This is a genomic window from Burkholderia sp. TSV86 (assembly GCF_001522865.1).
GTDB lineage: Bacteria > Pseudomonadota > Gammaproteobacteria > Burkholderiales > Burkholderiaceae > Burkholderia.
The window spans coordinates 1-57,092 of the sequence record NZ_LOWB01000036.1; the positions used below are offsets into that span (position 1 = coordinate 1).

The following is a 57,092-nucleotide window of genomic DNA, read 5'->3' on the forward strand; positions in this document are numbered from 1 at the left end:
CCCGCCTGCGCCGCGCCGCGGCGAACCTGTTCGCCGCGGCGCGGTCGAATTCACCGCCGTATCCCGTTTCGCCCCGATCCACAAGGCATCCGGACGAACAGTTATACTTGAACGTCGTTCGCTCGTCCCGTTGCTCCCGCGACAGCCAAGCGCTTTCCGATCGTACCCAACTCTATGCGTATGAAATTGAAGAACATCGGCCTGATTGCCGCGGGCCTCGCAACCGGCGTCTTCGCGACGCTGCAGATTTCCGCGTCGGCCGAGCAGGCCGCAACGCCGGTCGCCGCGCCGCTGCCGCTCGATCAGTTGCGCCTCTTCGCCGAGGTGTTCGGGCAAATCAAGCGCGAATACGTCGAGCCCGTCGACGACAAAAAGCTGCTGACCGCCGCGATCAAGGGCATGGTATCGAGCCTCGATCCGCATTCGTCGTTTCTCGACAAGACCGATTACCAGGAATTGCAGGAACAGACGAAGGGCCGCTTCGCCGGCCTCGGCATCGAAATCTCGCAGGAAGACGGGCTCGTCAAGGTGAGCTCGCCGATCGAGGATACCCCCGCGTTCCGCGCCGGCATCCGCCCCGGCGACCTGATCACGCGCATCAACGATCGCCCGGTGCGCGGCATAACGCTCGACAAGGCCGTCAAGCAGATGCGCGGCGAACCGGGCACGAAGGTCACGCTGACGATCTTCCGCAAAAGCGACGATCGCACGTTCCCCGTCACGGTCACGCGCGCGATCATCAAGGTGCAGAGCGTGAAGGCGAAGCTGCTCGATCAGGGCTACGCGTATGTGCGCATCACGAGCTTCCAGGAGCGCACGACGCCCGATCTCGCCGCCAAGCTCGAGGACATCGCGCGCCAGCAGCCGAATCTGAAGGGCCTGATTCTCGATCTGCGCAACAACGGCGGCGGTCTGCTGCAAAGCGCGGTCGGCGTCGCGGGCGCGTTCCTGCCGCCGGATTCCGTCGTCGTGTCGACCAACGGCCAGATCCCCGATTCGAAGCAGGTCTACCGCGACAATTTCGACAACTACCGCCTGCCGACATTCGACACCGATCCGCTGAAGAATCTGCCGGCGATCTACAAGACCGTGCCGATGATCGTGCTGACCAACGCGTACTCGGCGTCGGCCTCGGAGATCGTCGCGGGCGCGTTGCAGGACGCGCACCGCGCGACCATCATGGGCAAGGCGACGTTCGGCAAAGGCTCGGTGCAGACAGTGCGGCCGATGACGGCGGACAGCGCGCTGCGCCTGACGACCGCGTACTACTACACGCCGAGCGGCCGCTCGATCCAGAACAAGGGCATCGTGCCGGATATCCCGGTCGATCAATTCGCGGACGGCGATCCGGACGACGCGCTCGTCACGCGCGAGGTCGATTACACGAACCATCTCGCGAACACGCAGGACCCGAACGAAAAGAAGGAACTCGAGGAACGCGAACAGCGCCGGATGGAGCAACTGCGCATTCTTGAGGAGCAGAACGACAAGAAGACGCCTGAAGAGCGGCAGAAGGATCGCGACCGCAAGCCGGTGGAATTCGGCAGCGCCGACGATTTCATGATGCAGCAAGCGCTCAACAAGCTCGAAGGCAAGCCGTTCCAGCAATCGAAGATGCTCGCCGCCGATAGCGCGGCCTCGAAGGACACGGCCGGCAAGACGGCGGCTTCGGCGGCGAAGGGCGCGTCGGCGGCCAAGGCGGCACCGAAAACGGCGCCCAAGCCCGCGTCGGCGCCACAGTAAGCCGCAGCGTGTAAGCGTCCGGCTCGCGCACGGGCCATCGCGGCAAGCCGCCGCGATGGCCCGTTTTCTTTGCGCGCCTAAAATAAGCCCACACCGATTCTCCGCCCTCGCGCCCGCTCACCATGAATGACGATCAACTTCTGCGCTACTCGCGCCACATCCTCGTCGACGAAATCGGTATCGAAGCGCAGCAGCGCTTTCTCGATGCGCACGCGCTTGTCGTCGGCGCGGGCGGCCTCGGTTCACCCGCGGCGATGTATCTTGCCGCGGCGGGCGTCGGCACGATCACGATCGTCGACGCCGACACGGTCGATCTGACGAACCTGCAGCGGCAAATCCTGCACGCGACGGGGTCGGTTGGCCGCAGGAAGGTCGAATCGGCGCGCGACACGCTCGCACGCCTGAATCCCGACGTAAAGGTGAACGCGCTCGCCGAGCGCGTTGACGATGCATGGCTAGAGGCGCACGCCCCGCGCGCGAGCGTCGTGCTCGACTGCACCGACAATTTCGCGACCCGCCACGCGATCAACCGCGTCTGCGTCGCGCACCGCGTGCCGCTCGTCAGCGGCGCGGCGCTGCGTTTCGACGGGCAGATCAGCACGTTCGACTTCCGCGATCCGGGCTCGCCGTGCTACGCGTGCGTGTTCCCGGAGGACCAGCCGTTCGAGGAGGTGGCATGCGCGACGATGGGCGTGTTCGCGCCGACGGTCGGCATCATCGGCACGATGCAGGCGGCCGAGGCGCTGCGCGTGATCGGCAATATCGGCACGACGCTCACCGGCCGGCTGATGATGCTCGATTCGCTGCGCATGGAATGGAATACGATGAGAATCGCGCGGCAGCCGGATTGCGCGGTATGCGGCGCGGGCGGCACGCACTGACGCGGGCCGCGCGTCGCCACGGCGATCAGCGCACGCAAGCGCGCCGACGCAACGCAAACAACGCGGCACGCCGCGCACGCTTTGGCGCATTGGGCGATAACGACGCTGCCGCAACGAAGCCGGCGCGGCACGCCTATGCCGACACAGCCAACGCAGACAGTCAACCGTCCGGCGATCGCCCGCGGTCATCTCGGCAACCGCCACCATCGGCCACCATCGCGGTAATCACGATACTCGCCGATACTCGCAGCGATCAGATCACGCCGAAGCCCGACGAGCGTCCGTCACGCACACGACGCCTACGCCATGCACGCCCACGCTCAAGCCGCGACATCCGCCTTCGGCTCCGCGCTCGCGAGCCGCTGCAACGCCGCCTGCACCTCCTCCGGCTCGAATGCCGCGAGCACATCCGCGGTCGGCTTCTCGAGCGCCTTCAGATGCGCACGCAGGATCTCCTGCTTGACGACGAGCAACTGGCTCGGATGCATCGAGAACTCGGTGAGCCCCATGCCGAGCAGCAGCCGCGTGAGCGCCGGATCGCCCGCCATCTCACCGCACACCGATACCGGCACGCCCGCGCGCTTGGCCTCGCGCAGCGTGAAGGCGATCAGATGCAGCACCGCCGGATGCAACGGGTCGTACAAATGGGCGACCGCGTTGTCCGCGCGATCGATCGCGAGCGTGTACTGAATCAGATCGTTCGTGCCGATCGACAGGAAATCGAAGCGCTTCAGGAACAACGGCAGCGCGATCGCCGCGGCCGGAATCTCAATCATCGCGCCGACGCGCACGTTCGGATCGTAGGCCAGCCCCGCCGCATCGAGTTGGCGCTTCGCCTCGTTGATGAGGTCGAGCGTCTGATCGATCTCTTGCGCGTGCGCGAGCATCGGCACCAGGATCTTCACCTGCCCGAACGCCGATGCGCGCAGCATCGCGCGCAACTGCGTGAGGAACATCTGCGGCTCCGACAAGCTCCAGCGGATCGCACGCAGGCCGAGCGCCGGGTTCGGCGCGGTCTCGTAGCCTTCGTCGTGCGCGTCGAGCGGCTTGTCCGCACCGACGTCGATCGTGCGGATCGTCACGGGCTTGCCATGCATCAGTTCGACCGCGCGCTTGTACGCGGCGAACTGCTCCTCTTCCTCCGGCATCTGGTTCTTGTGATTCATGAACAGAAACTCGGAGCGGAACAGACCGACGCCGACCGCGCCCGCATCGACGGCCGCTTTCGCGTCGTCGGGCAGCTCGATGTTCGCGAGCAGGTCGATTTTCGCGCCGCACAGCGTGAGCGCCGGCGAGAACTTCAGCCGCTGCAGCTTGCGCTGCTCGAGCGCCTTTTCCGATTGCCGGTACGAATACTCTTCAAGCACGATCGGCGCCGGATCGACGATCACGATCCCGGCGTCGCCGTCGACGATGATGAGATCGTCCTGGCGAATCAGTGCGCTCGCGTGCTGAACGCCGACCGCGGCCGGAATGCCGAGGCTGCGCGCGACGATCGCCGTATGCGACGTGCGCCCGCCGAGATCGGTGACGAATGCCTGAAACGACTGCGTCTTGAACTGCATCATGTCGGCGGGCGCGATATCGTGCGCGACGACGATCATCTCGTCGCGGCTCTTCGCCGCCTTGTCGAGCGCCTGCGCGGCCGACGGCGCGCCCGCCAGCGCTTTCAGCACCCGCTCGACCACTTGTTCGATATCGGCCTTGCGCTCGCGCAGATATTCGTCCTCGATATCGTCGAAGTGGCTCGCGAGCACGTCGAGTTGCTCGGTCAACGCCCATTCGACGTTATAGCGGCGGGTGCGGATCAGATCGATCGTTTCCTGCACGAGCATCGCGTCGCCGAGGATCATCGCGTGCACGTCGATGAACGCGGCCACTTCGCTCGGCGTATCGTGAGTCAGGTCGGCGCGCAGCGCATCGAGTTCGCCGCGCACGGCGCCCAGCGCCGCCCGAAAGCGCGCCACCTCGGCGTCAATCTGATCGGCTTCGATCAGATAATGCGCGACGTCGAGCGCCGCCGGCGCGATCAGATACGCGCGTCCGATCGCGATACCTCTTGAAACGGGAATGCCCTGCAGCGTGAAGGACACGCGCACCTCCTAAAGACGTGAGCCGCGACGCACCGTCGCGATGCGCTTATGACCCCGGCTGACGATTATAAATTCCACACCCCGCGCGCGGCTGCATGCGGCGCAACATGACAGCCGGTTAAGTACGCCAGAAACGAACGCATGGCGAAAAAAATGCCGCGGCGGCGCGCGGCATCTTTTCGAAATAATGCAGCGGCTGGCCGGCCGGTTACTGACCTTCGCCGAATTTGTCGGCGATCAATTTAAGCAGTGCGTCCATCGCCTCTTTCTCGTCCGGCCCGTCCGTCTCGATCGTCACCGTGCTGCCGATCCCGGCAGCCAGCATCATCACGCCCATGATGCTCTTCGCGTTGATCCGGCGACCGTTGCGCGTCATCCAGACTTCCGACTGAAAATTGCCTGCGAGCTGCGTGAGCTTGGCCGACGCGCGCGCATGGAGCCCCAATTTATTGACGATGGTCGTTTCTTGTTGAAGCATGGTGTTCCAATGAGGTCAAAACGAGCTTGCGGCCTGCCAGCCAGCCGCACGGTGCGATTGCCGCGAGCCGCTCAATGCGGCTCTTCGGCGCGCGCTTTCGGTTCAGGCGGAATCGGCGCGCATTCGCCGCAGCCGAACGTGCCCGACCGCGGCGGCGGCGTGCCCGCCGCGATTTCGTGGATTCCCTTCGTCGAGCCGGCGAGCGCCTTGTCGACGAGCGTATCGAGCGGCGTCGTGCGGTAGCAGACCGCGCGCACCAGCATTGGCAGATTGACGCCCGCCAACACTCTGACGCCGTCGACCTTCGCGAGTTGCCCTGCAATGTTCGCGGGCGTCGCGCCGTACATGTCGGTCAGCACGAGCACGCCGTTGTCTTCCTTCAGGCGCGCAAGCTCCGCATGCGCGAACGCCATGACCTGGACCGGGTCGCTGCTTGGCTGCACGTCGATGCAACCGATGCGCGCGGGCAGCCCGCCGTAGATGTGCACGATACAGTCCCGCAACGCGGCAGCGAGCGGCGCATGCGCAATGATCAGAATGCCTGCCATGTCAACCTCCGCCGAACCGCCATCCACCGCCCCGAAACGAATTCCGTCGACGAAAAAGAGCTGGCCGCCCTTTGCAGGCGCGGCGAACGAAGTAAGCGTGAGGGTCGTTTCATATCAGCCTTACAACGAGTTCGGCCCGACCGCCGGGCCTCGCGCACAATAACGTGCCGGCGAGCGGGCATTGTAGCAGGCCGGTCGACCATGCCGGCGGCGATGGACCTGCGCGTGCGCCGCCGGACCGAGGGTGCCAAAACAGACGCTAGCGAGCCGCCTGCTCCAGCGCGTCGACAAACATCGACGCAACGTCGAACCCCGTCTGATCCATGATTTCCCGAAAGCAAGTCGGGCTCGTGACATTCACTTCGGTCAACGCATCGCCGATCACGTCCAGGCCGACGAGCAGCAGCCCGCGCGCCGCGAGCACCGGTGCGAGCGCGGTCGCGATCTCGCGGTCGCGCGCGCCGAGCGGCTGCGCGACGCCGACGCCGCCCGCCGCCAGATTGCCGCGCACCTCGTTGCCCTGCGGAATCCGCGCGAGCGAATACGGCACCGGCTCGCCGCCGATCAGCAGGATCCGCTTGTCGCCCGCGCTGATCTCCGGAATGAATTTCTGCGCCATCACGGTGCGCGCGCCGTCGTGCGTCAGCATCTCGATGATCGAGCCGAGATTCATTCCGTCCGGTTTCACACGGAACACGCCCATGCCGCCCATGCCGTCGAGCGGCTTGATGATCACGTCGCCATGCTCGGCGTGGAACGCGCGCAGCCGGGCAGCGTCGCGCGTGACGAGCGACGGCGCGACGAACTGCGCGAACTCGCCGATCGCGAGCTTCTCCGAATGGTCGCGAATCGCCTGCGGCCGGTTGAATACGCGCGCGCCCGCACGCTCGGCGAGTTCGAGCAACCATGTCGACGTCACGTACTCCATGTCGAACGGCGGATCCTTGCGCATCAAGATCGCACCGAACGACGGCAGCGCGCGCGCCTCGCGCGCGCCCGCTTCGTACCAGCGCTCGCGATGCAAATCGGCCGTCTCGCCAACGATCGTCACGCGATACACGTCCGCCTCGACGCCCGCGCCGGTCCATGCGAGCGCGCGCGGCTCGCACGCATACACCGCGTGCCCGCGCCGCGCCGCCTCCGCGATCATCGCGTAGGTCGAATCCTTGTAGATCTTGAAGCGCTCGAGCGGGTCGGCGATAAAGAGAATGTCCATGCGTACCTGATGCGGAAAAGGCGGCGTCACACCTGGATGGCTTCCGGGTCAGTCTTCTCGAGTTCGACCGACGACGCGATGAGCGCAAGCCGCGCGACGACGCCATACATATAGAAGCGGTTCGGCGGCGCCACGCCCGGCTTCGCGTGCGTATCCGGCAGCGCCGTGTGTTCGAAGCCGAGCGGCACGTAATGCATGCCGGGCGCGTTCAAATTCTGGTCGCGATCGCGCGCGCCATGTGTGCGATAGAACCCGCCCACGACATAACGGTCGATCATGTAGACGACCGGCTCGGCCACCTCGTCGCCGATCCGCTCGAACGTATACACGCCCTCCTGCACAATCACGTCGCGCACCGGCACGCCTGCCTTCGATTCGGCCATTTTCACGCGCTCGGGCTTCGACAGCCGGCCGATCTCCGCCGCGTCGTGCACGGTCATCACGCCACGGCCCGCCGTGCCCGCGTCGGCCTTCACGACAACATACGGCCGCTCGCCGATTCCGTACTCGCGGTACTTGCGCGCGATCTTCTTGAGCACCGCGTCGATCGCTTCGGCAAGCGCATCGCCGCCGCTGGGCGCGTGCCAGTCGACGCCCTCGACGGGCGCGAAATACGGATTGAGCATCCACGGATCGACGCCGACCATCTTCGCGAATTTCTTCGCGACGTCGTCATAGCACGAAAAGTGCGTCGACTTGCGGCGCACCGCCCAGCCGGCATGCAGCGGCGGCAGCAGATACTGCTCGTGCAGATTTTCCAGCACGCCCGGAATGCCCGCCGACAGATCGTTGTTCAGCAGGATCGAGCACGGATCGAAATTCTTCAGGCCAAGGCGGCGCGGCGTGCGCTCGAGCGGCTCGAGCACGATCCGCTGGCCGTCGGCGAGCGTGATCGGCGTGATGTCGACGATGCTTGGATCGAGCGAGCCGAAACGCACGTTCAGGCCCGCCTGGCGCATGATCGTCGCGAGGCGCGCGACGTTCTCGAGGTAATACGCATTGCGCGTCGGCAGCTCGGGAATCACGAGCAACCCCTTCGCGTCCGGGCAGATTTTCTCGATCGCCGCCATCGCCGCCTGCACCGCAAGCGGCAACACTTCGGCAGGCAGATTGTTGAAGCCGCCCGGAAAGAGGTTCGCATCGACAGGCGCGAGCTTGAAGCCCGCATTGCGCAAATCGACCGAGCAATAAAACGGCGGCGTGTGCTCCTGCCATTCGAGCCTGAACCAGCGTTCGATCGCAGGCGTGGCGTCGAGGATCTTACGCTCGAGTTCGAGCAGCGGGCCATTTAACGCCGTAACGAGATGGGGAACCATGTGTGACTCGCGGACGGGAGAAAAAAGATTGTAGAGCAATTGCCTGCCGCATTTGGGGATTGTTCCCGCAAACACAAGATATGACCGAATGTTTGTCGCTATTAACCTGATTGAGTGCAGGGGTATGCCTAATACCGTATCCGCAAGCGCGCCGGGCGGCGCGAAAAGCAGGCCGCGGCCCCGAAAAAAAACCCGCCGGAAGGCGGGTCGAAATCGCTGCGCTCATACTGGTGCATGCGGCGGCCAAGGTGCATACGATTGGCCGCCGCCGGCCCGGAACATTTGGCCGCGCCGGTCAATCATTCGACGTGCTCGCCGTGCAGAATCACGTCGAGCCCTTCGCGCTCCTCCTCCTCGGTCACCCGCAAGCCGATGACGAGATCGATGAGCTTCAGCAGGATAAAGCTGACGATGCCGCTGTAGACCAGCGTAATCGCGACGCCCTTCGCTTGCAGCAGCAGGCTGCCGTCCGCGCCGCCGATATCCTTCACCGCGAACACGCCCGTCAGCAAAGCGCCGAGAATGCCGCCGACGCCGTGCACGCCGAACGCATCGAGCGAATCGTCGTAGCCGAGCTTCGACTTGAGCCACGTTGCCGACCAGAAGCAGACGACGCCCGCCGCGACGCCGATCGCGAGCGCCCCCGCGACGCCGACGAAGCCGGCGGCCGGCGTGATCGCCACGAGCCCCGCCACCGCACCCGACACGATGCCGAGCACCGACGGCTTGCCCTTGGCGATCCACTCCGCGAACATCCAGCCAAGCGCCGCGCACGCGGTGGCCACTTGCGTCGTCAGCATCGCGAAACCGGCGCGGCCGTCGGCCGCGACCGCCGAGCCGGCATTGAAGCCGAACCAGCCGACCCACAGCATCGAGCCGCCGATCAACGTCAGCACGAGGTTGTGCGGCGGCATCGCCTCACGGCCGTAGCCGACGCGCTTGCCGAGCACGAGACACGACACGAGGCCCGCAATGCCCGCATTGATGTGCACGACCGTGCCGCCCGCGAAGTCGAGCACGCCGTCCGACGACAGCCAGCCGGTCGGCTCCCAGACCATATGCGCCACCGGCACGTAGACGATCAGCGACCAGAGCGTCATGAACACGAGCATCGCCGAGAACTTCATCCGGTCGGCGAACGCGCCGCAAATGAGCGCCGGCGTGATGATCGCAAACGTCATCTGATAAACGAAGTAGACGCTTTCCGGAATCGTCGTCGCGAGGTGGCTTACCGTCAGCGTCGTCGCCTTGTCGCCGCGGATGTAGTTCATGCCCGACAGGAACACCCGCGACAAGCCGCCGATGAAGCCGCTGCCGGGCGTGAACGCGAGGCTGTAACCGACCACGGTCCACAGCACCGTGACGATCGCCGTGATCGCGAAGCTCTGCATCACCGTCGCGAGCACGTTCTTCTTGCGGACCATACCGCCGTAAAAAAGGGCCAGCCCTGGGATCGTCATGAACAATACGAGTGCGGTCGACGTCAGCATCCACGCGGTGTCGCCCGCGCTGATCTTCGACGCATCGACCGAGAACGGCGCGGCGGGCGCGGCCGGGGCGGCGGCGGAGCTTGCCGGCGCGGCGCTCGCGGATGCGGCGTCGGTCGCGGCAGCCGCAGCGCTCGCCGGCGCGCCGGATGCGGCGGCCGCCGACGCTGCATCGTCGGCCATCGCGGCGCCGATGCCGGCCGCGAGCAGCGAGCCGGCCATCAGCAGGGACATCAGAATCTTGCGCATCTTGGTTTTCCTCTTGTCGTTCGTATGTCTCGTGTCGTTGAAATCAAAGGGCGTCGGCGCCCGTCTCCCCAGTGCGAATCCGAATCACCTGCTCGATCGACGTGACGAAGATCTTGCCGTCGCCGATCTTGCCCGTGCGCGCCGCCCGCTCGATCGCCTCGACTGCCTGTTCGACGAGATCCTCCGGCACGGCGGCCTCGATCTTCATCTTCGGCAGGAAATCGACGACGTATTCGGCCCCGCGATACAGCTCGGTGTGCCCCTTCTGGCGGCCAAACCCTTTGACCTCTGTCACCGTGATGCCCGAAACGCCCAGGGCCGACAGGGCCTCACGCGTCTCATCGAGCTTGAACGGCTTGATGATTGCAGTAATCAGTTTCATGAAGTCCTCTCGCTATGTGGTTGCCCATCGCCGCTGCAATGTGTAGCGGAATATCCTCAGCAACTCGCATGCCATGTCGGCAAGCGCCGTGTTGCCAGACTTTCAGGCGGATTTCGACGATGCGCGCGGGCGCCGCGCCGGCGCATCCCGCCCCTGGCCGAACGGCCAACGTGGACATGGTTGGCTGGCGTACCGAAAGGAAGGTTGTTAGAGTGCTTGCACGTCCGGCGCACGGCGAACGCGGGTTTCGCGCTCGAATGCCCGGAAAACGGGCCCGCGCACGCACCAACTTCGATCATGTGCATTTCGCGGGCACGAACGCAACTGCAGTTGCACATTTTTTGTGCATTCAGAAGGGGAACACCATGAAGCAACCCAGCGACGTTTTCAACGACCTGCAATCGCGCATTGGCGATCTGCTGAAAAACTCGCCGGTCAAGGATGTCGAACGCAACGTGAAGGCCGTGCTTTCGCAAGGCTTCTCGAAGCTCGATCTCGTCACCCGCGAGGAGTTCGACACGCAGTCGCAAGTGCTCGCCCGCACCCGCGCGCGGCTCGAAGAACTCGAAAAGCGCGTCGCCGAACTCGAGCGCAAGCTGACCGAGGCCTGATATCGAAGTACGCCGCCGCTCGCCCGAGCGGCGGCTGAGCAGTCGCAAAATTCGCGCATCGCCGACAAACGCGCATCGAAATCGTTCGTAAACACCAGAAACCGGGGCGGCGCCGATCACCAATCGGCGCCGCCCGTCCGGTCGACGAGGAGTCCGATCATGTCGCTTGCCGTGGTGCGCAGCCGCGCGCCGGCTGCCGGCCGTGCGCCGGAAGTCACCGTAGAAGTCCATCTCGCCAACGGGTTGCCGTCGTTCTCGATCGTCGGGTTGCCCGATCTCGAAGTTCGCGAAAGCCGCGAACGCGTGCGCGCCGCGCTGTCGAACTGCGGCTTCGAATTCCCGGTGCGGCGCATTACCGTCAATCTCGCGCCCGCCGATCTGCCGAAGGAGTCGGGCCGCTTCGATCTGCCGATCGCGCTCGGCATCCTCGCTGCAAGCCAGCAGCTTCCGGCCGGCGCGCTCGAGCATCGCGAATTCGCGGGCGAGCTGTCGCTCACCGGCGCGCTACGGCCGATGCGGGGCGCATTCGCAATGGCATGCGGCACCGCGCGCGGCGAACAGCCGGACGCGCCTGAGCCTGCGGCGAGCACGGCGTCGGAATCCGCGCAGACCGGGGATGCGCTGGCTGCAGTGGCAATACCGGCCGGCATTACGGCGGTCGGAATACCAGCGGCCGGCTCGGCATTGGCCGCGCCCATATCGGCCGGATTTGTGCCGGCGTCCCCGTCGCGAACCTGCTGGAGCATCCCGGAACTCTATCTGCCGCTGCCGAGCGCGGCCGAAGCGGCGCTCGTGCCGGGCGTCACTGTCTACGGGGCGGCCGACCTGCGGGCACTATGCGCACATCTTGCCGGTATGCCGGACGCCAGGCTGTCGCCTATCGCCGCGCCCCGGCTCGACGAGTTGCCCGATGCGAGCGCGCCGGATCTCGCCGACGTGATCGGCCAGTGCGCCGCGAAGCGCGCGCTCGAAGTCGCCGCGGCGGGCGGCCATCACATGCTGATGATCGGCCCGCCGGGGGCGGGCAAATCGATGCTGGCCGCGCGGTTGCCCGGCTTGCTGCCGCCGTTGACCGACGACGAGGCGCTGACGTCGGCAGCCATCCTTTCGTCGAGCCGCGCGGGTTTCTCGCCCGCGCAGTGGCGGCGGCGCCCGTTTCGTGCACCGCATCACTCGTCGAGCCCAGCCGCGCTCGTCGGCGGCCGCAATCCGCCTCAACCGGGCGAAATCACGCTCGCGCATCTCGGCGTGCTGTTTCTCGATGAACTGCCCGAATTCGATCGGAACGTGCTCGAGACGCTGCGCGAGCCGCTCGAAGCAGGGCACATCACGATCTCGCGCGCCGCGCTGCAGGCGGATTTCCCCGCCGCGTGCCAGCTCATCGCCGCAATGAATCCGTGCCCGTGCGGCTGGCGCGGCGATCCATCAGGCCGCTGCCGCTGTTCGCCGGACGCCGCCGCGCGTTATCTGCGCAAATTGTCCGGGCCGCTCGTCGACCGGATCGACATCCAGATCGAGCTTCCCGCACTGACGCCCGCTGAACTCGCCGAGCGTTCGCCCGCGACGCGCGAGCCAAGTGCGGCGGTGGCGGAGCGCGTCGCGCGGGCGCGCGAGCGTCAATTCGCGCGCCAACGCAAGACCAACCACCTGCTGACCGGCCGGGAAACCGATGCGTTCTGCCGCCCGGACAGCGCGGGCGAAACGCTACTGCGCGAGGCGGGCGAGCGCTTCGGCTGGTCGGCGCGCGCGTATTACCGGGTGCTGAGGGTCGCGCGCACGATCGCGGATCTGGCGGGCGACGATTCGGCAAATTCGGGACATATCGCTGAGGCGATTCGGTATCGGCGAGCTTTTTCGCCTGGTTGAGGCCCCACATCAGCTTGCGATTACCGCGGCCGGTTCGTATTGCCGGCAGGCATCACAGCAAAAATTTCGATGTCAAGACTTGACTTATGCACAATTGCCGACATCCGGGGGGTATGCCGCGCATGCCAGCCATCACTTGAAGCTCCTTCTACAATGCATTGATTTATATATGTTTTTTTGGGTGCCAAGATTCCGGGCAAACTAACTGAAAGACGCTCTGGCGGGCGTTTGCCGAGCGCTCGTCAAACTTTTCAACATAGTTATCCACAGTCTCTGTGGGTAACCGAAAAAACCCCGTAAAATCCGCCGACTAGCCACCATTCTTGCGAAGGAACTTTCAGTCCGAAGCTCACTCTTAGGGCCCCGATTTGCCGGTTCAATCGAGCTTCAACGAGCCGAAAAATTGTTCGCGCGGCTCATCGGGCAGCGGCGCATCGGAGATCGCGACCGCCTGATAGACATGCCGGCCACGCGCAACGAAGCGCGCGATTACAGTTTTCGGGGCGAGCGCATCGCTGCCCGATTCCGGCGTCCCACTCATCCTCAGCTCAGTGCCCGCGGCCTGCCCGCCCGCCGCGAGCGGCACGAGCACCGCCCGCTCGGCCGGCTGCGCGCGAAGGTTGCGTGCCAAACCGGCACGCAGGTAGTCCAGCACGGCATGCTGGGTTGCATCGCGATCGTCCGGCAGCATGACCGTGCCGACCGCGAATACCGCTCCGCCGACGTGCGCCGCCTGCATCCGCATCTTCATCGGCACGCCAGCGATGGTGATCGCATGTTCGTCGGCAGTGGGTTTCGCGGGCAGATCGATCGTGTAGCCCGCATCGCTGTGTAGCGTGCGCCAGTCATAAGCGGGCGAGCACGCGGCAAGCGCGGCGAGCACCCCCAGTACGACCGCCGCGCGACGCGCGCGGGCGGAAAACGGGGCGCGCAAACGTCCCGGCCGGGGACACGGGCGGGCGAGATGAAAACCAATACGGATCATGGGCGGAAAAGGGCAATCCGAACGACTGCCTCGAAATCGAATCAGCAGAAAAATAGGCCGCGTTATTATCGCCGGATGCGCATCGCTCGGCGCTTGATGTCCGATGGCGCGCCTCGGCCTTCGGCCGCGACCGGTGCCGGCCGTTGCCATCGGCCACTGCCACTGCCGCCACCATCGCCATCGCCCCCCGCCGATTGACGGTACAATACGCGCCGTTCCATTCGTCAGTCACCACGCAGCACGACCGGCGTGCATTCGCCGGCATCCGAGAGGTTCCGCAGATGAGTCCCGCTCCCGCCAATCGCCGCAGTCCTTTGCGCTTCGTCGCGATCGCTGTTGCCGCCGTCGCCATCGGCATCGCCGGCTATTTCGCGGTCAACGGCAAGTCGAGCGCGCCCGAGGCGACGTTCACGCTGCTGTCCGGCCAAAAGCTTTCCACCGATGCTGATCTGAAAGGTAAGGTCTATCTCGTCAATTTTTGGGCGACGAGCTGCGAGACTTGCATGAAGGAAATGCCGCAGATGGTCGACACGTACAACCGCTTCAAGGGCAAGGGTGTCGAATTCGTCGCGGTGGCGATGAACTACGATCCGCCGATGTACGTCGCGAACTACACGCAAACGCGTCAGTTGCCGTTCAAAGTCGCACTCGACGACGGCAGCGTCGCGAAACAGTTCGGCAACGTCCAGCTCACGCCGACGACCTTCGTGATCGGCAAGGACGGCAAGATCCTGAAGCGCTACGTCGGCGCGCCGCAGTTCGCGGAACTCGACGCACTGCTGCAAAAGGCTCTCGACGCCTGAGCGGCGGCCCACGAGTCGCCAAAGAGCCGCCGCGATCCGCCGGGGGAGCGCCGCGATCCGCCGGGGGAGAATAGCGGCCGCTGGCCGATGCACGCAGATCGACGCGAAATTTGCCGATTGGCAGGCAGCGGCGAAATCTGGCGAGACTGGACGACACCCCGCCCCAGATAAATCGAGCGGCATCGCACATCTACCGCCGTGCGCGGTGCGCTTGCCCACGCGGCAGATTGCGCGGCACGCTTTCACCGAAGCGGACTTCCGAATCGAAAAGCGCCGTTATCTCGCGCGCAAAAACGTTCGCGCCATGACGTATTTCCGCCGCCCTGCGTGGCCGGCGCCGGCTTTCAAAAAGCGCCGCGCGCCGCCGTCGGCGCGTGAACCTGGGCGGGCGCGCATCAACGCTCCGTGTCGCCTTTCGCCGACAGCCCGTAGCGCTTCATCTTCTCGTAGAGCGTCGCCTTGCCGACGTGCAGTTTGTCGGCCGTCGCGGCGACGACGCCTCCGGTGCGATTCAACGTCTCGGCGATCACCGCGCGTTCGAACTGCTCGACCCGCTCCTTCAGCGACTGCTCGGCATCGCGTCCGTCTTCCGCGTGAGTGCCGCTCGCGATGTCTTCGGTGACGCCGAGCACGAAGCGATCAGCCGCGTTGCGCAGCTCGCGCACGTTACCGGGCCAATCGCGCTGCATCAGGTCCGCGCGCTGGCGGTCGGTGAGCAGCGGCGCAGGCCGGCCATAGCGCACGGCCGCATCGAGCATGAAATGCTCGAACAGCGGCACGATGTCCTCGCGGCGCTCGGCAAGCGGCGGCAGCGCGATCGTCACGACGTTCAGCCGGTACAGCAGATCGCGCCGGAACGTGCCCGCCGCGACGTGCTCGCTCATATCGCCCTTTGCCGCGGCAACGACGCGGCAATCGACACGAATCGGCTGATTCGAGCCGAGCCGTTCGAGCACGCCGTCTTGCAGCACGCGCAGCAGTTTCACCTGCAACGCGAGCGGCATGCTTTCGATCTCGTCGAGAAACAGCGTGCCGCCCGACGCATATTCGAGCTTGCCGATCCGCCGCTTCGCCGCGCCAGTGAACGCGCCGGGCTCGTAGCCGAACATCTCCGATTCGAACATCGGTTCCGGCAGCGCGCCGCAGTTGACCGCGATGAACGGCTTGTCGCGGCGCGGCGACAGCTCATGCAGGCTGCGCGCGATCAGCTCCTTGCCCGCGCCGGTATCGCCGTTGATGAGCACGGACGCGTCGGTCGGCGCGATGTTCGCGATCAGCCGCCTCACCTGCTCGATCGCGGGGCTGCGGCCGATGATGCGCGGCGCGACGACGCCCTGCCCCGCCAGTTCGCGCCGCAGCGCGTGATTTTCGAGTACGAGCGCGCGGCGTTCGAGCGCGCGGCGCACCGATTCGGTCAACCGCTCGGTCGCGAACGGCTTCTCGATGAAGTCATACGCGCCGTCGCGCATCGCCTGCACGGCCATCGAGATGTCGCCATGCCCGGTGACCAGCACGACGGGCACGTCATGCCCGCGCTCGCGGCATTGCGCGAGCAGATCGAGGCCGCTCGCGCCGGGCAGGCGGATGTCGGACACGATCACGCCGGCCGCATCGCCCGCGATCGCCTTGTCGGCTGCTTCGACCGAGCCGAACCCGGCGACGTCGAACCCGGCGAGTTGCAGGCTCTGCACGCTCGCGCGGCGCACGAGTTCGTCGTCTTCGATATAGATCACTTGCAGGCGGTTCGCCATCTCGTCACCCAATGATGCTTTTGGTTCCCGCCGCTCAGCGCGCGGCGAAAGTGTCCGGATGATGCGTGCGCACGCGGCGCAGCGTCAAGACGAACTCCGCGCCGCCCGCTAACGCGTTGCGCGCGGCAAGCGAGCCGCCCGCGTCGCGCGCGATCGACGACGAGATCGCCAGGCCGAGCCCGAGCCCGCGCCCCATTTCCTTCGTCGTGAAAAACGGCTCGAACAGCCGCGCGAGCAATTCCGGCGCGATGCCGGGCCCGTTGTCGCGCACGATGATCGAAAGCGCGTCGGCGCTCGCGTCGACCGTGATGTCGATGCGCGGCTCGGCTACGTTTGCAACCGCGTCGAGCGCGTTGCCGAGCAGGTTGATCAGCACCTGCTCGAGCCGCAGATCCTCGCAGTGCGCGACGAGCGACGGATGATCAAGCGCGGGATCGAAGCGCACGGTCTCGGCGGGGCCGCGCGTCGCATCGCGCAGCGTGAGCGCAAGTTCGACGCCCGCCAGCCGCTCCTTGAGCAGCGACATCACGTTGCGCAGCGCGCGCGCGACGTGCGCCGCTTCGTTGCGCGGCCGCGCGCGGCCGACGAACAGCTTGAGCTGATTGGTGATTTTGCCCATTCGCTCGGTGAGCGCCGCGATCGCCTCGAGATTCTCGCGCGCGGCCGCCTGTTCGCCGCGTTCGAGCAGCACGCGCGTGTTGTCCGAGAAACTGCGCAGCGCGGCAAGCGGCTGGTTCAGTTCATGCGTGATGCCCGCGGCCATCTGGCCGAGCGCGGCGAGTTTGCTCGCCTGAACCAGCTCGTCGTGCGCGGCGCGCAACTCCTGCTCGGCGCGAATGCGCTCGCCCACTTCCGTCTGCAGCCGCGCATTGGCCTGCGACAGATCCGCCGTGCGTTCCTCGACGCGCCGGTTCAGCTCCGCATACGCGCTTTGCAACAGCACGCGGCCGCGCATCATCTCGTTGACGCGCGCGCGGCGCATCCGCCAGTAGAACCCGAGCAGGCACAGCGACACGAAACCGAATGCGGTGACGATCGTCGCGTTGAACGCGTCGGCGTCGACGCTCGCGAGCGGCGCGAGCGTGACGAGTTGCCAATCGGGTTCGCCGAGTTGCCGGCGCGTCGCGAGATAGCGCGGCGCGCGCCGGCCCGCGGCGAAGCTGCCCGAGGCCGGCACGCCGGGCGCGTCGAAGGCGGCGGCGAATCCGGCCGGGCTCGCCCCATTGCTTGCGGAATCGGCCGGACCGAGCCGGATAATCTGCGCATCCGGGCCAAGCTCCCGTTCGACGCGAATCGGCAGCGGCGTCACCGGAAACCGGGCGTACTGGCGCGTCTGCTGGATCGAGGCCGCGACGGGCGCCGGCAACGGCTTGAGCGTGTGGTATTTCCATGCGCTCACCGACGACAGGAAGATCACGCCATGATCGTCGGCGACGATCAGCGGCTCCGACGCATCCGCCCCCTGAAACCATTCGAGATTGAGCTTGACGACCGCGACGCCGATGATCCTGCCGTTGCGGCGCACCGGCTGCGAGATGTAGTAGCCGGGATCGCGCGAGATCGTGCCGATCCCGAAGAAACGGCCAGTGCCGCCCTTGACCGCCTCGACGAAATACGGACGGAACCGGTAGTCGATGCCGGCGAAGCTGTCCGGGCCGCGCCAATTGCTCGCGGCAACGCACAGACCGTCGGCGGTGATCACGTAGGATGCCGTCGCGTGCGCGTGGCGGTTCATGTCTTCGAGATACCGGTTCGCGCGATTCACATAGCGGCGGTTGCCCGGCGCCGCGAGCACGTCCTGCACGAACGGATGGCCGCCGAGCAGATAGGGAAGCGATTCGTAGCGGTCGAGCGTGCTCTTCAGTGCGTTCGTCGTGCGGTCGACGCGCGCCGCCGCATTACGCCGCAAGTCGTCGACGCCGCGCTGCCACGTGAGAGTCCATGTGAGCGCACACGCCGCCGCGAGCATCGCGGCGAGCGCGAAAACGACGATCAGGCGGCGCTTCACGGTGGCGTCTTCCGGGCGGTAGGAATCGGTTATTGTGGCATAGCGGCCGCGCCGGAGCGCTGCGCCGCGCAATCGCGCCGCATCGGACGGGCCGGGCTCGGCAGCATTACGTCCGACGGCGCGGCACTCGAGCGGCGCTGCGCCGCGCCGGCCGGGCTCGGTCTGGCCCGTCGATGCAACCGCGCTCGCGCCGCGTATGCCCGGCTCGAGCCGCCGTTGGCCAAGCGCGCACGTGTCGGCCCGCGTCGATTCAGCGCCGCCCGCGCCGTCGCAAGCCCGCTCGCCCCCATCAGGCCGGCCTTCGCACGGCGGCGCAGGCGCCGCCGGACGCCCCGCCGCCTCGCCGCGCACGTCAGACCTGCGCGGTCTCGCCTGCCGCCTCTTGGCCGTGCCCGGACAGCGCCGCCTGCAGCTTCGCGCGGTCCAGTTCCTTTTCCCACGCGGATACGACGACCGTCGCAACACCATTGCCGACGATGTTCGTCAACGCGCGGCACTCGCTCATGAAGCGATCGATGCCAAGAATCAGCACCATGCCCGACAGCGGAATAGTCGGCACCACGGCGAGCGTTGCGGCAAGCGTGATGAAACCCGCGCCCGTCACGCCGCTCGCGCCCTTCGACGTCAGCATCGCGACCGCGAGCAGAGTGAGCTGCTGCATCCACGTCAGCTCGATGTTGGTCGCCTGCGCGATGAACAGCACGGCCATCGTCATGTAGATGTTGGTGCCGTCGAGATTGAACGAATAGCCGGTCGGCACGACGAGGCCGACGACCGAGCGCGAGCAGCCGGCTTTCTCGAGCTTCTCCATCAGTTGCGGCAGCGCCGCTTCGGACGAACTCGTGCCAAGCACGATCAGCAGTTCTTCCTTGATGTAGCCGATGAAACGGATAATCGAGAAACCGGTGAAACGCGCAACCGCGCCGAGCACGACAAGCACGAATACGACCGACGTCAGGTAGAACGTGCCGATCAGCTTCAACAGCGGCACGAGCGAGCCGACGCCGTATTTGCCGATCGTGAACGCCATTGCGCCGAACGCGCCGATCGGCGCGAGCTTGGTGACGATATGGACGATGCCGAACAGCACGCGGGTGATGCCGTCGATGAAATCGGTGACCGCGCGGCCGCGCTCGCCGAGATGCGCGAGCACGCTGCCGAACAGCAGCGCGATCAGCAGGATCTGCAGGATCTCGCCTTGTGCGAACGCGTCGACCATCGTGTTCGGGATGATGTGCAGCAGGAAATCGACCGTCGACTGGCCGTGCGCCTTCGCCGCATACGACGCCACTTCCTTGCCGTTGAGCGTTGCCGGATCGATGTTGAAGCCGGCGCCCGGGCGCAGCAGGTGCGTGGCCGCGAGACCGAGCACGAGCGCGAAGGTCGACACGATCTCGAAGTAAAGCAGCGCCTTGCCGCCGACGCGCCCGACCTTCTTCATGTCCTGCATCCCGGCGATGCCGGTGACGACCGTGCAGAAGATGATCGGCCCGATCACCATCTTGATCAGCTTGATGAAGCCGTCGCCGAGCGGCTTCATGTCGATCGCGAGCGACGGATAGTAGTGGCCGAGGATCACGCCGACGACGATGGCGAAAATCACCTGCACATAAAGCACTTTATAGAAAGGTTTCTTCACGATGGTTCCGCAGAAGGGAGGATGAATCGGGAACGGGTGGCGTCACGCGCGCGGGCGAATGTCAGGGGAACGCCATTCGCCCGCGCGGCTGCCGTGCCGCAACAAGCGGTGGCCTCAGGAAATCCTGGGGGGATGGATGGCAGTGGTCATCGATTGTCTCCTTGTCGGCCAGAGTTAGTGCTTCAGCACTTACTCTGGCCCCATGCCGAGGTTGGTTGGAGTCGGCGCTTCAGCGCTTACTCCAACCCCACGGCGGTCGGCCAGAATCAGCACTTCAGCACTTACTCTGGCCCCATGCCGAGGTTGGTTGGAGTCGGCGCTTCAGCGCTTACTCCAACCCCACGGCGGTCGGCCAGAGTTAGTGCTTCAGCACTTACTCCTACCCATTCAAAGTTACTGTATTTATCGGGCCAAGAGCGGCCGTGACGACATTTAGAGCAAGGTCGATGCCAGCTTGAAATTCAGCGCCGGCCTGTTGATTTATCCGGATTTTCCGGACCTTTCCCCCACCCGCGTTCCGATTTTCCGGAAAACCGGAATCCATCGATCCGGATTACCGGACGATCGCACGATATTGTCTGATTTTTCGGCGCGCGGAAACCGCCGTCGCGCGCCCTCGGCCGCCGGCCGCCCATCCCGGAGCCAACCGCCGGGCACATTCGCGATCTCTACGCCCGGCACCGGCGGCACTCGCGCATCGCCCGCGCGTCACGCATTCGACAATGCGATATAGCGCGCGAGATGATGATCCTCGTCTCCGAGCTGATGGTCGATCATCACGAGCCGCTTCGCATAATGCGACAGCGGCAGTTCCCACGTCATCCCGATTCCGCCGTGCAACTGGATGCTCTCTTGCGCGACCAGCGCGCCGATCCGGCCGACGCTGTACTTCGCGGCGGCAAGCGCGCGCTCGCGCGCGGCACGCGGTGCATCGAGCCGCGCGGCCGCGTTGATCACCGCCGAGCGCGCCTGCTCGATCTCGATCAGCAGATCGGCCATCCGGTGCTGCAACGCCTGGAAGCTGCCGATCGGCACGCCGAATTGCTTGCGCGTGCGCAGATAATCGAGCGTATGCTCCTTGGCAGCGTCCATCGCGCCGAGCGCCTCCGCCGCGAGCGCGAGTAGACCGTAGCCGATCGTGCGCTCGAGCAGTTCGCCCGCATCGGGCACGCCGGCTGGCGCGCCGAGCAACGCGTCGCTGCCGAGCGCCACGCGCTCGAAGCGCAAATCGGCCGCCCGGCCGCCGTCGATCTTCCGATAGCCGCGCACCGACAGGCCCGGCGCCGTCTTCGGCACGACGAACAGCGCGAGGCCCGCCGGATCGTCGTCGGCGCCCGCCACGCGCGCGCTGACGACATAGAACGTCGCGTGTTCGCCGCAATCGACGACGGCCTTCTCGCCGTCGAGCACCCACGCGCGGCCATCGTGCACGGCGCGGGTGCGCACCGTGTGCAGTTCATAGTGCGTACCCGGCTCCGCATGCGCGAACGCGCCGATCGCGCGCCCGTCGATCAGCGCGTCGAGCAGCGGGCGGTGCACGGTGCCGCCAGCCTCGGCAAGCGCGCGCCCGGCCATCAGCGCGCCCGCGAACGGCTCGACGACGAGCCCGCGCCCAAGACACTCGAACACGAGCGCGATATCGAAGCCCGCGCCGCCAAAGCCGCCGCAGTCTTGCGTAAAAAGCGCGCCGATCGCGCCCAGCTCGGCGAAGCGCCGCCACATCTCGTCGCTGTAGCCCATATCCGACAGCGCGATCCTGTCGCGCACGGCAAACGGATACTGCTCGGCGACGAAGCGCTGCAGGCTGTCCGCCAGCATCCGGCGCTCGTCGGTATGTCGAAAGTCCATGTGTGTGCGCTCCTTCGTCACAATCCGAGCATCGTCTTCGCGACAATGTTCTTCTGAATTTCGTTCGAGCCGCCGAAAATCGACAGCTTGCGATTGTTGAAGTACTGCATCGCCGCGCTCGCGGCTTCGGGCAGGCCGCCCGGCGCGTGGCCGCCGTGGCCGCCCTCGAGCGCCTCGTCGACGAACGGCTGCGCGTGAGGCCCCATCGCACGCCGCATCAGCGACGTGATTTCCTGGCGGATCTGCGTGCCGAGTATCTTCAGCATCGAACTCTCGGCCCCCGGCACGCCGCCGCCCGCCACCGACGCGAGCACGCGCAGGTTGGTCGTCTTCATGTTCTCGAGGTCGATTTCGACACGCGCGAGCCGCGCGGCGAAGAGCGGGTCGTCGGCGAGCGGCCTGCCGTTCTTCACGACTTTCGCCGCGACCGCGCGCAGCCTCTCGAGCGCCGCGACCGAAAAGCCGACGCCCGCGATATTGGTGCGCTCGTAGGTCAGCAGATACTTCGCATAGGTCCAGCCCTGGTTCTCCTCGCCGACGAGGTTGTCGAGCGGCACGCGCACGTCGGTGAAGAACACTTCGTTGACTTCGTGCTCGCCGTCGAGCGTGACGATCGGGCGCACCTCGACGCCGGGCGAATTCATGTCGACGAGCAGGAAACTGATGCCTTCCTGCTTGCGCGCGCCGCTTGCGGTGCGCACGAGGCAGAAGATCATGTTCGCGTAGTGGCCGAGTGTGGTCCAGGTCTTCTGGCCGTTGACGACGTAATGGCCGCCGTCGCGCACCGCGCGCGTTTGCACCGACGCGAGATCGGAGCCCGCGCCCGGCTCCGAGTAGCCCTGGCACCACCAGTCAGTGCCGTCGAGGATGCGCGGCAGCCAGTAGCGCTTCTGCGCATCGCTGCCGTACTTGATCAGCACCGGGCCGAGCATGTTCACGCCGAACGGCACGATCCGCGGCGCGCCGGCGAGCGCGCATTCGTTGTCGAACAGAAACTTCTGCGCGACGCTCCAGCCGGGGCCGCCCCACTCGCGCGGCCAATGGCTCGCGAGCCAGCCCTGCTCGTTGAGGATCGCATGCCATTCGCGCATGTCGTCGCGCGTCAAGCGCAGGCCGCCCTTGACCTTGCTCGATAGGCGCTGCGGCAATTTGTCGGCGAGAAAACGCTGTACGCCGGCGCGAAACGCTTCCTCTTCTGCGGTGAAGTTCAGATCCATCTGGCGTGCCTCGAATGCGTGGTGAATTGCACAAGGAAACGCCCGGTTCCGCCGGGGAGCGCGCCACCGCTCGGCGACGAAGCCGGGGCGTCAGTCGATACGGTTCAGGCTCGCGAAATTCTCGCCGCGCTCGACCAGCTCGACGAGCAACGGCGACGGCTGCCAGAAGAACGGATCGTCCCGCGCGAACGCGCGGATGTCGGCAAGCACGTTGGCCAAGCCCACGGTGTCCGCGTAATGCATCGGGCCGCCTCGGTAGCGCGGAAAGCCGTAGCCGTGCACGAACACCGTGTCGACGTCGAGCGGGCGCAGCGCGATACGCTCGCGCACAACGTTCGCGCCTTCGTTGATCATCGCGGCCAGATAGCGGCGCACGATCTCGTCGTCGGTGAACACGCGCGGCACGACGCCCTTGCGCGCGCGCTCGGCGTCGATGATCTCCTCCACCTGCGGATCGGGCACGCCGGTGCGCGCGCCGTCCGGATACAGATAGAAGCCGCGCCCGGTCTTCTGGCCGAACCAGCCGCGCTCGCACAGGCGGTCGGCAATCTCGACATAGCGCAGCCGCGGATCGCGCGTCGGCGCGCGGCGCTTGCGCGCCGCCCAGCCGATGTCGCCGCCCGCGAGATCGACGACCTGGTACGGCCCCATCGGAAAGCCGAACGCGCGGATCGCCTGGTCGATCTGATACGGCGATGCGCCATCCTCCATCATGTGATCGGCGGCCATCCGGTAGACGGCGAGCACGCGGTTGCCGATGAAGCCGTCGCACACGCCCGCGCGCACCGGCGTCTTGCGCAGTTTCCTCGCAAGCTCGAACGCGGTCGCGACGACGTCCGCGCCCGCCTTCGCCGGCACCACCACTTCGAGCAGCTTCATGATGTGCGCGAGCGAGAAGAAGTGCAGCCCGATCACGTCGGATGCGCGCTCGATGCTCGCGGCGAGCGCGTCGATGTCCAGATACGACGTGTTGGTCGCGAGCACCGCGCCGGGCTTGCACGCGCGCGCGAGCGCGGCGAACACGGCCTGCTTCACCGCCATGTCCTCGAATACCGCCTCGATCACGACGTCGGCTTGCGCGAGCGCGTCGTATGACGTGCTGCCTTCCAAACGCGCGAGCCGCGCGGCTTGATCGCCGGCCGTCATCCGCCCCTTCGCGACGAGGCCCGCATACACCTTTTCGACATGCGCGCGGCCGCGCGCGAGCGAGGCGTCGTCGCGCTCGACCATCGTCACCGGCAAACCCGCGTCGAGCGCGGCCAACGCGATCCCGGCGCCCATCGTGCCGCCGCCGACCACGCCGATCCGCTCGAGCGGGCGCGGCGCGCTGCGGCGCGCCTCGGGCGACTTCGCCGCCTCGCGCTCGGCGAAGAACGCATGCACGAGCCCGGCGCACTGCGGACTCGCGACGCACTCGGCAAAGTACGCGCGCTCGGTGCGCAGCCCCTCGTCGAACGGCTGCGTCAGCGCGGCGGCGACCGCGTCGACGATCTTGCCCGGCGACAGCAGCCCGCGCGTTTTTTTCGCGACATCGGCACGCGCCGCGTCGAGCGCCGCCTGTGCCGCCACGCGGTCCGCGAGCCCCTGCGCGTCGCGCGTGCGGCGCACCGGCGCGCCGGCCGCGAGCAGTTCGTGAACATATGCGAGACCTTCGGCGAGCGTGTCGTCGCTCTGCGCGACGCGATCGACGAGCCCGAGCGCGAGCGCCTCGCCCGCCGCAACATGCCGGCCGCTGAGCATCAGATCGAGCGCGGCCCGCGCGCCGATCAGGCGCGGCGTGCGCTGCGTGCCGCCCGCGCCGGGCAAGAGGCCAAGCTGCACTTCCGGCAGGCCGAGCTTCGCGCCCGGCGTGGCGATCCGGTAATGCGCGGCGAGCGCGATTTCGAGCCCGCCGCCGAGCACCGCGCCATGCAGCGCGACGACAACCGGCTTGCCGCTTGCGTCGATCCGATTGCACACGTCCGGCAGCAACGGCGGCACGGGCGGCTTGCCGAACTCGCGAATGTCGGCGCCCGCGATGAAGTTGGGCCCCGCGCCCACGATCAGCACGGCCGCGACCGCGGCGTCGGCCGCCGCGGCGTCGAGCGCGTGCGCGAGACCACGCCGCACGGAGGCGGACAGCGCGTTGACGGGCGGATGATCGATCGTGACGACGAGCACCTTGTCGCGCCGCTCGTGCGTGACCGTATCGGTTTCATCGGCTGATGGGTGGGTCATGTTTGTCTCCGTGCTGAATGGGGCGCGCGCGGCGGCAACGATCGGGCACAACCGCGCGCGGGGTATGCCCCGATTCTCGATTGATCCAGATGGATTGACAATTCCCGCGTTCCTTTACAACCTGTCAAAGAAAATTTGACAAAGGCGGCTATGTTCTCCGTCCGAAAATGGATCTGAACGCACTCACCCTGCTCGTGGACATCCTCGATGCAGGCAATCTCAGCAACGCGGCGCGGCGGCTCAAGATGAGCCGCGCGAACGTCAGCTATCGGCTCAACCAGCTCGAGAAATCGATCGGGCTGCAGCTTGTGCGGCGCACCACGCGGCGCATCGAGCCGACCGAGATCGGGCTCAAGCTCTACGAGCACGGCCGCCGGATTCAGCACGAACTGTTCGCCGCGCGCGAGGCGGTGACCACGCTCGGGCAGGATCTGCAAGGCCGCGTCAGGCTGTCGGTGCCAAGCGGCTACGGGCAGCTCGTGATGTCCGCGTGGCTGATCGCATTCAAGCGGCGCTACCCCGGCATCGTGCTCGACGTGGTGTTCGAGAACCGGGTCGAGGATCTGATGCGCGACGAAGTCGACATCGCGGTGCGCGTGATGTCCGAGCCGCCGCAAAACCTGGTCGCGCGCGACATGGGCGCGGTGCGTTACGTCGCATGTGCGTCGCCCGGCTTTGCCGCGGCGCACCCGATGCCGAGCGAACTCGGCCAGCTTTTCGGCGCCCCCGTCATCACGGCGGCAGTGATCGGCCGGCAATTGCGCGTCGCCGCCTACCTGGGCGACGAGCGGCACGAAGTCCTGCTCGAGCCGACGCTGATCTCCGAGAACTTCCTGTTCCTGCGTGACGCGATTCTCGCCGGGCTTGGCGTGGGCATCGTGCCGGATTACGTCGTCCACGACGACGTGCGGCGCGGCGCGCTCGTCACGGCGCTCGATGCGTACCGGCTCAGCATCTTCGGCACGCACATGTATATGCTGTACATGCCGAACCGGCATCACACGCGCGCCATGTCGACGTTCATCGATTTCGTGCTCGATCACGCGCGCGGCGCGGGACGCGGCGAATAGCCGACAACGCGGGCGATGTCCAGCGGTTTCGAGCGACCGTGCACTCGGGGCTCGCGATATTGCCGAAGTAGTGGGTTGATAGTATTTTGGGCGACACAAGAAGCCGCTTGCCGACAAATGGCGATCCGCTTTCATTCTTACGGAACCAGAACGATCCTGTGAACGCTGCCCGCCCCCCCAGCCCCAAGCGTGCGGCCCGCACGCGCGGCGCGCCCGCGATACACCCGCCGAAGATCGAGCTGCGCGTGCTCGGCACACCGGTCACACTGCAGGAGCATATCCGCCGGCAGGCCGAGCAGGATCTCGGCATCAAGCTGCGCTTTGTCGTCGAAAGCGGCGTGGATGCGCAACGCGACGGCGCGATGCACCCGGAGCGCTACGAACTGTACGATCAGTGGTTTCACAGCATCGATTGTCTGTGGCCCGCGCAGGCGCTGCAGCCGATCGACGTCACACGCATCGCGCGCTGGAAGGAAGTGAACGCGCTGCCGCGCACCGGCCGCATCGGCCCGCGCGCGGAGCTGAGCGGCGGCAGCGTGCCCGCGCAGCGCCTGTTCGTGCAGCCGGACGGCACGCTCGGCGGCACCGCCACCGAGCGCATCAGCATGCTGCCGCTCACGCACAACGTCGACAGCTTCGCGTATCTCGACGATGCACTGCCCGCCCGGCTCGCCCGGACCCCCGAAAGCTGGGCGTGGCTGCTCGCGCCCGAGCTGGCCGGGCGCGTCGCGCTGCAAACGGACGCGTCGATCGGCGCGATCGATGCGGCGCTCGCGGTCGAGGCAAGCGGCCTGATGCAATTCGGCGATATCGGCAATCTGACCATCGAGGAAATCGACGCGCTAATCAGCACGCTGATCGAATTCAAGCGGCGCGGCCATTTCGCGGGCTTCTGGTCGACCTCGGCTGAAGCCGCGCAACTGATGATCTCGGGCAAGGTCGCGATTCAGAGCATCTGGGCGCCGGCAACGGTCCAGCTCGAGCGCGCGGGCGTGCGCTTTCAGCTCGCGCGTCCGCAGGAAGGCTATCGCGCGTGGTTCGGCGGGCTGTCGATCTCGCGCGCTGCGAGCGGCCGCGCGCTCGACGCCGCATACGCGTATCTGAACTGGTGGCTCGAAGGCTGGGCTGGCGCGACGATGGCGCGCCAGGGCTACTACATCTCGAATCCGGAACGCGCGCGCGCCTATCTGAGCGACGGCGAATGGTCGTATTGGTACGACGGCGCGCCCGCGACCGAAAAATTGTCATGCCCGACGGGCGAGCGCGCGATTTCGTCGGGGTCCGCACGTGCCGGCGGGAGCTACGTGTCGCGAATGAGCCGGATCGCGGTGTGGAATTCGGTAATGGACGAGCATAACTACCTGGTCCGCCGCTGGACCGAATTCATGCAATCCTGATGGATTCGCTGTTGCGAAGACAATGACAAAATCAGCCAAAGCGCGAAACCCTACCGCCCGGCCACGCAAGGCGGCCGCCGCCCATCCAGCCGCCAACGGCGCAGAAGACGGCCGCGAGCGCTACCGGTCGATCCACGAGCGCCTGAAGCACGCGATCGCACACGGCCGGATCGAAGCTGGCCTGGTGCTACGCGAGAGCGCCGTCGCACGGCTGTTCGGCACGAGCCGCGCACCGGCGAAAAAGGCCCTGGACATGCTGCACGCGCAAGGCCTGCTGCACCGGTTCGACGGCCCCGGCTATCTGGTCGCGCGCCATGACGGCGCCGCCGTCGAGCCGGTGCATGCGGCGCTGTCCGCCGACGCGCTCGGCCTGGATGCGCACAACGGCGCGCATGGCGCGCTGACGGACAGCGAGCGGATCTACGACGCGCTCGAAGCATCGATCTCGCTCGCCATCGTGTTCGGCCATTTCCGGATCAACGAAAGCGATGCGGCCCGCGCGTTCGGCGTCAGCCGCGGCGCGGTGCGCGAAGCGCTCAACCGGCTGCGCGATCTCGGCCTCGTCGAACGATCGCAGTCGGCGCATTGGCTCTGCGGCCCGCTGACCGCGCGCGCGGTGCGGCACGATTACGAGCTGCGCATCCTGCTCGAGCCGGCCGCGCTGCTGGCGAGCGCGCCGGCGCTCGCGCGCGGCACGCTCGCGGCCGCGCGCGACGACATCGCCCGGGCGATCGCCGCGCCGGAATCGTTCGACGCCGACGCCGCGCACCGGCTCGAAATCACGCTGCACGAGCGGCTCCTGAGCGATGCGCCGAATCGCAAGCTGCTGTCGCTCGTCAACCGCGCGCATCTGCCGCTGACAGTCAATCACGCGTTCTATGCGGCCTTTAATCTGCGCCCGGAGCAGGCCACGCTCGTCGAGCATCTGCGCGTGCTCGACCTGCTGCTTGCCGACCATCCAGAGGCCGCGTCCAACGCGCTCGCCGCGCATCTGCGCGCCGGGCAGGTGCGCACGCTGCAGCGGCTCAAATCGCTATCGGTGCTACCCGAACCGACGCTGCCGGGCTACCTGACCCGCATCGCATAATCCTTCGTCACCGCCACCGGATAAGCCATTCGCACCAACATGACCGTGATCGACCGGATTACCGTTGCGTGAACCACCGCCATTGCCTTCGCTTTTTGCCTGCCGCCCATTCATGCAGAAACACGCGCCGATGACCGACCGGATTCGTCCGCCTCTATCCCACCCGTGGACGGCGGCCATCGCCGCCGCGCTGCTCGCCGTTACCGCCGGATGCGCGAGGCCGCCCGGCGCAGACGCGCCGCGCACGCCGCAGGCTGCCGCCGATACGCCCGCGTCCGCACCGCCGGGCGAGTTGTCGAGCTGGGTTGACAAGCCGGGCTGGACCGCCCAGCGCGACATGATCGCCGCGCCTTTGCCGCTCGCCGCTCAGGCGGGCGAAGAGATGCTGAAGGCAGGCGGCACTGCCGTCGACGCGGCCATCGCCGCGCAGATGGTGCTGACGCTGATCGAGCCGCAAGCATCGGGCATCGGCGGCGGCGCGTTCCTGCTGCATTCGGACGGCAAGACGCTCGAAGCTTACGACGGCCGCGAAACCGCGCCCGCGACGGCGGGTGCAACAGCGGCGGCGCCCGCGACAGCGAGCAGCGCGCGCCGCCACGCGCCCGGCGGTATCCCGCCCGCGCCCAGCCCAGGCGGAGCCGGCGAGCACGCCGGCCCGGCCGACCTCGGCGGCCGCGCGGTTGGCGTGCCGGGCGTGCTGCGCATGCTCGAACTCGCGCACCGCGCGCACGGCAAACTGCCGTGGAGCCGGCTGCTGCAGCCCGCGATCCGGCTCGCCGAGCACGGTTTCCCGCTCGGCCCGAGGCTCGCGGCGGCGATCGCCGGCGATCCGTCGCTCGCGAACGATCCGGCCGCGCGCGCGTACTTCCTCGACAAAAACGGCAAGCCGCTGGCTGCCGGCACCATGCTGAAGAACCCGGCGCTCGCGGCAACGCTGCGACTCATCGCCGCACACGGCGCGAATGCGTTCTATACCGGCGCCATTGCCCGCGATATCGTCGCGAAAGTCCGCCAGGCGCCGAATTCGGGCGGGCTCACGATGCAGGATCTCGCGCGCTACCGTGCGAAGGTGCGCGCGCCGCTTTGCACCGACTACCGGAAATGGACCGTCTGCGGCATGCCGCCGCCGTCGGCGGGCGGCCTCGTCGTCGCGCAAATGCTCGGCGTGTTCGAGGCGCTGCCGGACTGGCTGCAGATCGGCGCGCAAAAGCCGGTGCGCGGCGCGAGCGGCTACGAGCCGACGCCGTTTGCCGTCCACCTGTTCAGCGAAGCGGGCCGGCTCGCCTATGCCGATCGCGCGCAATACGTCGCCGATCCCGATTTCGTCGCCCCGCCCGCGCCCGGCTGGGCGAGCCTCGTCGACAAGCGCTACGTCGCGGCGCGCGCGCACATGATCGGCGACGCGAGCATCGGGCACGCCGACGCCGGCTCGCCGCCGGGCGCGCCGCTCGCGTTCGCCGACGGCCGCGGCACGGAGGAGCCGCCGCCGGCCTCGCCGATCGTGGCCATCGACCGCTACGGCAACGCGCTCGCGATGACGTCCAGCCTCGGCGGGCGCTTCGGCTCACGACTGATGGTGCGCGGCATGCTGCTCAACAACGAGCTGGTGAACTTCTCGCCCGCCTCCGGCGAGGCCGGCAAGCCCGTCGCGAACCGCATGCAGCCGGGCAAGCGTGCACGCTCGACGCTTGCGCCCGTGCTCGTGTTCGAGAAGAGCACGCAGCGGCTGATGATGGCGCTGGGCTCGGCGGGCGGCGCATCGGCCGCGAACTACGTCGCGAAGACCCTCATCGGCATGACGGACTGGGGAATGACGGTCCAGCAGGCAATCGCACTGCCGAACTTCGGCTCGCGCAACGGCCCGACCGAGCTTGAGCAGGCGCGCGTGCCGGATGAACTCGCGCAAGCCTTGAGAGGACGCGGGCACGACGTGCGGTTCGTCGACGCCCGATCCGGCCTGCTGGGCATTCAGCGGATCAACGTCGGCGGGCAATCGGTGTGGTTCGGCGGCGCGGACCCGCGCCAGGACGGCATCGTCATGGGAGACTAAGCGGCGCCGGGCGGACATCGCGGGCGTGGCTGCGCATGCGTTTCGCCGACGGCCAGCCCGGCTTGCGGTAGGTGCGCAAACCGGCATCGGCAAACCGGCGGCCCGAGCGCGTCCGCCACGCAACACGCCGCCGCGCCGCCCACGTCACCCCCGCCCCTTCCACGGCACGAGCCGGCGCTCGAGCGCACGCATGCCGAGATCGAACCCCCACGCAATCAATCCGATCAGCACGATTCCCATCACGACGACATCGGTGCGCAAAAAGCTCGACGCGTTGAGCACCAGTTGGCCCAGCCCCGCCGTCGCGGCCACCATCTCGGCGGCAACGAGCGTCGTCCAGCCAAAGCCGATCGCGATCCGCAGCCCGGTCAGGATCTCGGGCAGCGCCGCGGGCAGCACGACGTGCCGGACGACCTGCGCAAAACTGCCGCCGAGCGAATAAGCCGCGTTGATCTGCTCGACGGTCGCGCTCTTCACGCCCGCGCGCGCCGCCATCGCGATCGGCGCGAAACAGGCGAGAAAAATCACGACGATTTTCGCGGTCTCGTCGATACCAAACCAGATCACGACGAGCGGCAGATACGCGAGCGGCGGCAGCGGCCGATAAAATTCGAGCACCGGATCGAGCAGCCCGCGCGCGATCCGGCTCACGCCCATCAGGATGCCCGCCGGAACCCCCGCGAGCGCCGCGAGCGCGAACGCGCCGAACACGCGCAGCGCGCTCCAGCCGAGATGCTCGGCGAGCGGCAGGCCGCCCTGAAGGCGGCCGAGCGACGCGTCGACGAACGCGCGCCAGACAGCCTCGGGCGCCGGTAGAAAGAGCGGCGGCAGCCATTGAAAATGCGTCGCGGCCCACCATAGAATCGCCAGCCCGATGACCGAGCCCGCGCTCAGCGCGACGCTCGTGCCTTCGCCCGGCAACCGGTAGCGGCGCCGCGCGCGCGGTGCGCCAAATGCCGTGCGCGAAGCCGGTGCGGCCGAGCCAGCCGATATGCTCGATCGAACGGCCGATGCGGCCGCCGCCTGCGAGGCCGGCGCATCGGCATGCGGCGCAGATAACACGGTTGCGGTTGCGGCGGCCCGCGCTGCCATCCCTTCCACCGCGGCCATTTGCGCAAGCGCGGCTTGCGCCCCCGCGCCCGGGCTTTTCGAATCCGAATCCGACACCGCCTGCCGCGCGCTCATCGCGTCCGCTCCATTGCTTCGGCTTCGTCCCCGGCTTCCGGCCGCGCCAATGCGGCCCACGCGTCAGCCCGCCCCGCTGCCCCGCGCCGATGCAACCGCTCGACGAGCCGCTCGCGCCACGCGATGAACTCCGGCGACGACTTCACCGCGCGCGCGTCGCGCGATTCGACGTAGCGCCGTGCGAACGGCAGCGTGTCAGTCTCGGCAATGCGCCCCGGTCCGGGCGTCATCACGACGAGCCGCGTCGCAAGAAACAGCGCCTCCTCAATGTCATGCGTGATGAAGAACACCGTCTGACGCGTGCGCGCCCATAAATCGAGCACGAGTTCCTGCATCGATTCACGCGTCATGGCATCGAGCGCGCCCATCGGCTCGTCCATCAGCAGCACGCGCGGCTCGCCCGCAAGCGCGCGCGCGATCCCGACACGCTGCCGCATCCCGCCCGACAGCTCGTAGACGCGCGCGTGCGCATGGCCTTCGAGGCCAACGAGCGCGAGCATTTCGCGCGCGCGCCGCTCGCGCTCGGTCTTCGCGACACCCCGAAAGCGCAGGCCGAGCGCGACGTTGCCCAGCACGTCGAGCCACGGCAGCAGCGCATAGTTCTGGAACACGACGCCGCGATCGGCGCCCGGCCCCGCCACGCGCTCGCCGTCGATCAGCACGTCGCCCGCGCTCGGCGCGACAAAACCCGCGATGCAGTTGAGCAGCGTCGTCTTCCCGCAGCCGGACGCGCCAAGCGCGACGACGAACTCGCCCGCGTCGATGCGCAGATCGACATCGGCAAGCGCCTGCGTGCCGCCGCGCCCACGCTCGCCCGGATAGGCCACCGACAGCCGCCGAATCTCGAGCGCGCTCATCGTGCCGGCTCCCGTGCGATCGCGTCGCGCCGACGCGGTGAGTTCGCGCGCCGCATGTCAGCGCGCGGCCGCCTGGCGCACGAACGTCGGATCGACGCCCGCCGAATAATCGGACAGCACGCTCTGGATCGTGTGCTGCGCCTTCAGGAACGCCGCCGTCGCCGCCAGGGATTTCGCCGCGCCCGATTGCGCGCCGCCGCCGAGCCACGCGTTCGATGCCTGCTCGGCAAGCGTCGGAAATGCGTACAGCGCGAGGCTTGCCGGCACGTCTTGCGGGTTCGCGCCCGATTCCTTCGCGATCGCCGCGACCTGCGGCGAGCCCACGCTCCACGCGGCCGGACGCGCGCGATAGTCGGCATCGGCGGCCGCGAGCACCTTGACGAAGCGCGTGACGAACTCCGGATGCTCGCGCGCGAATTTGCGATTCACGACGAAGCCGTCGAACGTTGCATTGCCCGTCTGCTTCGCGACCTGTCCGGACGTGACCAGCACGCGGCCGTTCTGCTTGACCTTCGCGAGCACCGGGTCCCAGATGTAGGTCGCGTCGATGTCACCGCGCGCCCAAGCGGCCGCGACCTCAGGCGGACGCAGATTGAGGATCCTCACGTCGTCCGGATTGACGCCCGCGCTTTGCAGCGCGACGAGCGTATGGAAGTGCGACGTCGACACATACGGCACGCCGATCTTCCTGCCCTTGAGCGCCGCGACGCTCGTCACGCCGGAGCCGTTGCGCGCCACCAGCGCCTCGGCATCGTTGATGTTGTCCAGAATCCAGAACAGCGAAATATCGACACCTTGCGAGAGCCCCGCCGCGATCGGGCTCGACCCCGCCTCGCCCAGTTGCACCGAGCCTGACGCGAGCGCGCGGATCACGTCGGCGCCGCTGCCGAGCTTGCGGAACGTGACCTTGTAGCCGGTTGCCTTCTCGACTTCGCCGCTCGCCTGCGCATAGCGCCACGGCACCACCATGTCCTGATAGGCAATCACCACGTCGCGCGATTGCGCATGCGCGGCCGATATCGACGCGCAGGCCGCGAGCGCGAGCGCGGCGACACGTGCAAGACTGAAACGCTGCATGACTTCCCTGCTCCTGTTTGAGCCGATTCGGCAAAAAGGCTTTCGACTATAGAGCGTCTGGCGTGGCGAGGTTCTAATTATTCCTTCGATGCTATTGACGGCGTTGCAGCTTTGCTTTTCATGCGGAACCGGATGGCGTGCACGATCGGGCCGCGTAAGCCGCGCTTTGGCATCCACGCAGCCGCTGGCTAGGGAGCTTGGCGGTTGCCTGCGGGTGCGGGCGCGCCGGCCGGTTGCGCAGGCGGCGCGATCTGGCGCATCCGCGCGTCGCACTCCCGCGCGACGCGGCCCCGGCGGCTGGCCAAACGCGCGTTGCGCGGCGTGCCGGGCACCGCTCGCACGGCCAAACAAAAACCCCACGTTCCGAAAAACGTGGGGTTCGTCAGCAAACTTGAAAACGACCTTGCCGCGGCTTTTTCCGCGATGAAACGAGCCGATACGGCACGCGCTTCAGCTCAAACCACCCCCGCGCCGTGCGCCTGCAGATCCGCGTGATAGCTGGAGCGCACCATCGCGCCCACCGCCGCGTGCGTGAAGCCCATCTCGTATGCCTGTTCCTCATACATCTTGAACGTATCGGGATGCACGTACTCGCGTACCGGCAGATGGTGATCCGACGGCTGCAAATATTGGCCGATCGTCAGCATGTCGACATCGTGCTCGCGCAAATCGCGCATCACCTGCAGGATCTCGTCGGCCGTTTCGCCGAGACCAACCATCAAGCCGGACTTCGTCGCGACATCCGGATGCAGCGCCTTGAAGTCCTTCAGGAGCTTCAGCGAGTGCGCGTAATCGGAGCCGGGACGCGCTTCCTTGTACAGGCGCGGCACCGTTTCGAGGTTGTGGTTCATCACGTCGGGCGGCGCCGCGTTCAGAATCGACAGCGCGCGGTCCAGGCGGCCGCGGAAATCGGGCGTCAGGATCTCGATGCGCGTTTCAGGCGACTGTTCGCGCACTTCGCGGATGCATTCGACGAAATGGCCCGCGCCGCCGTCGCGCAAATCGTCGCGGTCGACGCTCGTGATCACCACATACTTGAGCTTCAGCGCGGCGATCGTTCGCGCGAGGTTCTTCGGCTCATCGGCGTCGAGCGGATCGGGGCGGCCGTGGCCCACGTCGCAGAACGGACAGCGGCGCGTGCACTTGTCGCCCATGATCATGAACGTCGCGGTGCCCTTGCCAAAGCATTCGCCGATGTTCGGGCAGCTCGCTTCCTCGCACACCGTGTGCAGATTGTGCTCGCGCAGGATCGTCTTGATCTCGTTGAAGCGCGAGCTGCCAGTGGCCGCCTTCACGCGGATCCACTCGGGTTTCTTCAGCTTCTCGATCGGCACGATCTTGATCGGAATGCGCGCCGTCTTCGCCTGCGCCTTCTGCTTGGCGCTCGGATCGTAGGCGGGGGCGGGAGTAGCGGTCGAGTCAGTCATTCGATTGTTCCATTGCCTGCTGCGGCGGTGAGGCGCCCGGCGTTGCGGCGCCGTCGAGGTTGGCGATCAGGCGGCCGACCAGCGTCTCGGCGACTTCGCGCCAGTTGGCATCAACGCCGACGCTGGCCATGTCGACGGTTTCGAGCCCCGCATAACCGCACGGATTGATCGAGAGAAACGGGCTCAGCTCCATCTTCACGTTGACGCTCAGGCCGTGATAGCTGCAGCCGCTGCGAATCTTCAAGCCCAGCGCGGCGATCTTCGCGCCACGATGCGGCCCCGATTCGACGTAGATGCCGGGCGCGCCGGCCTTGCGGACCGACGCGAGATTATACGCCGCGAGGGTCTCGATCACGGCGTCCTCGATCCGCGACACCAGCGTGCGCACCATCAGCTTGCGCCGCCGCAAGTCAACCAGCAGATAAGCGACGATCTGCCCCGGCCCGTGATAGGTGATCTGCCCGCCGCGATCGACCTTCACGAGCGGCACGCCGGTATCGGCAACCAGCAAGTGGGCGGGATCGCCCGCCTGGCCGAGCGTGTAGACGGGCGGATGCTCGACCACCCAGATTTCGTCGCCGGTATCCGGGCCGCGGGATTCGGTGAACGCGCGCATCGCGTCGAAGCACGCGTCGTAGTGCCGGCGGCCGAGCCAGCGGACGGTGACGGGCAATCCCGACGGGGAACGCAAGACATCGACGGCGGCATCGGGCGCGAAGAACGCGGTTGACACAAGAGAAGTGGCGGGGACCGGCGGCGGGGCTGACATGGGCGGTAGTTTACCGAAATCCCGCGCATCCCGCCGGCCGCCGAATGGAACGCGGCGCGGCCACGCACGCAGCAAACGAATCGCGCACGGGCGGGAAGACGAATGAGGGCCGAATCGCGCCCTTGCCCTTGCCCTTGCCCTTGCCCCCCGTCAAACCGTGCGCCAGCCGTCCCGAACGAGCGACACCACGCGCGCGGCCAAGCGCGCCAGGCCGGCCACGACCGCCTGCTGCCGCGGCAGCGCAATCGAAAAGCACGCCTGCGCGCTCACACCGCCGCCGTCCAGCGACAGCCACAGCCGCTCGCCGCGTTTGAGTTTCAGCAATCGCCCGGAAACAGAAAGTAATCGCGGACGTCGTTGCTGCGCGCCACCCACACGGGCGCGCCGCACACGCTCAGCCGGGTGCTGCGCACGACCTTCATCGGCACGGTCTCGCCCGCCTGGATTTCGAACGTGATACTTGAGGAAATTTCTCTCATGACGCGCTCCGCCAAAGCTGCCTGGTTGGCTACAATCGTAGAGTGATCAATGAGTTAGGCAAAACGATCGATTTTCACGTACTTGTGAGAAAAATTCGCCAATGAACCTCCGGCAACTGCCGATGCTCAATGCGCTGCGCGTGTTCGAGGCCGCCGCGCGATACGAAAGCTTCTCACGCGCGGCCGACGAGCTGTCGGTCACGCACGGCGCGGTGAGCCACCAGATGCGCGCGCTCGAAGCCGAACTCGGCATCGCGCTGTTCGTGCGCCACGGCAAGCGGCTCACCCTGACGGACGCCGGCAGCCGCTACGCGCAACAAGTGCGCGCCGCGCTGACGATGCTCGCCGATGCCACCCACGCAATCCGCGCGCCCAGCCGCAACGGGCGGCTCGTCGTGTCGACGCTGCCGTCATTCGCCGCACGCTGGATCACGCCGCGCATCGGTCCGTTCATCGAGCAGCATCCGCAGATCGATCTGGAATTGCGCACGAGCAACGCGCTCGTCGATTTCGCCCGCGACGATGTCGACGTCGCGATCCGCTTCGGTTACGGCAAGTATCCGGGGCTGCATGTCGAGCCGCTGCTCGACGAGACGTTTTTTCCGGTCTGCGCGCCGACGCTCAATAGCGGCGTGCTGCCCGCAACGCCTGCCGACCTTGCGCGCTTCCCGCTGCTGCGCTCGGACGACGAGCTATGGCGGCCCTGGTTCGATGCGGCCGGCCTCGACACGTTGACGGAGCCCAAACGCGGCGTGCTTTATCAGGATTCGTTGAATTTGCTGCAAGCGGCAATCGACGGCCAAGGCATCGCGCTCGTGAGGCGCACGCTCGCGGCACCGGCGCTCGCGCAAGGGCAGATCGTGCGGTTGTTCGATATTGCCGAGCCGAGCCCGTGGCATTACTTCTTCGTATGCCCGCCGCTACTGGCCCAGACGCCGCGTGTGCAGGCGTTCCGCGCGTGGCTGTTCGACGAGGCCGCGCGCTTTGACGCGCTATGGCAAACGCTGCAGGCTCGGCATCTGGCCTCCTATGCGGCCGTCAGCGCCGGCGCTGGCGCGCGCGGCAAGTGATGCGGCCGCGCGAGCGGGCCCAAAAACGGGCCCCAAACAGGCCCGTCATGCGCCAGGCCGCGGCCACGGTTAGAGCACAACCTTGACCATCGGATGGCCCGTCAGCGCGCGATAAATGTTGTCGAGCTGTTCCTGGCTCGTCGCGCGAACCGTGACGGTGAGGCCCGTATAGTTGCCGCCGCTCGACGCGCGCTCCTCGATCTTCTCCAGATCGATCTCGTGATCGTGAACGCTGACCACCTTGAAGATCGTGTCCTTGAACTCGGGATGCGCGCGGCCCATGATCTTGATCGGGAAATCGCACGGGAATTCGAGCAGCGTTTCCTTGGGCGTCTCGATCGCGCCCGTCAGCTCGACGGTTTTGGGTTCGGTCATGTCGTTTCTCCGTGAAAGCGCGTCACGCGCCATCGATTTCTCGCGCCTTCGCCCGCTGATACGCGGCGTACAGCGCGTCGTACACCGGCCCCGGCCGGCCGCCCTGCACCGGCAGATCGTCGAGCAGGGTCACCGGCAGAATTTCCTTCGTCGCCGACGTGAGCAGGATCTCGTCGGCGGCGCGCAGTTCCGCTTCACTGATCTCGCGCGCGACGAAGCAAGTCCCGCATTCGTCGGCTAGCTCCTCGACGAGCGAATAGCGGATGCCCTCGAGAATCTTTTCGCTGCGCGGCGGCGCGAACAGCTCGCCGTTCTTCACGATCCACACGTTCGCCGACGAGCCCTCCGTCACATTGCCGCCGCGCAGTTGGATCGTCTCGACCGCGTCGCGCTCCGCCGCATGCTGCGCCATCAGCACGTTGCCGAGCAGCGATACCGCCTTGATATCGCAACGCAGCCAGCGCCGGTCCTCGGCCGTCACGCAGCGCACACCTTGCGCGCGCTGCGCGTCGGTCGGCAGCACGAGCGGATTGGCCATCGCGAACACGGTCGGCACCGCGCCCGCCGGAAACGCGTGGCCGCGCTTGGCAACGCCGCGCGTCACCTGGATATAGACGATCGCATGCTGGCCGTCGCCGAGCGCGGCCGCATTCGCGTCGATCACGCGCGAGACCAGCGCGCGCCAGCCCGCTTCGTCGTGCGGATCGTCGATGCCGACTGCCCTCAGGCTGCGCGCGAGGCGCGCGAGATGCTGCGCGATCCGGAACGGCACGCGGCGCGCGCCGTTCGCGTAAACCGGCACGACTTCATACACGCCGTCGCCAAAGATGAAGCCGCGGTCGAGCACCGGCACGCGCGCTTCGGACAGCGGCGTGAGCGCCTCCTGCGACGCAACGCTCAGATAGACGGTCGGTTCGATATCGGCTTGGCTCATGGTGATGGCGGGCAACGAAGTCGTCATGGTCGCAACGAGCTTACTTCTTTTTGCTGAACATCAGCAGGATCGAATCCCAGATGCGGCCGAAAATGCCCGCCTCCGGCACCGGCTGCAGCGCGACGACCGGGAATTCGGCGAGCGTCTTGCCGTCGGCCGCGAGCTTCACCGAGCCGACCGTCTGGCCGTCCGCGAGCGGCGCGATCAGCGGCGCGTTCAGCGAGACTTCCGGCTTCACCTTGTCCGCGACGCCGTGCGGCACCGTGACGAACAGATCCTGCTTCACGCCCACCTGCACGGTGTTGCTCTTGCCCTTGTACACGCGCGGCGTGTCGATCGGCTGGCCGGCCTTGTAGAGGCGCACGGAGTCGAACGCGGTGTAGCCGTAGTTCAGCATCTTCATGCTGTCCTGCACGCGATCGCTTTCCTTCGTCTCGCCCATCATCACGGTGACGAGGCGGCGCGGCGCGTCGCTCGAGCCCGGCAGCGCGCGCTTGGCCGTCGCGATCAAGCAATAGCCCGCGGCCTGCGTGTGGCCGGTCTTCAGGCCGTCGACGGTCGGATCGAGCCACAGCAGCCGGTTGCGGTTCGGCTGGCGGATCTTGTTGTACGTGAATTCCTTGACCGAGAAGATGCTGTAGTAGTCGGGGAAATCGCGAATCAGGTGGGTCGACAGCGTCGCGAGATCGGCGGCCGTCGTGTAGTGCTGCGGATCGGGCATTCCGTTCACGTCGGCGAAGTGCGTGCCCTTCATGCCCAGACGCCGCGCCTCCTCATTCATCATGTTGACGAACTGCGCCTCGCTGCCGCCCACCAGCTCGGCGAGCGCGATCGCCGCGTCGTTGCCGGACTGGATGATCATCCCGTACACGAGGTCATGCACGGAAACAGGCTTGCCCGCCTCGATGAACATCCGCGATTCGTCGCGGCCGACACGGCGCACCGCCTCGCTCGGCGTGACGATCTGCTCCATCGAGATCTTCTTGGTGCCGAGCGCCTCGAACACGAGATACGCGGTCATCAGCTTCGTCAGCGATGCGGGCTCGACGCGCTCGTCCGCGTTACCGGACGCGAGCACCTGGTTGCTGCTCGCGTCGACGAGCGCCCACGAGCGCGCGTTGACGCCCGGCGGCGGCACCGCGCCCGGCATGTAGGTCGCGGGCGCGCCCGTCGGCGCGGCGGCAGCGGCGGACGCGGCCGCCTTGGCTTTTGCCTTCGCGGCAGGCTTCGCGTAAGCGACGGCGCCGCTCGTCACGAGCGCGGCGGGCAGCACGATGCCGAGCGCGACGTTACGAGCGGCAACGGCAAAAGCGGTGGAGGAAGCGAGAGACTTGAGGCCGTAGGAGGACAAACGCATATCGGTACAGGGCTGATGGCAGAAAGTGCAGCGCGCACGAGGCGCGCGGTTGAAGGGCTGCGGCGCGGCATGGCGGCGCGCATGCTGCGGCCAATGCGCGCCACCCCGGCACCGGGGCGCCGGTTGGACAGGCGGCGGCGCGATCGGTTCGCCGTGCGAAAACCGCGCGACCGATGCGCGCGCAGCGACGCCCGGCAACCCGCACGACGCTGCGCGCCGCACGTGCGGCGAACCGGGCACGGCCGACGCAAACCCGGCCATTATACGAAAGTCGCATGCGCGCATCCGGCTGGCCCGAATGCCTGCCGCGCATGCCGGAGGTCAGCGCCACGCGCCGATCACGATCCGCTTGATCAGATGCAGCTTGCGGTGAAAGAAATGCTCGGCGCCCGGAATCACGATGACGGGCAGCTCCTGCGGCCGCGCCCAGTCGTAGACGGCCGAGATCGGGACGGTGTCGTCGTTTTCGCCGTGAATCACGATCGTATCCTCGGGCACGTCGGCGACTTGCCAGCGGCTTGCGGCCGTGCCGACGAACACCATCCGCTCGATTGCCTGCCCGGCGCCGCGCAGCCGCTTCGCGACGTGCGACAGCACGAACGTGCCAAACGAAAAACCCGCGAGCACGATGGGCAGCGCCGCATGGCCGGGCAGCGCGCGCATGTGCGCGAGCACCGCGAGCAGATCGTCGACCTCGCCTACACCTTCGTCGTGCACGCCTTGCGTCGCGCCGACGCCGCGAAAGTTCGAGCGGATCACCGCGTAGTTCAATTGGACGAAGATCCGCGCGAGCGTCTGCGCTACCTTGTTGTCCATCGTGCCGCCGAACAGCGGATGCGGATGCGCGACGAGCGCGATTCCGCGCGGTGCGGCCGTGCCTTCGCGCACGGCGTCGGGCAGATCGATCGCGATCTCGATGTCGCCGGCCGGGCCGGCGATCAGGGATTTCTGGGTATGGACGTTCATACGGCGGCGTACCGGGTCATGCAAAAAGTCACGCTTGAGGGCTTGAAGGCCGGACGGGCTGAGAGTTCGAAGGCTCGCGGAGCTGGGCTCAGATCCTCAAGCGCTCGACGAGCTTGCCGTCGCGCAGATGCGATTCGACGATCTCGTCGATATCGTTCTTGTCGACATACGTATACCAGACCCCTTCCGGGTAGACGACGACGGCCGGCCCTTGCTCGCAGCGGTCGAGGCAGCCGGCCTTGTTGACGCGCACCTTGCCCGCGCCCGCGAGCCCAAGCTCCTTGACGCGCTTTTTTGCGTACTCCTGCAGCTCCTGCGCGCCGCAATTCGCGCAGCTCGGGCGATCCGCATCCTTGTCGCGCTGGTTCAGGCAAAAAAAGACGTGATGCTGATAGTAGGGATCCATGGCGTGACCCATTGTCTGAGGGACGCCGCGTGGGCGTCCGCATTGTCGGGATGTCGCGGAGACGAGCGACCGATTATAGCGAGCGGCGCCGCTTGACGCTCGATGCGCGCGCGGCAGACCACACGGCCCGCGAGCCAGACAGGCCCGGTATTTAGCCCCCGCCCGCGCAACGCCACCTCCGATGCCATTGACCGATGGCGTTGAAATACGCATCGCGTCCCCAAGGCCGGAACGCGCGGAACTGATTGGAAGGTAACTTACAGGTGGAAAACGCCTCGGCGGGCCGCGCGTCGACGAGCGCGAGCAATACAACAAGCGCGCAGCGCGTCTGCGCCATCGGCTATACGCACGGCATGCGCCGTGCGTATAGCCGCGGCCGCGGCGCGGCCAGACCGCGCGGCGAGCGCCGAATGGCGCGGCAGCCGGTGCGCGGCGGCGTTCGTTGCGCTGCGCCGCCGCGTCACGCGCGCGCCGCACGCGGCGGCGTTCACTGCGCGGCGCCGCCGGCCTGCGTGCCGAGCCACACGACGAGCTGATCGACGAGATCGTCGGACGCCGTCGCGAGCGCGGCCGCGCCGCCCGCCGCATCGGGCGTGCTTGCCGGCGCGCGCGCGACGAACGTGCGCTGGCCGAGCACCTTGCCGTCCTGCGTGAGCGTCGCGCGCGCGGTAACGGCCGCATGGCTTTGCGAGCGGCCGTCGAACACCTGCTCGAACTGCGCCAGTTCGACCTTCAACACCGGCGCGCGCACGCTATCCTCGCCGCCGAGCACCGCGCCGCGTTGCGACAGCGCGGCACGCAGCCGCTGCGTCAGCAATTGCGCGGGCGGCGCGGTCCATTTGCTGTCGCGGTACACGGCGATACGCTGCGCGTCCGCGTAGGCGAGCCGATAGACGAACCGGTCGGAGTCGAGCGGATCGGCCGCGCCGACGTCGAGCACCTTGAGCGCCGGCCCCGAGCCGGCCGATACGGCCGGCCGCGCGGGCCCAAGATCGTAGCGCACGTTCGTCAGCGCGGCGCCCGTGTTCGCGCAACCGGCGACGCTGGACAACGCGAGCACCGCCGCGAGCGCGAACGCCGGACGCCGGCGAACCAACCCAAAGAATCCTGACATGCCATATCCCTGCATCGCGATTTCCCACATAGCGTTATTTGGCGGGCGCGCCAGCGCCCGGCCACACGAATCCGGCCTCGCCCGGCCCCGGCTCGGCCGGCGGCGCGCCGAACAATAGGCTGCGCGGATTGCGGCCGACGTCGCCCGCGACGTCCTTGAGCGTGCGCGAAGCGTCGCCGACACTCGTCGCAAGCGCGTTGAAGCGCGGCAGCGTGCTGTCGCGCACGCTCGCGCTCAGATCGGCGAGCGTGCCGTTCATCGATGCGAGCGACTGCCCCGCCCGGTTCAGGTTCGTCACGAGCGGGCCGCCCGGTGCGACAAACGCGTTCGCCGATTCGAGCGCACGATTCAGATGCGCCATCGTCTGCGGCGCCTGTGCGAGCGCCGGTTCGATCTGCTTGGACAGCGTGGCGAAGCCGTCGGCCGCATGCTGCATGCTGGCCGCGGTCGCCTTCAATTGGTCGCGCATCTCGGGCGAGAGCATCGCGTTGACGCTCTTCGCGGCAATCTCCATCTGCTTGAGCAACACGTCGCCGCGCTGCTGAATTTGATCAAAGAGGCTCGGATGCATCGGGATCTGCGCAACCGCCTTGTCCGACGTCGGCAGCGGCGACGGATCGGCGCCCGTGTCGTCGAGCTGCACGAACGCGATCCCCGTCACGCCCTGAAAGCCCAGGCTGCCGAACGTGGAGCGCGTGATCGGCGCGTGCTGGTCGACGAGAATACGGATCGCGATCTCGCCCGGGCGCTTGCGGTCGAAATCGATCGACGCCACCTTGCCGACGTCGAGCCCGCGATAGCGCACGGCCGCGTCGGGAAACAGGCCCGTCACGTTCGAGCGCGACACGAGATCGTATGGGATGCGCACGGTGCGATCGATGTTGAACCAATAAACCACGCCGACGATCGCGAGCAACAGCCCGATCGTGAAGAGACCCGCCCAGAACGCATGCGATTTGTTTTCCATACTGAATTCCTTGTGCGACATCCTCGTACTACAGATCGACGTCCGAAGGCGCCGGTTCAAGCGCCGCTTTCGGCAGCCGCGCGCGACGCTCGGGCGGCAGCGCCTGCAGCGCGCGGCGGCCGCGGCGCCCGAGAAAATATTCGTGGATGAACGGATGATCGACGCCCGCCGCCTCCTCGACGCTCGCCGCGACGAGCACCTTGCGATCGGCGATCACCGCGACACGCGTCGACAGCGCGACCATCGTGTCGAGATCGTGCGTGACCATCACCACGGTCAGCCCGAGCGTGCGATGCAGCGTCGCGATCAACTCGACGAATTCGTCCGATGCGGCGGGATCGAGCCCCGCCGTGGGCTCGTCGAGAAACAACAGCTCCGGCTCGAGCGCGATCGCGCGCGCGAGGCCGACGCGCTTGACCATCCCGCCCGACAACGCGGCGGGCATCTTCGATGCGTGCTTGCACGGCAGCCCGACCATCTGCAGCTTCAGCATCACGATGTCGTGCAGCAGATCCTCGGGCACGCGGCCAAGCTCGCGCAGCGGCTGCGCGACGTTGTCGAACACCGTCAGCGACGAGAACAGCGCGCCGTGCTGAAACAGCATCCCCGAGCGGCTGCGCATCAGGTGCGCGGCCTCGTCGCCGATCTGCGCGGTGTCCTCGCCGAACACCTTGATCGTGCCGGAGGTCGGCCGCTCGAGGCCGAGGATCTGCCTCACCAGCGTAGTCTTGCCGGAGCCCGAACCGCCGACAATCGATACGATCTCGCCGGAGCGCACGTCGAAATTCAGATGCTCGTGGACCACGTTGCGCCCATAGCGCTTGGTCAGATCGCGCACCTCGATCACGAAATCGCCGGCCGCGCTCATCCGAGCCCCACGTTCTGAAAGAGGATCGCGAACACGGCATCGGCCAGAATCACGACCGTGATCGACGTGACGACGGACGTGGTCGTCCCTTCGCCCAGGCTTTGCGAATTCGCCTTGATCCTGAAGCCGAAGTGGCATGCAACGAGCGCGATCAGCATGCCGAACACGATGCCCTTGCCGAGCCCGATCCACAGGTTCGCGATCGGCACGACGGACGGCAGCGAGCGCACGAAGAAGTTGATGTCGATGCCGAGCACGAGCTTCGCGGCGAGCGCGCCGCCCGCGAGTGCGATGATGTTGGTCCACATCACCAGCAGCGGCATCGCGACGCCGAGCGCGAGCACGCGCGGCAGCGTGATCCTCAGCCCGTGCGGGATGCCCATCACGCGCATCGCGTCGAGTTCCTCGGTCACGCGCATCACGCCGATCTGCGCGGTGATCGCCGAGCCCGAGCGGCCCGCGACGAGAATTGCCGACAGCACCGGCCCCAGCTCGCGGATCACCGACAGGCCGAGAATATTGACGATGTAGCGGTTCGCGCCGAAGAGCTGGAGCTGCTGCGCGGACAGATACGACAGCACGATGCCGATCAGGAACGCGACGAGCGCCGTGATCGGCAGCGCCTGCGTGCCCGCGCTGTAGATGTTCGCGGAGATCTCGGTCCACGGCATCGTGCGCGGGCGGCGCAGCACCGAAAGCAGGTCGAGCAGCACCCCGCCCAGCATCGCGATGCCTCCGGACAGATGCTCGCCGAACGTGAAGATGCCCTGGCCCAAGCGGGTAACCGGATCGATCCGCACGACGGGCTCGGGCGCGTCGCGGCTGCCGTCGAGCCGCTCGATGCGCTCGAATACGGTGCGCTGCTTGTCGGTGAGCGCGATTCCCTCGGGCAGCCGGCGGCCCCAGACGCGCCAGAGCGCTTGGCCGCCGACGTGATCGAGCCGCTCGATGCCCGACAAATCCCACTCGCCGACGGGCTCCTTCACGAGCCGCGCCATACGTCGGGCGGCGTTGCCGCGATCGCGCGCGAGCGCGAGTGCCGTCCACTGTCCGTGAAGACGCACGGTTTTACGGCCGTGGCCGCCGGCATCGATCGACAGGCCAGGAGGAGTCTGGAAGTCCAAAGGGGCGATTGTGCAAAAAGGTGACAGAGATCATTGTAGCGAACCGCTGTCGCCGACGACGTCTCGTTTCAGCGGCGCGCCTGTAAACCGCCGCGCGCCGATGCCCGCCGCCCTGGGATCGCCTGCGGCGACGCACGCCTTTTCGCCGCCCGCGGCCCGCTTTGCCACGCACGCCGGAGGGACATTCCGGCAATGCCGCCCATGCGTCCGCCAATGCGAGGCCGCCGTCACCTCGTCATTCATGAATGACGCGGCGCGCGGCTTCTTCACCGCACCGCGCGCCGCCGCAGCCCGCCCGGCGCCGGCTTATTTTTGAGCAACGAGTTGCAGCGATTGTGCGTCCTGGCCCCACACGTGGATCGGCGTCGGCCACGGTGCGATCCAACTGCGAATCGGCACGGTGACGACATTCAGCAGATCGGACGTCAGCGCGCCGTTGGTGAAACTCAGCGCCAGGCCGCTGTAGCGGTTGATGATTCGATAACCGCCCGCGGCGTCGCCGCCGATCTTCTGGAAATACCATTGCTGCTGCGGCGTGCCCGCGCTTGACGACAATACCGTCGGCGCGCCCCACATGCGCCCGGCATTGCCCGCGCCGACGCCGAGATACCGGCCGCCGATCTGCAGCGTGAAAAAGCCGTCCGCCGTGGGCGTGAGCGTCCATGCGCCGGCAGCGGCCGTCGGCAGATTGCCGGCTGGGTTGCCCGGATGCACGATGTAATACCGCTTCGGCTGCGACGTGGCCGTCACCCTCACCCCGTTCGCATTCGAGTAGTAGACCGGCACCGGATCAAAGAACTGCCAGCGCTGCACCGTCACGTCGATGTACTCGGCATTGGACTTCGAGCACGACACCACGCAATACACGCGGAAGGTGCTGCCGAGCGTGTCCGCCGAGGTTTTCGTCGCGCTGTCGGTGAACCAGCGGTACCACGACGAGCTGTTGTACGGCACGTAGCCCGCAAAGCGCCATTGCTGCGTGCTCAGGTCGTCCGACATATAGAATTTCAGCGTCCCCGCCTGCTTGTCCTCGGCGATCGCGATGTACTTCTGCATGTAGACGTTCCACGCGACGCTCATCACCCGCATCGTGCCGTTCGTATAGCCCGCGCCCAGCAGATTGCCCGGCCCCGGCGGCGGCGGCACGAACGTCTGGCCGCCGGTGCGGTCGGCGCTCGGCCCGCCCAGCCAGCGCAGGTCGAGCGTCGGGCCGCTCACGTTCGATTCGAGCGCGCTGGACACCGGCGCGGCCGTGCACGGCGCGGCCGCCGACAGCGGATCGCAAGTCCAGTTCGTGCCGCTCACCTGCTGCCAGCGGCCGTTGTAGAACTTCTGCCACGACGACGGCGCCATCTTCTTGCTGATCGGCGCGCGCGCGACGTGCTCCCACATATGATCGTCGAAGCCCACCGGGTTGCCGTTCTGCCCGAGAATGCGGCTCGTGTAGAACAGGTAGAAGTAGCCCGACGCGTTGTCGACGAACAGCCGCGGGTCGCCCGCGCCGTAGTAGTAGTACGGCGTATTCGGGTTGCCCTTGCCGTAAGGCGACGTGATGATCGGCTCTTGCAGCGTCCAGCTTGCGCCGCGGTCGGTCGAGATCGCATATGAGATCGCATCGACGCGCGGATTGTTGCCGAACAGCTCGTTGTGGACCACGCCGTACCAGTAGCTGGTATCCGGGTCCACCCATACGCCGATCAGATCGCAATAATCCGCCTGGCTGTATCCGGTCTGCGATTTGACGGGCGTGCCGAACAAATCAATGGCAACCGGATTTTTGTCATTGCACAGCACGCGCGTATCGTATTGGGAATGCGCGGCCGACTCCGTTACCGAATCGGCATCCTGACCAATAAAAAACTTCCAGTAATGATTCGCCGGATTATCGTCGTATTGAGAAAGCGAATTTCCGATAAAGAATGTTCCGTCGCGATCGATAAACAGCGAATTCGGACTGTCCGACACCGGGCTGGCCGCCGCCGGCGCGCTGGCACTGAACGTATAGGCACGGGCGGGCAAACCCGCCAGCGCGGCGCACAGCAGCGCTCCCTGGAAAATTCCGACAATTGGCCATCGAGTGCGTCGCATGTTTGTCTCTTTATATGGAATAAAATAATGATGCACGCGCCATGTTTTTGCCGCATGCCGAAAAGAACGGAATTTCAAACATTCCCCCATCCGAAATCCACCCTATTTATCGAAATTCCGGATACTCAATCATATCCGGACGACATATCCGCACAAGTCATTTAACCGGATTTGAATATTGAGATATTCGACATTCACTCATGCCGATTAATCACCTAGTATCAGCCGGCGCAATTGAATCGCGACAGGAATGAAGCTTGGTCTGCGCGGCGAACGGCAGCCGCGCGGCGCGCCTGCCGCGCCACACCGCCGCCGGCCGCCAGGCCATGCCCCGTGCCACCTCCCCACCTTCCGGAAGACCTTCCCCGCGCTTTCATTTTTTATTCACATATCCTTTCGATACTCTCATCCGCCGGAGCACTCCCGCTGCACTCACGCCGCACCCTCGACAAAACGAAACCCGAACAGGACCCTTCCATGCGCTTGCCCTCGCGCCTTCGCCGGCGGCTGAACGCCGCCACTCTTGCCGCATGCGCCGCGCTCGTCGCCGGCTGCAACGACGACGATTCGACACCCCCGCCAACGCCCGCCGGCACCAAAGCGACGCTCGCCGTGCTAGAGACCACGGATCTGCATACGAACGTGCTGTCGTATGACTATTTCAAACTCGCGGCGGATAATTCGCTCGGCTTCGAGCGCGTCGCGACGCTGATCGCGCAGGCGCGCGCGCAGTACCCGAACACGCTGCTCCTCGATAACGGCGACACGATCCAAGGCACCGCGCTCGCCGACTACCAGGCGCTCGTCAAACCCGTGTCGTGCAGCGAAACGCTCGCGATCTACAAGGTGATGAACGCCGCGAAATTCGACGGCGGCGGGATCGGCAATCACGAGTTCAACTACGGGCTGCCGTATCTATCCCAGGTAACAGGCAATACGTTCGACATCGCGGGCATGCCCGCGCCCGCGCAACAGCAAAAATGCGCCGGGCCGGCCTTTCCCCAGGTGCTCGCGAACGTGATCAGCGCGAAAACCGGCGCGCCGCTCTTCAAGCCTTACGAAATTCTGACAAAAACCGTCGCCGCAACCGCGCCCGACGGCAGCAAGGTCACCGCCGCCGTGAAAATCGGCATCATCGGTTTCACGCCGCCGACGATCATGAGCTGGGACAAGCGCTGGCTCGAAGGCAAGGTCTACACGACGGGCCTGAAGGAGGCGGCCGAGAAATACATCCCCGAAATGCGCGCGAAAGGCGCGGATCTGATCGTCGCGGTCTCGCATGGCGGCCTCGACAATTCGGCCTACTCGCCGATGATGGAAAACGGAAGCTGGTGGCTGTCGACGGTGCCCGGCATCGATGCGATGCTGATCGGCCACTCGCACCAGGTGTTTCCGGACGCGAACAGTACCATCGCGCAGTTCAACTTGCCGGGCGTCGATAAGGTCAAGGGCACCGTCAATGGCGTGCCGACCGTGATGGCCAACTACTGGGGCAAGCATCTGGGCGTGATCAAGCTCAGCCTCGCGTATGACGGCAAGCAATGGAGCGTCGACAAATCGCAAACGATCGTCGAAGCGCGCCCGATTCAGAACGCCGACAAGAGCTATGTCGCGGCCGATCCTTCGGTGGCCGCGGCGATCGCGGCCGAGCATCAAGCGACGATCGACTACGTGAAGACGCCGATCGGCAGCACCGATTACCGGATGACCACGTACTTCGCCGATGTCGGCGATCCCGGCGCGATTCAGATCGTCAACGACGCGCAGGCCGACTATGTCGCGAGCTACGTGCAGGCGAATCTGCCGCAATACGCGTCGCTGCCGGTGCTGTCGGTGAGCGCGCCGTTCAAGAGCGGCTTCGGCGGCGGCACCGATTTCACCGACGTCTCGGCAGGCCCGCTCGCGATCAACAACGCGGCCGATCTCTATCTCTATCCGAACACTATCTACGCGGTGAAGGTCAGCGGCGCGGACATCCGCAACTGGCTCGAAACCGCCGCGAAGCGCTTCAATACGATCGATCCGACGAAGCCGACCGTGCAGAAGCTCGTCAGCACGTTTCCCGGCTATAACTTCGACATGTTCACGTCCGCCGATCTGCGCTACGAGATCGACGTCACGCAGCCGACCGGCAGCCGGATCAAGAACCTCACGTACAAGGGCGCGCCGCTCGACGCGAACGCGCAGTTCATCGTCGCGACCAATAACTACCGCGCAAGCGGCAGCGGCAACTTCCCTGGGCTCGACGGCAGCAAGACGATCTTCGCGTCGCCGGATGCGAACCGCGACGTGCTGATCGCCTACGTGAAAAAGCGCGGCAAGCTCACGCGCGCGAACGACGGCGCGCAGCGAAGCTGGCGCTTCACGAAACTCGCCAGCTCGGTTGCGCACGTGCAGTTCGCCTCCGCGCCGAACCGCCTCGCCGACGCAGGCGCGGCGGGCTTGACGGGGATCACGCAAGTCTCGGCCGACGACGGTTCCGGCAAGGGCCTCGCGACCTACGAGATCGATCTCACGCAATGACGAAAGCGGAGTGCCGACGATGAATACCTTCCGGAAACCGCTTGCCGCGTGCGATGAAGGCCAACCTCATGCGCACGGGCGTCGCGACGGCGGTATCGAGCAGGCCCGCTCGCCTCGTGCGTCCGAGCGCCGTGCGAGCGAACGTCGAGGCGATGCGCATCGCGCCTGCGGGTTGCTCGACTGCGGCGCACCATGCGCCGATGTGCCGCCGCGCACCGCCGCGGCTGCCGGCAATGGGCGCGACGCCCGCGCCGCTTCGCACGGCGCCCGCTCGCCCGGCCCGCTGCTGCGCGCGTTGCGCGCGACGCTGTCGCCCGTCGGCATGCTCGCCGTCGCAGCGGCGCTCGCGGCGGCCGTTGCCGCCACCGGCCGGCTCGAAAGCCTCGTGCATCACACACCGGCGGCCACCCGCGCACAGCTCGACGAATGGCGCGCGATGGTCGAGCAGGCCGCCGAGCCGCACGCGCTGAGCAAGCTGCGCGCGCTCGCGCGCGATGGCGATGTCGATGCGCAGACCGCGCTCGGCATCGCGCTGATCGGCTCGCGCGAAGCCGGGCTGCGCAACGAAGGCCTGCGCTGGCTCGAAACGGCTGCGCAAGCAGCGCCCGCCGCCGGCACAGCCGGCGCAGGTGACGACGGCCACCGCAGCTCCAGCCGCATGAATGGCGCGCGCGCCGCGCGTCTCGCACTGGGCAAGGCGTGGCTGCTCGGCACGGGCGGCGGCGAGCGCGACTATCCGCGCGCGCTCGCGACGCTGCGCCCGCTCGCCGACGCGGGCGATCCGGGCGCCGCGTACTACGTCGGGCTGATGTATCGCAGCGGCTACGGCACGCCGGCCGATCCGGCCGAAGCGGCCCGCTGGTTCGAGCTGGCCGCGCGCCATGACGTGCCGGCCGCGCAATTCATGCTGGCCAACGCGTATCGAGACGGCAGCGGCGTGCGTCGCGACGAAGCGCGCGCGCTCGCGCTGTATCGGCAAGCCGCCGACCGCGAACTGCCGGAAGCGGTGCAAACGCTTGCGATCGCGTACCGCAACGGCGAACTCGGCCTGCCGCGCGACGCCGACGCGTTCCATGCGCAATGGATCGAAGCCGCACACGCGCTCAAGCATCCGAGCATCGCACCTTGATTGGCGATCGATCCCGGCGGGGGATCGATCGCTTCATCGCACGCCTGTGCCGATGCCGTTATCAATGCCTGTGCCAATACCCTACCCGCGCGTGACCCGTGCTTTGCCGGCAGCTCAAGCCGGCGGATTCAACGCACCGGTCAACTGCGTCACGCCGGGGCCGTAACCCAATACCGGCACGTTCGCGCCGACCGCCGAATAAGGCACGACTGCGCCGGACGCGTCGCGCTGCTGGCCCGTCCAGTAGATTTGTCCGGCGGCGGGAATCGCGTTCTTCAACAGCGCGTGAATGTCGGTTTCATAGGTGTACGTCTTCGACGCGCCATTGTCGTTCCACACGCAAATCTGTCCTCCGATCGGCGGATATTGCGTGGAGCCCGTCTGCGGCTTCGCATTCCATTGCGTATAGACCGTGTTGCCGGACAAGCCGTTCGGATTGAAGTAGCTCGGGCCATACGCAACGATGTACCAGTCTCCGTATGAATCCGTCCAGTCGTAGCCGTATTGCTTGTAATTGAGCGATGCTTCGGCGCCCCAATTGATCCAGCGCTGTATCCACACCGTCTTGTCGAGCCCGGCGCTCAATTGCGGGTTGGCTCCGGCAATATAGTTCTGGTCTCCCCACGCTTGCACCGTCTTGCCCCGCTTCTTCAGGAAAGCGCTGAGACCGTTCAAATAAGGCACGATTTGAGCGGGCGTGAAGCCGCTGACCTCATCGCCGCCGATGTGAATCCGGCTCGACTTGAACCACGGCAGGAACTGGCTGAAAACGGATTCGACATACGGCAGCGTTCCCGGCTTGGTCGGATCCAGAAAGCCGGCCGCGTCGGCCAGATCGGGCCGCGCCTTGCCGAACGCCTGCGAATGGCCGGGCGTATCGAACTCCGGCACGATCGTGATGCCGTGCGCGCTCGCCACGGCCTCCAACTCAGCCCAGTCTTGCTCGGTGTAATACAGGCCGTCGTCGGATACCGGCCCGTTGAAGGCCGGATCGCTGCTCTTGAGCCGAAACGACGCGACGATGTTGCCGTTCGCATCCGTCGCGAAATCATTCAGATGCAGATGCAATGTATTCAGCTTGTACCAGCTCATGAATTTCATGTACTGCATCAGAAACGTCTTCGTCGCGAACTTGCGCGCAACGTCAAACATGATCGAACGCTCCCGATAGCGGGGATAGTCGAGCGCGTAGCCTTTCGCGATAAGTGAATGCGTGCCTGCGGGCTTGCCGTCCAGCGTCAGCATTTGCAACAGCGTGCGCGTCGCGTAGAACGCGCCGTTCAGCGTGTTCGCGCGCAACACGGCGCTTTGCTCCGCATAGAACGTATTGCCCTCGTTGCCGATCGTGCCCGCGGCGGCGCCGCACGGCGACAAGCTCAGCGCGACATCGCCCGGCTTCACCACACCTGCGCGCACGACGGGCAGACGCATGCCCGTGACCTGCTGCAAATCCTCGGCAAACTTGCTTGCGAGCGGCGACAACGCGGCGTTGTCGATAACGATCCTGCTGCGCGACGTCAGCGAAAACGTGCCGACCCCGCCCTTCCAGGTTTGCAGCGTCGGCACGATCGCCGGCGCGGGATTCGTGCCGGTGATCGCGCCCGACCACTCGCCCCGCGCGCATGCGAGCGTCTTCGGCCCCGCGCCGGCATTTGCCGAAGCCGTCGCCGCGAACGCCGAAATGCCATCTGCGCACAACATCGCCGTATACCCTATGCATCCCAGAATCGCGAACTTCAGCCGCTTATTGTTCATCGTCATTCTCTCCGTTTAGACACTGCGTTTCCCATCGAGCCGCCTCGACGGGCTCTGCCTCCATTCCATCGGGCACAGCGCGGCGCCAAACGGAACTCAGACAATTCCATTCATTAGGAAATCAAACTATTGGCCCAGGGCTGCGGGCTTCGTTGCGTCGCCGGCACCTGCCGCCGCCGGCGATCGTCGCCTGCCGGTTTGCAACACGGCCGGCTCACACGCATTGCTTCCTGAATAGATCCAATTTAATACCAATTAAGATCCAATCTAATATCCTTTGAGCCACCCGGATATACCGGGTAAACCCAGGGCGGCGGCGTCGGCCGATCAAGCCGTTCGTCGCCGCGAACGCCCGCGATCGGCGCGAACGAGGCCCTTGCCGGGTTGCGCTCCTATAATGCGCATCGCGCCACCCGACATTCGCTCGCATCTGCCTCATGAATGCCCACTCGTATCCGCCCATGCCCGCAAACGACCGCCCTATCATCGATTACGCACGCGTGCGCGCGCGCCTTTGCACGGCGGCCAGCGGCTGGCCCATCGACATCGTCGATAGCACCGGCTCGACCAATGCCGATCTCGCCGCTCATCTGAAAACGTTGCGCCGCGACCGCGACGCGCTCGCCACGCCGCTCGTGCGCGTCGCCTACGAGCAGACCGCGGGGCGCGGGCGTCAAGGCCGGCCCTGGTTCGCACGGCCGGGCGACGCGCTGCTGTGCTCGGTCGCGTGCGTGCTGCCGCGGCCGGTTGGGGAACTGGCGGGATTGAGCATCGCGCTCGGCGTGGCGCTCGCGCAAGGGCTCGCCGATGCAACTGCCGGCGATCTTGCCGCCCCCCCGTTCGCGACATCGGCAACAGCAGCCGCGGCGAGATCCGCCGAAACGGCCGAAGCACCGGCTGAAACAAGCGCGGCCACCTGCCGAATCGCAGTCAAATGGCCGAACGATCTGCTCATCGCGACGACGCACGGCAGCGCGACAGCCATCGCCGGCAAGCTCGGCGGCATTCTGATCGAAACCGTCTGGAACACGAGCGATGCGACCGCGGTCGTCATCGGTTTCGGCATCAACGTTCATGCAGCCGAAACCGCCGCAGCCGAAATCGCGGCGCTACGCGAGCGCAGTGCCGTCCCCGCCAGCAGCCTGCCGCCCGTGCCGCTCGCCAGCATCTGGCCGCAGGCCAACCTCGCCGATACACTCGCCGCCGCCCTCGACGCGCTCGCCATCGCGCTGCCGGCATTCGCCGCCAGTGGCCTCGCGCCGTTCCGCGAGCGCTGGAACGCGCTGCACGCTTACGCTGGCCGCGACGTCGCGCTGCTCGAGCACGGCGTCGAAATCGCGCGCGGCGTCGCGCGCGGCATCGATGCAAGCGGCCAGTTGCTGCTCGATACCCCGGCTGGCCAACAAGCGATCGCGGCGGGCGACGTATCGCTGCGCGAAGCGAGGCCGGGAGCAGCGCAATGAGCGGCGTATGCTTGCTGATCGATGCCGGCAACAGCCGGATCAAATGGGCGCTCGCCGACACCGGGCGCCACTTCGTCGCCCAAGGCGCGTTCGACCACGCGGGCGACGCGCCTGACTGGTCGGCCTTACCCGCGCCGCGCGGCGCGTGGATTTCGAACGTCGCGGGCAGCGCCGTAGCGGCGCGCATCGACACCCTGATCGATACGCACTGGCCCGCGCTGCCGCGCACCGTGATCCGTGCAAGTGCCGCCCAATGCGGCGTGACGAACGGCTACGCGCAGCCCGCGCAGCTCGGCAGCGATCGATGGGCGGGCCTCATCGGCGCGCACGCGGCGTTTCCGGGCGAGCATCTGCTGATCGCCACGTTCGGCACCGCGACGACGCTCGAAGCACTGCGCGCCGACGGCCATTTCGCGGGCGGCCTGATTGCGCCGGGCTGGGCGCTGATGATGCGCTCGCTCGGCATGCACACCGCCCAACTGCCGACGCTTTCGGTCGACACGGCAACGCGCCTCGTCGACGAGCATGCAACGCACGGCACGCCCGCGCCGTTCGCGATCGATACGCCGCACGCGCTGGCCGTCGGCTGCCTGAGCGCGCAGGCGGGCCTCATCGAGCGCGCATGGCGCGATCTCGAACATCGATGGCAGGCAAACGTGCGGCTCGTGCTGTCGGGAGGCGCCGCCGATGCGATCGTGCGCGCGCTGAACGTCGCGCACACGCGCCACGACACGCTCGTCCTGTCGGGGCTCGCGCTCATCGCGCATTCGGCGTGATGCACGCGATGCATCGCCGATAGCGCACTCACCCTTCGGAGAATTGACGATGTTGCGATGGCTGCTCTGCGTGCTCTTTCTCGCCAACATGCTGGCATTCATCGTGGTTCGCGGCGTATTCGGCCCGCTGCCGGCCGCTGGCCCGCTCGAACCAGGGCATGCGCGGCAGCAGGTGCGCCCGGATGCGCTGCGCGTCACGCCGCTGTCGCAGCCGACCGATCAGCCGATCGTCGGCGGGCCGATCGCGACGCCACCGCTCGAAATCGCGCCGCTCGCCGCGCCCGCCCATGCAGCACCGGCATCCACATCGATCGATACCCATGCGCGCGCCGCGCCAGCACCAGCGTCCGCGGCAACCAACGCCGGGGCCAGCCAAGCGGATCACGCGGCCGCGCGATGATGCGTCCGCGAATCCGATCGTTTGCAGCTCGGCCGATCGAGCCGATGGCGTTTGACTTGCGGGTTTGGGACGTCTGCTCGGCTTGCGGCTGCGTCGTTGCCGCCTATGAAGAAGAAAGGAGGGATGGCGCGACGTGCGTGCGCACGTCGGAACCGATGGAATTGGAACGGCAAAACGGTCCCGCACGATACCCGCACACGACCTCGCGAATGCGGAACGCAACGGCTGCACCACCGTCGCGCGTTCTCCATGCGCTGGATCGACGTGCCGCAAGCGCGGCCGGACGCCGGACAGAACCTGTGCTTTAACGCGGCAGCCTCGGCAATTCGCTTTGAAAAACCGCGGCCTCGCGCAGTGCTAGCCCCGTATTTTTTTCAGCAGCGCCGTGGTCGAGCGGTCGTGCTCGAACGCGATCGCGAGCGCCTGGCCGCCCCAGCCACGCACGAGCGCCGATTCCGGCAACGCGTCCATATCGTAATCGCCGCCCTTCACGAGAATGTCGGGATGCACGGCGTCAATCAACGAAACAGGCGTCTTCTCGTCGAAGCCGACGACCCAGTCAACGCTCTCGAGCGCCGCGAGCAGCGCCATCCGGTCCGCATGGGCATTGAGCGGCCTATCGTCGCCCTTGCCGAGCATACGCACCGACGCATCGCTGTTCACGCCGACGATCAGGCACGCGCCGAGCGCTTTTGCATCGGCCAGATAGGTTACGTGACCGCGGTGCAGAATATCGAACACGCCGTTCGTAAATACGACGGGCGCAGCGAGCGACGGGCGCAGCGCAACGAGCGCGTCACGGGTGATCAGCTTGCGTTCGAACGAAGCGGGCATGGTGCGGACATTCGTAGACGGATGACAGAAAAACAAAAGCCCGCCGGACTTGCAAGCGGGCTTCTGCGCGATCAGGCGGCGCGCGGCGTCATGCGGGCTGCGTGGCGGCCTGGCCGCTTTCGCCTTGCAGGCGGGAGGTCACTTCCTTCCGGTAGCGGTTAAGCTCCTGCGCGGTCGCGAACGTGCGCTCGAACAGCACCGACAGGT

The 57,092-nt window shown here is 66.7% G+C and carries 46 protein-coding genes and 2 pseudogenes; 15 read left to right on the forward strand and 33 right to left on the reverse strand.

The window, feature by feature from the left end:
• Window positions 1-174: 174 nt before the first annotated feature.
• On the forward strand, window positions 175-1,743 hold the full coding sequence (locus WS68_RS06220) for a S41 family peptidase (protein WP_059569971.1): 1,569 nt from the start codon (window positions 175-177) through the stop codon (window positions 1,741-1,743).
• 122 nt (window positions 1,744-1,865) lie between these two features.
• A complete protein-coding gene (locus tag WS68_RS06225) occupies window positions 1,866-2,624 on the forward strand; it encodes a HesA/MoeB/ThiF family protein (protein ID WP_059569972.1) in 759 nt (252 codons plus the stop codon).
• A 320-nt stretch (window positions 2,625-2,944) separates the two neighbouring features.
• Here the strand turns inward: WS68_RS06225 and ptsP are convergent, their stop codons facing one another.
• The 7 genes from ptsP to WS68_RS06260 all read right to left on the reverse strand — a co-directional run bounded on the left by ptsP (window position 2,945) and on the right by WS68_RS06260 (window position 10,393).
• Window positions 2,945-4,717, reverse strand: coding sequence for a phosphoenolpyruvate--protein phosphotransferase (gene ptsP / locus WS68_RS06230; RefSeq protein WP_059570005.1), 1,773 nt, complete (start codon window positions 4,715-4,717; stop codon window positions 2,945-2,947).
• A gap of 208 nt (window positions 4,718-4,925) precedes the next feature.
• Window positions 4,926-5,195 carry an HPr family phosphocarrier protein gene (locus WS68_RS06235; RefSeq protein WP_059517671.1) on the reverse strand — a complete coding sequence of 90 codons (270 nt, stop codon included), beginning with the start codon at window positions 5,193-5,195 and terminating at the stop codon, window positions 4,926-4,928.
• Window positions 5,196-5,266: 71 nt separating this feature from the next.
• On the reverse strand, window positions 5,267-5,743 hold the full coding sequence (locus WS68_RS06240; protein WP_059569973.1) for a PTS sugar transporter subunit IIA: 477 nt from the start codon (window positions 5,741-5,743) through the stop codon (window positions 5,267-5,269).
• Between the two features lie 259 nt (window positions 5,744-6,002).
• Window positions 6,003-6,959, reverse strand: a complete 957-nt coding sequence (gene gshB / locus WS68_RS06245) for a glutathione synthase (RefSeq protein WP_059569974.1) — start codon at window positions 6,957-6,959, stop codon at window positions 6,003-6,005.
• A 26-nt stretch (window positions 6,960-6,985) separates the two neighbouring features.
• On the reverse strand, window positions 6,986-8,275 hold the full coding sequence (gene gshA, locus WS68_RS06250) for a glutamate--cysteine ligase (protein ID WP_059569975.1): 1,290 nt from the start codon (window positions 8,273-8,275) through the stop codon (window positions 6,986-6,988).
• Between the two features lie 299 nt (window positions 8,276-8,574).
• Window positions 8,575-10,011: an ammonium transporter gene (locus WS68_RS06255; protein WP_059569976.1), complete on the reverse strand. Its 1,437-nt coding sequence runs from the start codon at window positions 10,009-10,011 to the stop codon at window positions 8,575-8,577.
• A gap of 43 nt (window positions 10,012-10,054) precedes the next feature.
• The gene (locus WS68_RS06260; RefSeq protein ID WP_059569977.1) at window positions 10,055-10,393 is read right to left on the reverse strand and encodes a P-II family nitrogen regulator; all 339 of its coding nucleotides are present in this window, start codon (window positions 10,391-10,393) and stop codon (window positions 10,055-10,057) included.
• Between the two features lie 365 nt (window positions 10,394-10,758).
• Between WS68_RS06260 and WS68_RS06265 the strand changes: the two genes are divergently transcribed.
• Window positions 10,759-11,004 (forward strand): accessory factor UbiK family protein, encoded by a 246-nt coding sequence (locus WS68_RS06265; RefSeq protein ID WP_059518016.1) that lies wholly within the window; start codon window positions 10,759-10,761, stop codon window positions 11,002-11,004.
• Between the two features lie 159 nt (window positions 11,005-11,163).
• Entirely contained in the window at window positions 11,164-12,870 is a 1,707-nt protein-coding gene (locus WS68_RS06270; protein ID WP_059569978.1) for a YifB family Mg chelatase-like AAA ATPase, read from the forward strand.
• Window positions 12,871-13,246: 376 nt separating this feature from the next.
• On the opposite strand, the gene WS68_RS06275 is transcribed toward WS68_RS06270, so the two are convergent.
• A complete protein-coding gene (locus WS68_RS06275) occupies window positions 13,247-13,855 on the reverse strand; it encodes a hypothetical protein (protein ID WP_442857148.1) in 609 nt (202 codons plus the stop codon).
• A gap of 281 nt (window positions 13,856-14,136) precedes the next feature.
• Between WS68_RS06275 and WS68_RS06280 the strand changes: the two genes are divergently transcribed.
• On the forward strand, window positions 14,137-14,658 hold the full coding sequence (locus WS68_RS06280) for a TlpA disulfide reductase family protein (RefSeq protein WP_059570006.1): 522 nt from the start codon (window positions 14,137-14,139) through the stop codon (window positions 14,656-14,658).
• 395 nt (window positions 14,659-15,053) lie between these two features.
• On the opposite strand, the gene WS68_RS06290 is transcribed toward WS68_RS06280, so the two are convergent.
• The 6 genes from WS68_RS06290 to WS68_RS06315 form a co-directional block, all read right to left on the reverse strand.
• Entirely contained in the window at window positions 15,054-16,409 is a 1,356-nt protein-coding gene (locus WS68_RS06290) for a sigma-54-dependent transcriptional regulator (protein WP_059569981.1), read from the reverse strand.
• 34 nt (window positions 16,410-16,443) lie between these two features.
• Window positions 16,444-18,489 (reverse strand): sensor histidine kinase, encoded by a 2,046-nt coding sequence (locus WS68_RS06295; protein WP_059570007.1) that lies wholly within the window; start codon window positions 18,487-18,489, stop codon window positions 16,444-16,446.
• A 280-nt stretch (window positions 18,490-18,769) separates the two neighbouring features.
• Complete coding sequence (locus WS68_RS06300) at window positions 18,770-20,059, reverse strand: dicarboxylate/amino acid:cation symporter (protein WP_059569982.1); 1,290 nt, start codon at window positions 20,057-20,059, stop codon at window positions 18,770-18,772.
• Window positions 20,060-20,764: 705 nt separating this feature from the next.
• Complete coding sequence (locus WS68_RS06305) at window positions 20,765-21,904, reverse strand: acyl-CoA dehydrogenase family protein (RefSeq protein WP_059569983.1); 1,140 nt, start codon at window positions 21,902-21,904, stop codon at window positions 20,765-20,767.
• A gap of 17 nt (window positions 21,905-21,921) precedes the next feature.
• Window positions 21,922-23,121: an acyl-CoA dehydrogenase family protein gene (locus tag WS68_RS06310; RefSeq protein ID WP_059569984.1), complete on the reverse strand. Its 1,200-nt coding sequence runs from the start codon at window positions 23,119-23,121 to the stop codon at window positions 21,922-21,924.
• A gap of 90 nt (window positions 23,122-23,211) precedes the next feature.
• Window positions 23,212-25,338: a 3-hydroxyacyl-CoA dehydrogenase NAD-binding domain-containing protein gene (locus WS68_RS06315; RefSeq protein WP_059570008.1), complete on the reverse strand. Its 2,127-nt coding sequence runs from the start codon at window positions 25,336-25,338 to the stop codon at window positions 23,212-23,214.
• Between the two features lie 167 nt (window positions 25,339-25,505).
• Between WS68_RS06315 and WS68_RS06320 the strand changes: the two genes are divergently transcribed.
• The 4 genes from WS68_RS06320 to WS68_RS06335 all read left to right on the forward strand — a co-directional run bounded on the left by WS68_RS06320 (window position 25,506) and on the right by WS68_RS06335 (window position 30,942).
• Complete coding sequence (locus WS68_RS06320) at window positions 25,506-26,408, forward strand: LysR family transcriptional regulator (RefSeq protein ID WP_059569985.1); 903 nt, start codon at window positions 25,506-25,508, stop codon at window positions 26,406-26,408.
• 245 nt (window positions 26,409-26,653) lie between these two features.
• Window positions 26,654-27,805, forward strand: a complete 1,152-nt coding sequence (locus WS68_RS06325; protein WP_082709835.1) for an ABC transporter substrate-binding protein — start codon at window positions 26,654-26,656, stop codon at window positions 27,803-27,805.
• Between the two features lie 22 nt (window positions 27,806-27,827).
• Complete coding sequence (locus WS68_RS06330; RefSeq protein WP_059569986.1) at window positions 27,828-28,892, forward strand: GntR family transcriptional regulator; 1,065 nt, start codon at window positions 27,828-27,830, stop codon at window positions 28,890-28,892.
• 130 nt (window positions 28,893-29,022) lie between these two features.
• Complete coding sequence (locus WS68_RS06335; protein WP_059570010.1) at window positions 29,023-30,942, forward strand: gamma-glutamyltransferase family protein; 1,920 nt, start codon at window positions 29,023-29,025, stop codon at window positions 30,940-30,942.
• Window positions 30,943-31,086: 144 nt separating this feature from the next.
• Here the strand turns inward: WS68_RS06335 and WS68_RS06340 are convergent, their stop codons facing one another.
• The 6 genes and pseudogenes from WS68_RS06340 to WS68_RS06365 all read right to left on the reverse strand — a co-directional run bounded on the left by WS68_RS06340 (window position 31,087) and on the right by WS68_RS06365 (window position 36,736).
• Window positions 31,087-32,034 (reverse strand): ABC transporter permease subunit, encoded by a 948-nt coding sequence (locus WS68_RS06340; RefSeq protein ID WP_156429367.1) that lies wholly within the window; start codon window positions 32,032-32,034, stop codon window positions 31,087-31,089.
• 89 nt (window positions 32,035-32,123) lie between these two features.
• Window positions 32,124-32,984 carry a taurine ABC transporter ATP-binding protein gene (locus tag WS68_RS06345; protein WP_082709833.1) on the reverse strand — a complete coding sequence of 287 codons (861 nt, stop codon included), beginning with the start codon at window positions 32,982-32,984 and terminating at the stop codon, window positions 32,124-32,126.
• A gap of 57 nt (window positions 32,985-33,041) precedes the next feature.
• Window positions 33,042-34,061 carry a taurine ABC transporter substrate-binding protein gene (tauA, locus tag WS68_RS06350; protein ID WP_059569987.1) on the reverse strand — a complete coding sequence of 340 codons (1,020 nt, stop codon included), beginning with the start codon at window positions 34,059-34,061 and terminating at the stop codon, window positions 33,042-33,044.
• 455 nt (window positions 34,062-34,516) lie between these two features.
• Window positions 34,517-35,488: a lipoyl synthase gene (gene lipA / locus WS68_RS06355; protein WP_059569988.1), complete on the reverse strand. Its 972-nt coding sequence runs from the start codon at window positions 35,486-35,488 to the stop codon at window positions 34,517-34,519.
• A complete protein-coding gene (gene lipB / locus WS68_RS06360) occupies window positions 35,481-36,257 on the reverse strand; it encodes a lipoyl(octanoyl) transferase LipB (RefSeq protein WP_059570012.1) in 777 nt (258 codons plus the stop codon). Before lipB ends, lipA begins: the two co-directional genes overlap by 8 nt.
• Window positions 36,258-36,407: 150 nt before the next feature.
• Window positions 36,408-36,736: pseudogene (locus tag WS68_RS06365) on the reverse strand (DUF2917 domain-containing protein).
• A 101-nt stretch (window positions 36,737-36,837) separates the two neighbouring features.
• Between WS68_RS06365 and WS68_RS06370 the strand changes: the two are divergent.
• The gene (locus tag WS68_RS06370; protein WP_059569989.1) at window positions 36,838-37,806 is read left to right on the forward strand and encodes a transcriptional regulator GcvA; all 969 of its coding nucleotides are present in this window, start codon (window positions 36,838-36,840) and stop codon (window positions 37,804-37,806) included.
• A gap of 69 nt (window positions 37,807-37,875) precedes the next feature.
• Here the strand turns inward: WS68_RS06370 and WS68_RS06375 are convergent, their stop codons facing one another.
• The 10 genes from WS68_RS06375 to WS68_RS06425 form a co-directional block, all read right to left on the reverse strand.
• Complete coding sequence (locus WS68_RS06375) at window positions 37,876-38,181, reverse strand: HP0495 family protein (RefSeq protein ID WP_059569990.1); 306 nt, start codon at window positions 38,179-38,181, stop codon at window positions 37,876-37,878.
• A gap of 22 nt (window positions 38,182-38,203) precedes the next feature.
• The gene (locus tag WS68_RS06380) at window positions 38,204-39,115 is read right to left on the reverse strand and encodes a D-amino acid aminotransferase (RefSeq protein WP_059569991.1); all 912 of its coding nucleotides are present in this window, start codon (window positions 39,113-39,115) and stop codon (window positions 38,204-38,206) included.
• A gap of 40 nt (window positions 39,116-39,155) precedes the next feature.
• A complete protein-coding gene (locus WS68_RS06385) occupies window positions 39,156-40,472 on the reverse strand; it encodes a D-alanyl-D-alanine carboxypeptidase family protein (protein WP_059570013.1) in 1,317 nt (438 codons plus the stop codon).
• 321 nt (window positions 40,473-40,793) lie between these two features.
• On the reverse strand, window positions 40,794-41,438 hold the full coding sequence (locus WS68_RS06390; protein WP_059569992.1) for an alpha/beta hydrolase: 645 nt from the start codon (window positions 41,436-41,438) through the stop codon (window positions 40,794-40,796).
• A gap of 88 nt (window positions 41,439-41,526) precedes the next feature.
• Entirely contained in the window at window positions 41,527-41,844 is a 318-nt protein-coding gene (locus WS68_RS06395) for a (2Fe-2S) ferredoxin domain-containing protein (protein WP_059569993.1), read from the reverse strand.
• Window positions 41,845-42,331: 487 nt separating this feature from the next.
• Window positions 42,332-42,973, reverse strand: a complete 642-nt coding sequence (locus WS68_RS06405; protein ID WP_059570014.1) for an ABC-type transport auxiliary lipoprotein family protein — start codon at window positions 42,971-42,973, stop codon at window positions 42,332-42,334.
• Window positions 42,974-42,992: 19 nt separating this feature from the next.
• Window positions 42,993-43,925, reverse strand: coding sequence for an MlaD family protein (locus WS68_RS06410; RefSeq protein WP_059569995.1), 933 nt, complete (start codon window positions 43,923-43,925; stop codon window positions 42,993-42,995).
• A 28-nt stretch (window positions 43,926-43,953) separates the two neighbouring features.
• On the reverse strand, window positions 43,954-44,793 hold the full coding sequence (locus WS68_RS06415) for an ABC transporter ATP-binding protein (protein ID WP_059569996.1): 840 nt from the start codon (window positions 44,791-44,793) through the stop codon (window positions 43,954-43,956).
• The gene (locus tag WS68_RS06420) at window positions 44,790-45,917 is read right to left on the reverse strand and encodes an MlaE family ABC transporter permease (RefSeq protein WP_059569997.1); all 1,128 of its coding nucleotides are present in this window, start codon (window positions 45,915-45,917) and stop codon (window positions 44,790-44,792) included. Before WS68_RS06420 ends, WS68_RS06415 begins: the two co-directional genes overlap by 4 nt.
• A 306-nt stretch (window positions 45,918-46,223) precedes the next feature.
• A complete protein-coding gene (locus WS68_RS06425) occupies window positions 46,224-48,005 on the reverse strand; it encodes an RICIN domain-containing protein (protein ID WP_197419536.1) in 1,782 nt (593 codons plus the stop codon).
• 477 nt (window positions 48,006-48,482) lie between these two features.
• On the opposite strand from WS68_RS06425, the gene WS68_RS06430 reads away from it, so the two are divergent.
• The gene (locus WS68_RS06430; protein ID WP_059569999.1) at window positions 48,483-50,528 is read left to right on the forward strand and encodes a bifunctional 2',3'-cyclic-nucleotide 2'-phosphodiesterase/3'-nucleotidase; all 2,046 of its coding nucleotides are present in this window, start codon (window positions 48,483-48,485) and stop codon (window positions 50,526-50,528) included.
• A 19-nt stretch (window positions 50,529-50,547) separates the two neighbouring features.
• The gene (locus tag WS68_RS06435; protein WP_331457841.1) at window positions 50,548-51,657 is read left to right on the forward strand and encodes a tetratricopeptide repeat protein; all 1,110 of its coding nucleotides are present in this window, start codon (window positions 50,548-50,550) and stop codon (window positions 51,655-51,657) included.
• Window positions 51,658-51,771: 114 nt separating this feature from the next.
• Here WS68_RS06435 and WS68_RS06440 read toward each other — a convergent pair whose 3' ends face one another.
• Window positions 51,772-53,412, reverse strand: coding sequence for a beta-N-acetylhexosaminidase (locus WS68_RS06440; protein WP_197419537.1), 1,641 nt, complete (start codon window positions 53,410-53,412; stop codon window positions 51,772-51,774).
• A gap of 437 nt (window positions 53,413-53,849) precedes the next feature.
• On the opposite strand from WS68_RS06440, the gene WS68_RS06445 reads away from it, so the two are divergent.
• The 3 genes from WS68_RS06445 to WS68_RS06455 are packed head-to-tail and all read left to right on the forward strand — an operon-like array spanning window position 53,850 to window position 56,051.
• Entirely contained in the window at window positions 53,850-54,875 is a 1,026-nt protein-coding gene (locus WS68_RS06445) for a biotin--[acetyl-CoA-carboxylase] ligase (RefSeq protein ID WP_059570001.1), read from the forward strand.
• The gene (locus WS68_RS06450) at window positions 54,872-55,651 is read left to right on the forward strand and encodes a type III pantothenate kinase (protein WP_059570002.1); all 780 of its coding nucleotides are present in this window, start codon (window positions 54,872-54,874) and stop codon (window positions 55,649-55,651) included. Before WS68_RS06445 ends, WS68_RS06450 begins: the two co-directional genes overlap by 4 nt.
• Window positions 55,652-55,700: 49 nt before the next feature.
• Window positions 55,701-56,051: a hypothetical protein gene (locus tag WS68_RS06455; RefSeq protein ID WP_059570003.1), complete on the forward strand. Its 351-nt coding sequence runs from the start codon at window positions 55,701-55,703 to the stop codon at window positions 56,049-56,051.
• A 357-nt stretch (window positions 56,052-56,408) separates the two neighbouring features.
• On the opposite strand, the gene rfaE2 is transcribed toward WS68_RS06455, so the two are convergent.
• Both rfaE2 and WS68_RS27310 read right to left on the reverse strand, forming a co-directional pair.
• Window positions 56,409-56,885, reverse strand: coding sequence for a D-glycero-beta-D-manno-heptose 1-phosphate adenylyltransferase (gene rfaE2, locus WS68_RS06460; RefSeq protein WP_059570004.1), 477 nt, complete (start codon window positions 56,883-56,885; stop codon window positions 56,409-56,411).
• Between the two features lie 88 nt (window positions 56,886-56,973).
• Window positions 56,974-57,092, reverse strand: a pseudogene (locus tag WS68_RS27310) (ferritin-like domain-containing protein); the annotation flags it as partial.

Coding starts and splice junctions, on each gene's coding strand:
- WS68_RS06220 (WP_059569971.1), top strand. CDS start 175: ATGCGTATGAAATTGAAGAACATCGGCCTGATTGCCGCGGGCCTCGCA.
- WS68_RS06225 (WP_059569972.1), top strand. CDS start 1,866: ATGAATGACGATCAACTTCTGCGCTACTCGCGCCACATCCTCGTCGAC.
- WS68_RS06235 (WP_059517671.1), bottom strand. CDS start 5,195: ATGCTTCAACAAGAAACGACCATCGTCAATAAATTGGGGCTCCATGCG.
- WS68_RS06240 (WP_059569973.1), bottom strand. CDS start 5,743: ATGGCAGGCATTCTGATCATTGCGCATGCGCCGCTCGCTGCCGCGTTG.
- gshB (WP_059569974.1), bottom strand. CDS start 6,959: ATGGACATTCTCTTTATCGCCGACCCGCTCGAGCGCTTCAAGATCTAC.
- gshA (WP_059569975.1), bottom strand. CDS start 8,275: ATGGTTCCCCATCTCGTTACGGCGTTAAATGGCCCGCTGCTCGAACTC.
- WS68_RS06255 (WP_059569976.1), bottom strand. CDS start 10,011: ATGCGCAAGATTCTGATGTCCCTGCTGATGGCCGGCTCGCTGCTCGCG.
- WS68_RS06260 (WP_059569977.1), bottom strand. CDS start 10,393: ATGAAACTGATTACTGCAATCATCAAGCCGTTCAAGCTCGATGAGACG.
- WS68_RS06265 (WP_059518016.1), top strand. CDS start 10,759: ATGAAGCAACCCAGCGACGTTTTCAACGACCTGCAATCGCGCATTGGC.
- WS68_RS06270 (WP_059569978.1), top strand. CDS start 11,164: ATGTCGCTTGCCGTGGTGCGCAGCCGCGCGCCGGCTGCCGGCCGTGCG.
- WS68_RS06275 (WP_442857148.1), bottom strand. CDS start 13,855: ATGATCCGTATTGGTTTTCATCTCGCCCGCCCGTGTCCCCGGCCGGGA.
- WS68_RS06280 (WP_059570006.1), top strand. CDS start 14,137: ATGAGTCCCGCTCCCGCCAATCGCCGCAGTCCTTTGCGCTTCGTCGCG.
- WS68_RS06290 (WP_059569981.1), bottom strand. CDS start 16,409: ATGGCGAACCGCCTGCAAGTGATCTATATCGAAGACGACGAACTCGTG.
- WS68_RS06305 (WP_059569983.1), bottom strand. CDS start 21,904: ATGGACTTTCGACATACCGACGAGCGCCGGATGCTGGCGGACAGCCTG.
- WS68_RS06310 (WP_059569984.1), bottom strand. CDS start 23,121: ATGGATCTGAACTTCACCGCAGAAGAGGAAGCGTTTCGCGCCGGCGTA.
- WS68_RS06315 (WP_059570008.1), bottom strand. CDS start 25,338: ATGACCCACCCATCAGCCGATGAAACCGATACGGTCACGCACGAGCGG.
- WS68_RS06320 (WP_059569985.1), top strand. CDS start 25,506: ATGGATCTGAACGCACTCACCCTGCTCGTGGACATCCTCGATGCAGGC.
- WS68_RS06330 (WP_059569986.1), top strand. CDS start 27,828: ATGACAAAATCAGCCAAAGCGCGAAACCCTACCGCCCGGCCACGCAAG.
- WS68_RS06335 (WP_059570010.1), top strand. CDS start 29,023: ATGACCGACCGGATTCGTCCGCCTCTATCCCACCCGTGGACGGCGGCC.
- WS68_RS06340 (WP_156429367.1), bottom strand. CDS start 32,034: ATGGCAGCGCGGGCCGCCGCAACCGCAACCGTGTTATCTGCGCCGCAT.
- WS68_RS06345 (WP_082709833.1), bottom strand. CDS start 32,984: ATGAGCGCGCTCGAGATTCGGCGGCTGTCGGTGGCCTATCCGGGCGAG.
- tauA (WP_059569987.1), bottom strand. CDS start 34,061: ATGCAGCGTTTCAGTCTTGCACGTGTCGCCGCGCTCGCGCTCGCGGCC.
- lipA (WP_059569988.1), bottom strand. CDS start 35,488: ATGACTGACTCGACCGCTACTCCCGCCCCCGCCTACGATCCGAGCGCC.
- lipB (WP_059570012.1), bottom strand. CDS start 36,257: ATGTCAGCCCCGCCGCCGGTCCCCGCCACTTCTCTTGTGTCAACCGCG.
- WS68_RS06370 (WP_059569989.1), top strand. CDS start 36,838: ATGAACCTCCGGCAACTGCCGATGCTCAATGCGCTGCGCGTGTTCGAG.
- WS68_RS06375 (WP_059569990.1), bottom strand. CDS start 38,181: ATGACCGAACCCAAAACCGTCGAGCTGACGGGCGCGATCGAGACGCCC.
- WS68_RS06380 (WP_059569991.1), bottom strand. CDS start 39,115: ATGAGCCAAGCCGATATCGAACCGACCGTCTATCTGAGCGTTGCGTCG.
- WS68_RS06385 (WP_059570013.1), bottom strand. CDS start 40,472: ATGCGTTTGTCCTCCTACGGCCTCAAGTCTCTCGCTTCCTCCACCGCT.
- WS68_RS06390 (WP_059569992.1), bottom strand. CDS start 41,438: ATGAACGTCCATACCCAGAAATCCCTGATCGCCGGCCCGGCCGGCGAC.
- WS68_RS06395 (WP_059569993.1), bottom strand. CDS start 41,844: ATGGATCCCTACTATCAGCATCACGTCTTTTTTTGCCTGAACCAGCGC.
- WS68_RS06405 (WP_059570014.1), bottom strand. CDS start 42,973: ATGCAGGGATATGGCATGTCAGGATTCTTTGGGTTGGTTCGCCGGCGT.
- WS68_RS06410 (WP_059569995.1), bottom strand. CDS start 43,925: ATGGAAAACAAATCGCATGCGTTCTGGGCGGGTCTCTTCACGATCGGG.
- WS68_RS06415 (WP_059569996.1), bottom strand. CDS start 44,793: ATGAGCGCGGCCGGCGATTTCGTGATCGAGGTGCGCGATCTGACCAAG.
- WS68_RS06425 (WP_197419536.1), bottom strand. CDS start 48,005: ATGCGACGCACTCGATGGCCAATTGTCGGAATTTTCCAGGGAGCGCTG.
- WS68_RS06430 (WP_059569999.1), top strand. CDS start 48,483: ATGCGCTTGCCCTCGCGCCTTCGCCGGCGGCTGAACGCCGCCACTCTT.
- WS68_RS06435 (WP_331457841.1), top strand. CDS start 50,548: ATGAATACCTTCCGGAAACCGCTTGCCGCGTGCGATGAAGGCCAACCT.
- WS68_RS06440 (WP_197419537.1), bottom strand. CDS start 53,412: ATGAACAATAAGCGGCTGAAGTTCGCGATTCTGGGATGCATAGGGTAT.
- WS68_RS06445 (WP_059570001.1), top strand. CDS start 53,850: ATGAATGCCCACTCGTATCCGCCCATGCCCGCAAACGACCGCCCTATC.
- WS68_RS06450 (WP_059570002.1), top strand. CDS start 54,872: ATGAGCGGCGTATGCTTGCTGATCGATGCCGGCAACAGCCGGATCAAA.
- WS68_RS06455 (WP_059570003.1), top strand. CDS start 55,701: ATGTTGCGATGGCTGCTCTGCGTGCTCTTTCTCGCCAACATGCTGGCA.
- rfaE2 (WP_059570004.1), bottom strand. CDS start 56,885: ATGCCCGCTTCGTTCGAACGCAAGCTGATCACCCGTGACGCGCTCGTT.